General features: G+C 40.1%; 55 protein-coding genes, 3 pseudogenes and 1 riboswitch (2 of these 59 running past the window's edge). Of the genes and pseudogenes, 48 read left to right on the top strand and 10 right to left on the bottom strand.

Features of this window, described 5'->3' with window-relative positions; translation table 11 throughout:
* The 4 genes and pseudogenes from ACBP55_RS27775 to ACBP55_RS27760 form a co-directional block, all read left to right on the top strand.
* Nucleotides 1-145: pseudogene (locus ACBP55_RS27775) on the top strand (MDR family MFS transporter) (it extends 1,352 nt beyond the left edge of the window).
* Nucleotides 146-337: 192 nt separating this feature from the next.
* Entirely contained in the window at nt 338-1,807 is a 1,470-nt protein-coding gene (locus ACBP55_RS27770) for a spore germination protein (RefSeq protein WP_464646221.1), read from the top strand.
* A 24-nt stretch (nt 1,808-1,831) separates the two neighbouring features.
* A complete protein-coding gene (locus ACBP55_RS27765) occupies nt 1,832-2,902 on the top strand; it encodes a Ger(x)C family spore germination protein (RefSeq protein ID WP_464646219.1) in 1,071 nt (356 codons plus the stop codon).
* A complete protein-coding gene (locus ACBP55_RS27760; protein ID WP_464646217.1) occupies nt 2,886-4,001 on the top strand; it encodes a GerAB/ArcD/ProY family transporter in 1,116 nt (371 codons plus the stop codon). The genes ACBP55_RS27765 and ACBP55_RS27760 overlap by 17 nt, the downstream gene beginning before the upstream one ends.
* Before the next feature lie 99 nt (nt 4,002-4,100).
* Here ACBP55_RS27760 and ACBP55_RS27755 read toward each other — a convergent pair whose 3' ends face one another.
* The 3 genes from ACBP55_RS27755 to ACBP55_RS27745 form a co-directional block, all read right to left on the bottom strand.
* Nucleotides 4,101-5,399 (bottom strand): ABC transporter ATP-binding protein, encoded by a 1,299-nt coding sequence (locus ACBP55_RS27755; protein ID WP_464646215.1) that lies wholly within the window; start codon nt 5,397-5,399, stop codon nt 4,101-4,103.
* Nucleotides 5,400-5,411: 12 nt separating this feature from the next.
* Nucleotides 5,412-7,136, bottom strand: a complete 1,725-nt coding sequence (locus tag ACBP55_RS27750) for an ABC transporter permease (protein WP_464646213.1) — start codon at nt 7,134-7,136, stop codon at nt 5,412-5,414.
* A 325-nt stretch (nt 7,137-7,461) separates the two neighbouring features.
* A riboswitch (M-box (ykoK) riboswitch) is annotated at nt 7,462-7,632 on the bottom strand.
* Nucleotides 7,633-7,718: 86 nt separating this feature from the next.
* Nucleotides 7,719-9,119 carry a phosphodiester glycosidase family protein gene (locus ACBP55_RS27745; protein ID WP_464646211.1) on the bottom strand — a complete coding sequence of 467 codons (1,401 nt, stop codon included), beginning with the start codon at nt 9,117-9,119 and terminating at the stop codon, nt 7,719-7,721.
* A 339-nt stretch (nt 9,120-9,458) separates the two neighbouring features.
* Here ACBP55_RS27745 and ACBP55_RS27740 point away from each other — a divergent pair, with 339 nt between their 5' ends.
* A complete protein-coding gene (locus tag ACBP55_RS27740) occupies nt 9,459-10,127 on the top strand; it encodes a phosphatase PAP2 family protein (protein ID WP_464646210.1) in 669 nt (222 codons plus the stop codon).
* A gap of 185 nt (nt 10,128-10,312) precedes the next feature.
* Here the strand turns inward: ACBP55_RS27740 and ACBP55_RS27735 are convergent, their stop codons facing one another.
* A complete protein-coding gene (locus ACBP55_RS27735; protein ID WP_464646208.1) occupies nt 10,313-10,666 on the bottom strand; it encodes a hypothetical protein in 354 nt (117 codons plus the stop codon).
* 43 nt (nt 10,667-10,709) lie between these two features.
* Between ACBP55_RS27735 and ACBP55_RS27730 the strand changes: the two genes are divergently transcribed.
* From ACBP55_RS27730 to ftsW, 3 genes are all read left to right on the top strand, one after another.
* Nucleotides 10,710-11,000: a hypothetical protein gene (locus ACBP55_RS27730; protein ID WP_464646206.1), complete on the top strand. Its 291-nt coding sequence runs from the start codon at nt 10,710-10,712 to the stop codon at nt 10,998-11,000.
* 3 nt (nt 11,001-11,003) lie between these two features.
* Complete coding sequence (locus ACBP55_RS27725; RefSeq protein ID WP_173185627.1) at nt 11,004-11,324, top strand: DUF2653 family protein; 321 nt, start codon at nt 11,004-11,006, stop codon at nt 11,322-11,324.
* Nucleotides 11,325-11,957: 633 nt separating this feature from the next.
* Nucleotides 11,958-13,067, top strand: coding sequence for a putative lipid II flippase FtsW (ftsW, locus tag ACBP55_RS27720; RefSeq protein WP_464646201.1), 1,110 nt, complete (start codon nt 11,958-11,960; stop codon nt 13,065-13,067).
* Nucleotides 13,068-13,373: 306 nt separating this feature from the next.
* On the opposite strand, the gene ACBP55_RS27715 is transcribed toward ftsW, so the two are convergent.
* From ACBP55_RS27715 to ACBP55_RS27705, 3 genes are read right to left on the bottom strand one after another with little or no spacing between them, the layout of a single operon-like run.
* Complete coding sequence (locus ACBP55_RS27715; protein WP_464646200.1) at nt 13,374-13,595, bottom strand: hypothetical protein; 222 nt, start codon at nt 13,593-13,595, stop codon at nt 13,374-13,376.
* Nucleotides 13,596-13,623: 28 nt separating this feature from the next.
* Nucleotides 13,624-13,887, bottom strand: coding sequence for a DUF5132 domain-containing protein (locus ACBP55_RS27710; RefSeq protein WP_464646198.1), 264 nt, complete (start codon nt 13,885-13,887; stop codon nt 13,624-13,626).
* A 56-nt stretch (nt 13,888-13,943) separates the two neighbouring features.
* Nucleotides 13,944-18,572, bottom strand: a complete 4,629-nt coding sequence (locus ACBP55_RS27705; protein ID WP_464646196.1) for a cation-translocating P-type ATPase — start codon at nt 18,570-18,572, stop codon at nt 13,944-13,946.
* Nucleotides 18,573-18,802: 230 nt separating this feature from the next.
* Between ACBP55_RS27705 and ACBP55_RS27700 the strand changes: the two genes are divergently transcribed.
* From ACBP55_RS27700 to ACBP55_RS27685, 4 genes are all read left to right on the top strand, one after another.
* Nucleotides 18,803-19,021 (top strand): hypothetical protein, encoded by a 219-nt coding sequence (locus ACBP55_RS27700; RefSeq protein ID WP_464646194.1) that lies wholly within the window; start codon nt 18,803-18,805, stop codon nt 19,019-19,021.
* A gap of 92 nt (nt 19,022-19,113) precedes the next feature.
* Complete coding sequence (locus tag ACBP55_RS27695; RefSeq protein ID WP_051253037.1) at nt 19,114-19,470, top strand: hypothetical protein; 357 nt, start codon at nt 19,114-19,116, stop codon at nt 19,468-19,470.
* A gap of 210 nt (nt 19,471-19,680) precedes the next feature.
* A complete protein-coding gene (gene cdaS, locus ACBP55_RS27690; RefSeq protein ID WP_464646192.1) occupies nt 19,681-20,304 on the top strand; it encodes a sporulation-specific diadenylate cyclase CdaS in 624 nt (207 codons plus the stop codon).
* Nucleotides 20,305-20,508: 204 nt separating this feature from the next.
* Nucleotides 20,509-21,474 carry a fused MFS/spermidine synthase gene (locus tag ACBP55_RS27685; protein WP_464653424.1) on the top strand — a complete coding sequence of 322 codons (966 nt, stop codon included), beginning with the start codon at nt 20,509-20,511 and terminating at the stop codon, nt 21,472-21,474.
* Nucleotides 21,475-21,519: 45 nt separating this feature from the next.
* On the opposite strand, the gene ACBP55_RS27680 is transcribed toward ACBP55_RS27685, so the two are convergent.
* A complete protein-coding gene (locus tag ACBP55_RS27680; protein ID WP_464646191.1) occupies nt 21,520-22,401 on the bottom strand; it encodes a helix-turn-helix domain-containing protein in 882 nt (293 codons plus the stop codon).
* Nucleotides 22,402-22,533: 132 nt separating this feature from the next.
* Here ACBP55_RS27680 and ACBP55_RS27675 point away from each other — a divergent pair, with 132 nt between their 5' ends.
* The 33 genes and pseudogenes from ACBP55_RS27675 to ACBP55_RS27515 all read left to right on the top strand — a co-directional run bounded on the left by ACBP55_RS27675 (nt 22,534) and on the right by ACBP55_RS27515 (nt 53,092).
* Complete coding sequence (locus ACBP55_RS27675; RefSeq protein WP_464646189.1) at nt 22,534-25,044, top strand: glycoside hydrolase family 2 TIM barrel-domain containing protein; 2,511 nt, start codon at nt 22,534-22,536, stop codon at nt 25,042-25,044.
* A gap of 70 nt (nt 25,045-25,114) precedes the next feature.
* Nucleotides 25,115-26,224, top strand: coding sequence for a glycoside hydrolase family 88 protein (locus tag ACBP55_RS27670; RefSeq protein ID WP_464653423.1), 1,110 nt, complete (start codon nt 25,115-25,117; stop codon nt 26,222-26,224).
* A gap of 113 nt (nt 26,225-26,337) precedes the next feature.
* Nucleotides 26,338-27,456, top strand: coding sequence for an alginate lyase family protein (locus ACBP55_RS27665; protein WP_464646187.1), 1,119 nt, complete (start codon nt 26,338-26,340; stop codon nt 27,454-27,456).
* Nucleotides 27,457-27,723: 267 nt separating this feature from the next.
* On the top strand, nt 27,724-30,012 hold the full coding sequence (locus tag ACBP55_RS27660) for a chondroitinase-B domain-containing protein (RefSeq protein WP_464646185.1): 2,289 nt from the start codon (nt 27,724-27,726) through the stop codon (nt 30,010-30,012).
* 661 nt (nt 30,013-30,673) lie between these two features.
* Nucleotides 30,674-30,925, top strand: a complete 252-nt coding sequence (locus ACBP55_RS27655; protein ID WP_464646183.1) for a transporter suffix domain-containing protein — start codon at nt 30,674-30,676, stop codon at nt 30,923-30,925.
* Nucleotides 30,926-31,008: 83 nt separating this feature from the next.
* Entirely contained in the window at nt 31,009-31,305 is a 297-nt protein-coding gene (locus ACBP55_RS27650) for a DUF6509 family protein (protein ID WP_464646181.1), read from the top strand.
* 309 nt (nt 31,306-31,614) lie between these two features.
* The gene (locus ACBP55_RS27645) at nt 31,615-31,818 is read left to right on the top strand and encodes a hypothetical protein (protein ID WP_464646179.1); all 204 of its coding nucleotides are present in this window, start codon (nt 31,615-31,617) and stop codon (nt 31,816-31,818) included.
* 76 nt (nt 31,819-31,894) lie between these two features.
* Nucleotides 31,895-32,335 carry a hypothetical protein gene (locus tag ACBP55_RS27640; protein WP_464646177.1) on the top strand — a complete coding sequence of 147 codons (441 nt, stop codon included), beginning with the start codon at nt 31,895-31,897 and terminating at the stop codon, nt 32,333-32,335.
* A gap of 1,634 nt (nt 32,336-33,969) precedes the next feature.
* Nucleotides 33,970-34,629, top strand: coding sequence for a hypothetical protein (locus ACBP55_RS27635; protein WP_464646176.1), 660 nt, complete (start codon nt 33,970-33,972; stop codon nt 34,627-34,629).
* A 231-nt stretch (nt 34,630-34,860) separates the two neighbouring features.
* Nucleotides 34,861-35,385 (top strand): hypothetical protein, encoded by a 525-nt coding sequence (locus ACBP55_RS27630; protein WP_464646174.1) that lies wholly within the window; start codon nt 34,861-34,863, stop codon nt 35,383-35,385.
* Between the two features lie 194 nt (nt 35,386-35,579).
* Nucleotides 35,580-36,086 carry a WapI family immunity protein gene (locus tag ACBP55_RS27625; protein ID WP_464646172.1) on the top strand — a complete coding sequence of 169 codons (507 nt, stop codon included), beginning with the start codon at nt 35,580-35,582 and terminating at the stop codon, nt 36,084-36,086.
* A 222-nt stretch (nt 36,087-36,308) separates the two neighbouring features.
* Nucleotides 36,309-36,740: a hypothetical protein gene (locus ACBP55_RS27620; RefSeq protein ID WP_464646170.1), complete on the top strand. Its 432-nt coding sequence runs from the start codon at nt 36,309-36,311 to the stop codon at nt 36,738-36,740.
* Between the two features lie 250 nt (nt 36,741-36,990).
* A complete protein-coding gene (locus ACBP55_RS27615) occupies nt 36,991-37,338 on the top strand; it encodes a class I SAM-dependent methyltransferase (protein ID WP_464646169.1) in 348 nt (115 codons plus the stop codon).
* Nucleotides 37,322-37,672: a hypothetical protein gene (locus ACBP55_RS27610; RefSeq protein WP_464646168.1), complete on the top strand. Its 351-nt coding sequence runs from the start codon at nt 37,322-37,324 to the stop codon at nt 37,670-37,672. The genes ACBP55_RS27615 and ACBP55_RS27610 overlap by 17 nt, the downstream gene beginning before the upstream one ends.
* Nucleotides 37,673-37,886: 214 nt before the next feature.
* Nucleotides 37,887-38,201, top strand: coding sequence for a P-loop NTPase family protein (locus tag ACBP55_RS27605; protein WP_464646166.1), 315 nt, complete (start codon nt 37,887-37,889; stop codon nt 38,199-38,201).
* A 447-nt stretch (nt 38,202-38,648) separates the two neighbouring features.
* On the top strand, nt 38,649-39,077 hold the full coding sequence (locus tag ACBP55_RS27600) for a hypothetical protein (protein WP_464646165.1): 429 nt from the start codon (nt 38,649-38,651) through the stop codon (nt 39,075-39,077).
* A gap of 39 nt (nt 39,078-39,116) precedes the next feature.
* Nucleotides 39,117-39,440, top strand: a pseudogene (locus ACBP55_RS27595) (DUF7674 family protein); the annotation flags it as partial.
* Nucleotides 39,441-39,647: 207 nt separating this feature from the next.
* On the top strand, nt 39,648-40,118 hold the full coding sequence (locus tag ACBP55_RS27590; RefSeq protein WP_464646163.1) for a CDI toxin immunity protein: 471 nt from the start codon (nt 39,648-39,650) through the stop codon (nt 40,116-40,118).
* A 501-nt stretch (nt 40,119-40,619) separates the two neighbouring features.
* On the top strand, nt 40,620-40,898 hold the full coding sequence (locus tag ACBP55_RS27585; RefSeq protein WP_464646161.1) for a hypothetical protein: 279 nt from the start codon (nt 40,620-40,622) through the stop codon (nt 40,896-40,898).
* 231 nt (nt 40,899-41,129) lie between these two features.
* Complete coding sequence (locus ACBP55_RS27580; RefSeq protein ID WP_464646159.1) at nt 41,130-42,263, top strand: hypothetical protein; 1,134 nt, start codon at nt 41,130-41,132, stop codon at nt 42,261-42,263.
* Between the two features lie 214 nt (nt 42,264-42,477).
* The gene (locus tag ACBP55_RS27575; RefSeq protein WP_464646157.1) at nt 42,478-42,882 is read left to right on the top strand and encodes a DUF6210 family protein; all 405 of its coding nucleotides are present in this window, start codon (nt 42,478-42,480) and stop codon (nt 42,880-42,882) included.
* 202 nt (nt 42,883-43,084) lie between these two features.
* Nucleotides 43,085-43,897 (top strand): putative phage abortive infection protein, encoded by an 813-nt coding sequence (locus ACBP55_RS27570; RefSeq protein WP_464646156.1) that lies wholly within the window; start codon nt 43,085-43,087, stop codon nt 43,895-43,897.
* A 247-nt stretch (nt 43,898-44,144) separates the two neighbouring features.
* A complete protein-coding gene (locus tag ACBP55_RS27565) occupies nt 44,145-44,543 on the top strand; it encodes a hypothetical protein (protein ID WP_464646153.1) in 399 nt (132 codons plus the stop codon).
* A 228-nt stretch (nt 44,544-44,771) separates the two neighbouring features.
* Entirely contained in the window at nt 44,772-45,254 is a 483-nt protein-coding gene (locus ACBP55_RS27560; protein ID WP_464646151.1) for a hypothetical protein, read from the top strand.
* 228 nt (nt 45,255-45,482) lie between these two features.
* A complete protein-coding gene (locus ACBP55_RS27555; protein ID WP_464646149.1) occupies nt 45,483-45,737 on the top strand; it encodes a hypothetical protein in 255 nt (84 codons plus the stop codon).
* 249 nt (nt 45,738-45,986) lie between these two features.
* The gene (locus ACBP55_RS27550) at nt 45,987-46,595 is read left to right on the top strand and encodes a hypothetical protein (RefSeq protein WP_464646147.1); all 609 of its coding nucleotides are present in this window, start codon (nt 45,987-45,989) and stop codon (nt 46,593-46,595) included.
* Between the two features lie 222 nt (nt 46,596-46,817).
* Nucleotides 46,818-47,174: a ribosomal-processing cysteine protease Prp gene (locus ACBP55_RS27545; RefSeq protein ID WP_464646145.1), complete on the top strand. Its 357-nt coding sequence runs from the start codon at nt 46,818-46,820 to the stop codon at nt 47,172-47,174.
* Nucleotides 47,175-47,497: 323 nt separating this feature from the next.
* The gene (locus ACBP55_RS27540; protein ID WP_464646144.1) at nt 47,498-48,070 is read left to right on the top strand and encodes a histidine phosphatase family protein; all 573 of its coding nucleotides are present in this window, start codon (nt 47,498-47,500) and stop codon (nt 48,068-48,070) included.
* A gap of 282 nt (nt 48,071-48,352) precedes the next feature.
* Nucleotides 48,353-48,778, top strand: a complete 426-nt coding sequence (locus tag ACBP55_RS27535; protein WP_464646142.1) for an NUDIX hydrolase — start codon at nt 48,353-48,355, stop codon at nt 48,776-48,778.
* A gap of 991 nt (nt 48,779-49,769) precedes the next feature.
* Nucleotides 49,770-50,261 (top strand): NUDIX hydrolase, encoded by a 492-nt coding sequence (locus ACBP55_RS27530; RefSeq protein ID WP_464646140.1) that lies wholly within the window; start codon nt 49,770-49,772, stop codon nt 50,259-50,261.
* Nucleotides 50,262-50,501: 240 nt separating this feature from the next.
* Nucleotides 50,502-50,918, top strand: a complete 417-nt coding sequence (locus ACBP55_RS27525; protein WP_464646138.1) for a hypothetical protein — start codon at nt 50,502-50,504, stop codon at nt 50,916-50,918.
* A gap of 241 nt (nt 50,919-51,159) precedes the next feature.
* The gene (locus tag ACBP55_RS27520; protein ID WP_464646136.1) at nt 51,160-51,801 is read left to right on the top strand and encodes a hypothetical protein; all 642 of its coding nucleotides are present in this window, start codon (nt 51,160-51,162) and stop codon (nt 51,799-51,801) included.
* 895 nt (nt 51,802-52,696) lie between these two features.
* The gene (locus ACBP55_RS27515) at nt 52,697-53,092 is read left to right on the top strand and encodes a DUF4259 domain-containing protein (RefSeq protein WP_464646134.1); all 396 of its coding nucleotides are present in this window, start codon (nt 52,697-52,699) and stop codon (nt 53,090-53,092) included.
* Between the two features lie 260 nt (nt 53,093-53,352).
* Here the strand turns inward: ACBP55_RS27515 and ACBP55_RS27510 are convergent, their stop codons facing one another.
* A complete protein-coding gene (locus ACBP55_RS27510) occupies nt 53,353-54,294 on the bottom strand; it encodes an aldo/keto reductase family protein (RefSeq protein ID WP_464646133.1) in 942 nt (313 codons plus the stop codon).
* A gap of 242 nt (nt 54,295-54,536) precedes the next feature.
* Between ACBP55_RS27510 and ACBP55_RS27505 the strand changes: the two genes are divergently transcribed.
* A complete protein-coding gene (locus ACBP55_RS27505) occupies nt 54,537-54,890 on the top strand; it encodes a DUF1304 domain-containing protein (protein WP_464646131.1) in 354 nt (117 codons plus the stop codon).
* A gap of 107 nt (nt 54,891-54,997) precedes the next feature.
* Here the strand turns inward: ACBP55_RS27505 and ACBP55_RS27500 are convergent, their stop codons facing one another.
* Nucleotides 54,998-56,134, bottom strand: coding sequence for a GGDEF domain-containing protein (locus ACBP55_RS27500; RefSeq protein ID WP_464646129.1), 1,137 nt, complete (start codon nt 56,132-56,134; stop codon nt 54,998-55,000).
* 172 nt (nt 56,135-56,306) lie between these two features.
* Here ACBP55_RS27500 and ACBP55_RS27495 point away from each other — a divergent pair.
* Nucleotides 56,307-57,475, top strand: a pseudogene (locus tag ACBP55_RS27495) (glycosyltransferase family 4 protein).
* A gap of 19 nt (nt 57,476-57,494) precedes the next feature.
* Nucleotides 57,495-57,671, top strand: partial view of a metallophosphoesterase family protein gene (locus tag ACBP55_RS27490; RefSeq protein ID WP_464646127.1) — the 5' end (the start) only. The gene runs 735 nt beyond the window's last position; 177 of the gene's 912 nt are visible here — the first part of the coding sequence; the start codon lies at nt 57,495-57,497; the stop codon falls past the right edge of the window.

Raw genomic sequence — 57,671 nt, 5'->3', positions numbered from 1 at the left:
TTACGGTGACACGTTCTTCCTGTCCGCGTGCCTCGTGACCGCGGGTGTTGCACTGTCGCTCCTTCTGCGTAAACCGAAGCAGCAGGAAGAAAAGGGAACCGCCAGCGCGGACAATCCGGACCCGGCGATGATGATGGATCACTAATCGCGGATCGGCTCCGATTCGCACGTATGCAAATAGCCTTGGCCGTTAGTCGGCCAAGGCTATTTTTTGCTGATTCACAAATCATTGACCGTTCGCTAATGATGAATCAGCTGAAACGTTAGGCGAGTAAATGGCATAATTTACATTTATTGAGTGCATAATAAGAAAAATTAGTAAGGTGGTGGTCCACTATTGAAGAATCTAAAAATTGCGTTAAAAGAAGCCTCCAAATCGGGTGACTTTATACAATCTGTAATTACAATACATCATACAATATTTCATTTTTCTTATTATAAATCTATTGTAAATCATGAACAGATCAGCAATGATCTTCTATTATGTTTCCAACGCGCCAATGCTAAAATAAATGATTTGAATGAATTGAATAACCTGATTCCCATCGAAGGAATGAAGTTATCGTCAAACCTGGAAGAGATTTCTCTAAATTTGATAAAAGGTTCCATTTATATTCAATTGGATACCGATCTATCTGAAGGTATATTAGTTAACATTGCAGATCTACAAAAAGGCTATCGTGACAATAATATATCTGAGAATGAATACAGCGTAATCGGTCCGTGTACAGCTTTTGTCGAAGCTATCGATACTAATCTCAATTTATTGAGAAAAGAAATTATTTCTGAAAAACTAATATTTGAGGAACACACATGCGGGTCTCTTTCCAAGACTAGAGTAGTGATAGCCTATATCGATGGAATAGCCAACCCTGAGCATGTAAATACATTAAGGCAGAGACTTATGGATTTTGATTTTGATGTGGTCTTTGATTCTGCTACTCTCGACCAGATTATTTCCGACAACTCAAATACGCCTTTCCCTTTATTTATGTCAACTGAACGCGTAGATCGGATAAAGGCTAGCCTACTTTTAGGGCAAGTGGCTACTATTAGCAACGGTTCACCCTATGTCATTTCCGGTCCCACCACCGTGTTTGATTTTTTCTATTCACCAGAGGATTTTTATTTGCCGTGGGTTTTGGGTTCTTTTTTGCGTATTATTCGTTATTTGGGAGTTGCATACTCCATCTTGGCTACACCAATCTATGTCGCAGTAATAACCTTTCATTATAATGTCGTACCAAGAGCCCTCTTAGGCCCGATTATCGAATCCAGAACGAATGTGCCTTTTATACCTTTTTTGGAAGTACTCTTATTAGAGCTATCCGTAGAGCTAGTGCGTGAGGCAGGAGCTAGGCTGCCGACAAAAGTCGGTCAAACCTTGGGGATCGTTGGCGGCGTCGTTCTTGGTGAGGCAGCGGTACGAGCTGGCTTAACGAGCAATATATTAATTATTGTTGTTTCTATTTCCGCATTGTCATCCTTTACCACACCAATCTTCAAAATGGCCAACACGTTACGCTTTCTCAGGTTTCCATTTATTGGCTTGGCGGCAGCTTTTGGGTTATTAGGCGTTATGATCGGCGTAGTGTTTCTTATGGGTCATCTGCTGCGCTTGAAATCTCTAGGTACCCCATATCTAGTTCCATTGTACCCTTTTCGTAGCAAAGATTTTAAAGAAAATATCATACGCAATTCCTTTAGTCTGACTTGGAGTCGAGGTCGTTTTTTACGTCCGCTCATTCAGAGACGATACAAGGTTAAAAAGCATAAAGATATTGGAGACGATTATAATAATGAATAATTCATTGCAAAGGAACATTCGTAAATGAAAATGCATGTTGGAGCTCTCTGTTTGTGCTTCTTATTATCGGGATGCGCAAAACAACAAATTATCGACAAGATTAAAATTCTTCAAAGCATTGGGTACGATATTCAAGGGGAAACATTTAAGAGCAGCGCTTCTTACTCTTCTTATGAAAAGAAAGCGCGTTTACAGGTGTTAACCGCCGAATCACAAACTTTTGGCGGGGTACATATTGCCTTAACTACCCAATCTGAAGACCCAATCGTGATAGGACAAGTGCGAACATGCGTCATTAGCGAAAAGTTTGCAAGAAGAGGTCTACAAGAACTCGCTAGCAGCTTTGTACGAGATCCTTTGGTAAGCAGTAACGCTGCTGTAGTTATAACTAAACAAGAGACAAGTTCGATTTTGTCCGAAACTTTAAAATATCCGCCCTACTATTTATCAGATTTAGTCAAACAAAACATGGAGTATGGGAATATCCCTTCGACAAATATCCATCTATTGCTTGATCAATATTTTGGAGAAGGTCAAGATGTGTATCTTCCCATGTTGAATAAAGATGAAAAAGGCGCATTCCATTTAGAGGGGGTCGGTGTCTTTAAAGGAGATAAGTTGCATTTATTGTTAACCAACAAAGAAGCGTTTTTTCTAAAAATTCTCAAAGATAAGTCTAGAACCATATCCAGCTACTATGAATTTACATCGAAACAGAAGGAAAAAATTTTTTTTCAAATATTGCACGAAGAACGAAAAGTGTCGCTGCAACAGAATGACAGGGCTGTCATTTTTCTTAAGTTAATTATAGATATTAGAGAAATTCCGAATAAAAGCTCAGTCGACAAGAGCGATCTGCTTGAACTAAAGAAACAAATCGAAAATCATTTTTCAAAAGAGATTACAACGATGTTAGAAAAATTTCAGAATAACAATATCGATCCAATTGGCTTTGGAGAGCTATACAGAAGTAAGGAAAAAAAATGGAATCAGCAGGAATTTAGTCATACATCGTACCCGAAAATCAAATTTGAAGTGGATACAGAGATCGTTATTCAACAGTCGGGAGTTGGCATTAGTGCAGCAAAGAGTTAAGGAGAATTACTTGATTTCCGGATGGTTCGCATTTTTCTTAGTAAATGCCCTGGCTGGAAATGGATTTATTCAAAATATATTGTTTAAAGATGCGGAGCAAGATACTTGGATATCGGTTCTCTTCATGGGACTAAGCCTTCATATTATTATTTGGATGATTTACAAGATGCTAGGAAATCCATCTAAAGACGTGATTGACTTGCATCGAATGATTTTCGGCAGCTTCTTGGGAAATGCTGTTTCGCTACTCTTGATAGCGTATTTTTTCATGTTAGCTTTGTCCGTCTTTCGATCTTACATTGATATTCTTCAAATATGGGTATTTCCGTCTCTTAAAACATGGGTATTGGCTGTCATACTTATTATAATGATATATTATCTCGTATCTGGAGGATTCAGAGTTTTAACCGGATTTGCTTTTTTCGCGGTTATAATGTCCTACATATTAATTATCCTCAATATTTTTCCCATTCGATATGGAATTTTCACTTATTTGTTACCTGTATGGAATCATTCCGTTCATGATTTGTTCAAATCCTTTAAAACTTCTTGCGGCATGTTTATGGGATTTGAAACTATGCTTATTTACTTCCCTTTTCTAAAATCACCTGAAAAAAATGCAAAATGGGCCCATTTCGGCTTACTTATAACTACGCTACAATATACAACAATAATAGTTACAACTCTTATGTATTTTAGTCATGGTCTGCTAATGCACACGCTTTACCCTGTTTTAGTAGAAACAAAAATTATTGAATTTGATTTCCTGGAAAGAATTGAATATATATTTGCTGTTAGTATGCTGATAATTATAATCCCGATGCTTTGTATCTCTATATGGAGCTGTACGAGAATTATGAAAAGAATAACGCAGCTCAAACCCCGTATTTCGTTACCATTGATCCTAATAGCCTTCTTCATTGTTATTATTCAGTTTAACGATCGAATCAAGGTGGATGAATTAGGAAGGTTTGTTTCCGAAGTCGGATTTTATTTTCTTTTTGCTTACATTCCATCGATATTTATCATTTACATGATCGTCACAAAAATATTTGCAAAAAAAAGGGGGGATCTTATGAATGAGAATTCGGTGAATTAAATGAATAAATGACAGAGAAATTTTTATTAAGGCCTTGGTATTTTGCGAAGAACGCAAATTCCGGATATTGTCCGAAATTAGCGTTCTTCTATAGCAGCCTTATTCCGACGCTGCAGCTGTTTCGTACTCAATATAGAGATTTTTAGCTTTTTCATCGTAAGCCAACAATTCAGCATACCTTCCCCAATCAATCAAAATATCTAATTGATGGCCTGCTTCTTCCAAACCAAAATGCTTTTCGAAGATTTCCAAGAAAAACTCTCGTTCCATTTTGTTGTTTGATTTAGAGTGCAAGATCCAAATAATCTTTTCTATCATGGGGACATGCTGAAGCACTTGTCTTTTGAATATATCTTTTCTGTTCAAAACACTGGCATCAGCAAAGTGACGACCAATTTCTGTTAATTCAATATCTCCGTGCTGGATGTGAGCAAAACCTAGCATCTGGGCTGCTTCGACAATTGGCAAAAAGTCCTCCAAATTAAGACTTAATTGATCGGCCAGCTTGTATAAATCAACTGTTTTTCCAAGATCATCAATCAATTCAATAAACCCTGTTAATGCACCTGCAGGTACTTCTTGAACCTTTTCGATCTTTTTCTTTTGTTCTTCGATATGTTCATTCTGCTTTATTTCACGTTTGGTCAATATGGAATAAATTTTATCAACGAGCCCGGTAAATTGTGCCTCCTGTTTATCGCGCCAATGAGGCATAGGAATCAAAATATCCGCTATAACACGAGCTGGATCACGAGATAAGACAATCGCTCGATCGGACATATAGACCGCTTCTTCGATACTGTGCGTAACCATAATAATCGATTTTGTCGGGATCTTTTTTTCTGTCCATAATTCAAGTAAATCCCGTTTGAGGTTCTCCGCCGTCAAAACGTCTAGGGCTGAGAAAGGCTCATCCATCAACAGAATATCTGGTTCCATGACAAGAGCGCGGCCAATGCCTACGCGTTGTCTCATACCGCCTGATAGTTCCTTCGGATATGCGCCTTCGAACCCATCGAGTCCAACCATATCAATGATGGAGAGGGCTTTGCGCATTTTCTCTGCTTCTGTTAATGGTTTATTTTCGAGTCCTAATTTTACGTTCTCAAGTACCGTAAGCCAAGGAAATAGTGCAAAGGATTGGAATACCATACCCACTCCAGCATTCGTCCCCTTGATCTCGTGCCCGTTATAAAAGACTGTTCCTTGAGAGGGAGGGACAAGTCCGGCAATAATCCGAAGCAGGGTGGACTTTCCAGAGCCGGAAGGCCCAAGAATGGAGACGAACTCACCCTCTGTAATATTCAATTGTATATCTTCCAGAATACTGACATTTGTAGTGTTTGGCTTATCATAACGTTTGCTGATTTTTTGAAGTTGTATCAATGTATTTTTCATGATATTACACCTCTATTCCAGATGATATTTTTTTTCTGAGATCGCGTATAACTTGCGCCAAACCAAACGATTTACAAGTACTACCATTATGCACATCACTATAATTCCCCAAATGATTTGGGGCCAGTTTCCATTTGTTGTTGCTTGGGCGATAAAAGAACCCAATCCAGACGCTTGTAAAGTGTTATTTTTCCAAGAAACAAGCTCGGAGACGATACTCGCGTTCCAAGCTCCTCCACTAGCTGTGATACATCCCGTAATGAGAAACGGAAATACACTGGGTAAGATTAACTTCATCCATGTTTGCAGGCGGGTCAGTCTCAAAATAGCTGCGGCTTCTTTCAAATCGGAAGGAATAGCCATCGCTCCGGCAATAATGTTAAACAAGATGTACCACTGTGTCCCCAACATCATCAGAGGAATAGAACCAATGTTCATACTGACTCCAAGTTTCAGGTATAGAATCGTAAACAAGGGGAATGCCATATTTGCTGGAAAAGAAGCTAAGACCTGTACAATGGGCTGAGCAATCCTTGAAAGTTTAGGATTCATACCGATCATGACACCTATTGGCACCGTCCATAATGCAGCGAAAATGGTTGATACGAAAACGCGTAGGGCTGTTTGCAGTCCGAGTACGACAACTCTAACTAATTCGTTCCAGCTTAGTTGTATGATTTCCATAACAGCTTCATAGACATACTTGGCAACGAATACGATAACGATGATCCAAATGATCCAGATCACAATTCTAGAAATAAGAAATGACGGTTTAGGCAAATGAATGGAGGTACTTCTTTGTTTGAATTTACTTTTTAAGTCGTGAAAGAAAGATCCCACTTTATGATTGACATAACGAATGAATCTGGCACGTTTTAAAATGTCATAGACCCAAGATTTTGGGACTTCAGCAGCTTCGGATTGCTCGTTTTTAAATTTCTGTGCCCAAGCGACAAGTGGTCGCCAAAACAATTGGTCCACAAGACATATCAAAATGATCATGGTCATAATGGAATATACAATAGCCTTTACATTCCCTTGGTCAGCGGCCATTGCCATGTAAGAGCCGATTCCGGGCAAATGAATGTCTTGATTTAACACGGTGATCGATTCGCTTGCCGCGAGAAAGAACCAACCTCCGCCGAATGACATCATACTGTTCCAAACTAATCCGATCATGGAAAAGGGCACTTCGAGTTTGGTAAAGCGAGACCATAAGCCGAGACGATGAATACTTGCAGCTTCGTTTAGAGGGCGTGGAATCGTTGTAAGTGAGTGATAAAAGCTAAATGTCATGTTCCAAACTTGACCGGTAAAAATGGCAAAAATCGAAGCACATTCAACACCGAGCAGACTCCCAGGAAACAAGGACATGAACATCATAACGGTTGCAGATAGAAAACCCAGTACCGGTACAGACTGTAAAATATCGATGGCAGGTATCATGATTTTTTCAGCCATGCGGTTGTAAGCAGCGATTCGCCCATAAACAAATGTAAATAAAAGTGAAGCTCCAAATGCAATAAACATTCTGAGAAGTGATCGTCCCGCGTAGTAGGGAAGCATAGACGGGTCAAGGCTCATCGTCGGTTGATTACTTTCGGAGAAAGGAACTTTCATCCCCGCACCCAGATGGGCTGTTAAATAAAGAATGGACAAGAGTATGAGAATTACCAGAACATCAGCTAAGCCGAATTTATATTTATTGCTAGTATGAAGAAACCCGTTCCATTTCATCGCGAAAACCTCCTTTACAAATAAAAAGCTCTCCTCAAAATTGCATGAGGAGAGCGCAAATATTCCATCTTTTCAGATTACAATCGGTTTATCAGCTCAGCTACACAAGTCCTTTGAATATAAGGACATGAATTTGATTTCTGATTCACAGAGGGCATACTGGTAGAGGGATGATATACACTGTTCCTTGGTAGTAAAGCACACTTCAAACTTTTCAATTGTCGCATTCGACTACTACTGTCCATTTCCAGTTTCCCCCCTTTGTACATAAATATGAAAGCCCCCTGGGATTGGTCCCAGGGGGCATAAGTTCACAATGAAATAAACCGGTTCCCCCTAGTCCAGTTTTAGCACTATACAACGTAAAGAGCGATTGCTCTTAGCCACCTTATGAAAAGCCTTAATCCGGCAGTTCCTGTTCTACCCATTGGCATCTTTCGATGTTTCCGGGCAGTGGCCTATGTTTGTATAGGAGCCTCACCTAACGAGGACATATTCAATTCCTTTGAAATCGTACTCCTTAGAGTATTCGTTTGTCAATAAAAAAGTTAACGGAAGTTGGATGAAGTTTGTATTAATATTCTAAGACCTCGTGTTGGCAGAGCTTGTCTTCCCGTCGTTGACACTGCTGCTATCTGAAGTAGGCTTCGCGGTCGTACTTTCTTTTGTAGACGAAGGGCTTGGTGACGAGCTTGCCTTTGGTACTGGGCTTTTTCTAACAAGTTCGGAATCCCCCACGCTTGGTGGCGTAGTTTTTGGTTTCGTCGCTGAGTTCTGCTCAAGTTCATTGCCCGCTTGTGGCTTGTGGGTTGCTGTTGGCTTTGGAGGAGCGGAATTATGCGCTGCCCTCGTGCGAAGATTAGCCTGCTCCTGTTGGAATCCTGGATTGTCGTAGGCACCTCCAGCATCGATCTTCGTTAGACCATCCCACATGTTATCTGGTTTATAGTGGCTTGGATCTGCAAATACTAGGAAGCCGTCAGGCAAGCGGCGCTCACCGTAACGGCTCGCAGGCTTTGTCTGCAGTTTGCCGTCAACGACTAATTCGGATGAGGCCCCCCCATCAAGAAAACCCGCATTCATGCAGCCCTCCGATAGAAAGATGTCTTGCACTTCCTTCAGTGTAGCCCCCATGCTGTACCCCGGCTGGCGTCCGTCAATGACCAGAAAGATGATCGTTCCGTTCCCTGTCTGGCAAAGAGCCGTCCTTGGATCGCGGCCAGCCCCGCCGTCGCCGCTGGTGATGAGTCCCTTGCCGTCTTCAATAATACGTGGTTTCCAAAAGGCAGCATCGGTGACACCATCCTTAATCAGTTCATTAATGGAATATAAGCCAATTTTTAAAATTCCGTTCTTTGTAAATCCAACAACGTGCTGTTTGACACTGCCGTCATATTCCGTAAGAATGACTTTGCCACCTGACATTAGAAACCCAATCGGTGCAAAGCCATTACCTAAGCCTTGGGGATCATCGAACGCTCCGCCATTAACACCTGCAAGCGCACCTGTCCGTTTGACCATGTCCGTAATTTTTTCGCCCTCTTGTTTATGGCTAGTTGTTACAAGGCGGATTGCTCTTGGATCGTAGACATACATTTTTTTGCCGCGCCAAGTAGGGATCTTGTGAATTTCATCCTGGATGTCAACGACCTTTATTAATTCACCAGATGATCGTTTGCGGGTGTCTGGCTTGATTAAACCATCATGCTGCTTATCGACTCCCCAAACATCGATTTGCTTCTGCATCTTATTGACCATATCATCGCGCTTCGCAGCGCCAACCAAAAGCCATGCCCATTCACGGTGCTGGGTATTGATGACCATCTCGGCAAGATTTGTCCGAAGATCAGATCCCCACGGTGTCATGAATAGAAGACTCGAGCATAGAAAAATAAGAGCGGCTATAGCCAATAGCGTCTTTTTCAGCCAGCTCCAGCGGACCCTATTCTCATTATTCGGCAAAACGACTTTCCTTATTTCCATGATTCTTCATGTCTCCCTAAAATTAGTTAAAGCGTAAATACGGCCTATTTATTTTACAACATAAAGATTTTGACGCAAAGAAAATGAATAAAGTTTATTAATTGCATATACTTGGGTGTTTGAGAGCTTATTCCGATAGTCCAGCTTCCTTAAAACGCTAAAAGGAGCTGCTGCAGCAGCTCCTTCGTCGTTAACACACCATTCGAAACGCTACTGACCAGGAGTAGGGGAGGATTCTAGTTGATATTCCCCTTGATTTAAGGTGAAATTAAGGAAGAGTAAGTATACTAACATTAATAGAGTAAGTTAATTACATTTTTAAGGGAGTAAAAATCATACGTGAATAAATTCTGGAATTATGCAAGGTATTATAGCATTCCTTTTTTATGTATACTTACCATTCCAATTCTAAGTATTTTTTATAGCCTGACGGATAACAGTGAACATACCGTGCACTCCCTTATTACTAATTTAGATTACAATACCCCTTATCTTAAAATATTCATTTTACCCTATATTGCTTGGTATCCTTATCTTTTTTTATCTTTCATTTTTCTTTGTATATCAGATCGAATAGCCTATTATGTAACAATAACATCGTACAATGTTTGTCTGATTGTAAGCAATATTATATTTTTTTATTATCAAACTACTGTACCACGACCAATGAATATCGGACATGATTGGTTAAACAACATAGTATCTTGGGTATATCAACATGATCTGCCTTTTGATTGTTTTCCAAGTATTCACGTTATTGGATGTTATTTGGTTATGAAAGGTGTATTTCATAGCCAGATAAAACAAAGGAAAGCACGTTTATTATTATATTTGGTCGGAGCTACTATTATTGTTTCTACACTATTTGTTAAACAGCACGTATTATTCGATGTTATCGGCGGTTTATTGATCGTGGAAGTTGTATATTTAATAATATCGACGATTTATAGACAATTAGGAATATGCAAATTTAAAAGGCTTCTGGATCAAAGTAAAGTAAACTTTTGATTCAGAACTGGAAACCTATTATCCAAGAAAAAGAATTTTTTCCTTTCGTTTTTTTAACATCAATTTTATACGGGTTTAAGGTGCAATTAAGTTTCGATTCATATAATAATAACAAAAGAGAGAGTCGGTAACTAAGCCTGCCGCATACCCCTGAAACCTATTGATTTACAAACTCGTATATATTGTTATACGATTGAACAAGACTTAAAAGTAAAGGTGGATTGTAAAATGAAAACCAAATTTATTGCCATAATGACGGCTGTTTTATTATTAGCGAGTACAGCTAATATATCCATAGCGGATGCGAAAGGCAGCTCGCCTAGCACATCTTCTAGATCCGGCTCTTTCTCAACAGGCTCTAAATCAAATTCAAATTTCAGCGGAGGCTCGAGTAGTAGGACGTCTCCAAGTACATCGAATAGTGGAAGTTCGTCTAACTCGACGAATTCTTCCGGTTTTAGCGGAGGATCCTCTAGCAAATCGACGGTTCCTAGCATGTCCAACTCAGGAAGCAGTTCAAGCAATTCTTCCAATAGCACTGGCTATCAGCGGCCTTCTTCCAATGTTACAAGTGGAAGCAACGTGAATCCGAATACGGGTCGTACGTATTACAATAACAACACGTATTCTTCTACTGTTCCGGCTGGTTCACGCGTTGGCAGCTCGATTTGGCCGATGGCAGGAGCTTTCGCTGCTGGAACATTGTTAGGATCGATGATGCATCCTTGGGGAGGTTATTATCCAACTGCGGGTGGAGGTTATGTAAATCAGTCGTTCTCGTTTTTCTCCATGCTGATGGATATCATTATTGTCATCGCTGTTATTGCTATAATCATGGCAGTTGTCCGATCTTTTAGAAGAAGGAGCTATTAATCAATGAACATTTTTCTTGATGAACAAGACGTTTTAGATGCGGTTCATGTGTATATTGCTTCCCAAGACAATAATGGCCGAGTAGAAGGAAGTGCTCCGCATAATGTCCATGATGTGCAGATTTCTTTTGAGGAGCGTTACGGATTCTCGGCAAAAGGTCAAATTTATGGTCGGCAGCATCGTTTAAATCAGCAAGAAGTAATTGATGCTGTCTCTGTATACTTGTCTTCGTATTATTCGTTCCGTGCAGACAGGCTGCTCGTCAAACTCAACTGGGATGAACCGTCCCGTAGTTTCAACGCTGATGTTATTGTAGAACGTTAACACATTAAAAAATCGCCATCCTTTAGACTCCGTAAAGAGTCGCAAAGGGTGGCGATTTTACTATGGATTCTCCTGTTTTAATGTGAAATTAATGAAAGCTATGTATACTCACATTTAGGAGAAGAACTAATATTTGCTAAAAATCGACATCAGTTCTGAATACTCTTGTTCGTTTAAATTCTGGTTTAGAATTTTTTGGATCTCGATAAGCTTTTCCTTCGTGAGGCCATTTTCGACGAGAGATGAGATTTTTTGAATCTCACCTTGCGGTATTTTAGTCGTGATGAGTGAGTAGATCTTAAGTTTATCATGAATCGAACCCAATTCGGGTTTATATACATTATCTGAAACTCCTGAAACATGAAAGGAATTGGTTGGTAAAGATATGTGATATTCTTTGTTTAGTTCCTCGATGTACATAGTTCCAATCGTTTTGGTCGTATATGAAGAAGCCAATATTGCTATGCAACTTAGATATGCACATTTAATCAACCAACGTTTCCATTTCTTCATGATGCTCGACCTCACTCTGTTAGGTGTTTCTATAATCATTTATTAACAAAAAAACGAAATTATAAAAGTACGATCATTTAAAAGTTTATATTAGCGGAGGCGAGTTGGCTGAAGAAATCATTGAAGGGACGACCTGATTTTCTGCTTTTGTTATTAACTAGCATGCTTGTGGGCTTTGGCATCTTAATGGTGTTTAGCTCTAGTGAAGCATCAGCCTCATGGAAGTTCCATTCTTTTATTTATTTTACGGAGAGACAAGCTATATGGGGTATCATTGGTACAATTGCAATGCTGATCGTGATGAATGTACCTTATCAATTGTTCCAAAAATGGTCTCGTCCCATTTTTGTTTTAATTCTTATTTTATTAGGGCTTGTTATTGTGTTCGGTACAAAAATTAACGGGCATCGTAGCTGGTTTGGTGTCGGTTCTTTTGGTATTCAGCCTACAGAGTTTGCAAAACTAGGATTAATCATCTATCTTGCATCTCTAATCAATAAAAAGGGGGAGAATATCCGTCAATTCAAAAAAGGGCTGCTCCCTCTATTTATCATCGTTGGTCTTGTTCTGGGACTAATCATGCTGCAACCGGATATTGGTTCCGACCTCGTGATCCTGATCGCAACAACTATTGTGATTGTGGTCGGTGGGGCAAACCTAATGTACCTTTTTGGAATTGGTCTTTCCCTGCTTCCAATTGCAGTTGGAATTGTCTTTGCTAAGAGCTACAGGCTTCAAAGATTTACGGCTTATCTTCATCCGTGGGATGATTCGCAGGACTCCTCCTACCAATTAGTTCATTCTTTAATAGCACTAGGACATGGGGGATGGACGGGAGCGGGGTTCGGCAAGGGGGTAGAAAAGCTACTTTACTTACCTGAAGCTCATACGGATTTTATCTTTGCAACAATAGGAGAAGAGTTCGGCTTTATTGGAAGTTTTATTTTTTTATTCATTTATATCTTTTTTATTTGGAGAGGTATTGTTGTAGCCTTGAGATGCCCAGATTTGTTCGGAACTTTAATTGGGATAGGAATCGTATCTCTAATCGGTGTTCAAGCACTTATTAATCTAGGCGGAGTTACAGGGAGTATTCCCATTACTGGTGTTCCTCTTCCACTTATTAGTTATGGGGGATCTTCATTACTAATTAGCATGGCGAGCATCGGAATCTTACTAAATATTTCAAGAGAGGGAAGAGCCTCGCATGATCTAAGAACTGGTACTTAGAGCGAAAAAAATTGATCTTATTATCGCACGAATAGATCATTTAATCTGAAGAGCAATCAGTCATATCTTTATAACAAAGGGATTGGGTTGGTAATTAGTTACCAGCATATTTAGGAGCAACCGCGAGAAAAATATTTGAGAGAAAATGCTTAAAGGAAAGGAGGTTATTCCTATCAAGAATCCATTATACATGTGGCTAGGCAGAAAACTTGGAGTCATCTCTGTTAAGAATAGACGCAATTAGCGATGGAGCCATGCAAAGGAACGCCTCTTGTATCTTTGTGCTTAAGAGACGTTCTTTTGTTGTTAACGAATGCGAGGAAAGGTAATCCAGCTAAGTAGATTGATTCGTGACTTCTTGCCCTTTTCTCGAACCTGGCCTATAAATTCACCAAGAAAGTTCTCCCATTTCAAGCCTACTTCTTTTTTTGCGCCATCGTTCTCAAGTACAGTTCTTACACTTTGGTTTAATGCAGCTTCCAGATGAGATAAAGCTTCTCGCAAATGAAAATCTATGCTTTGTTCCATGTTGCCAGTATTCACCTCATTTATCATGTCATTTCTCTTCGTCGTTAAGCGATGCGATTTCTTTATCAAGCTGCTTTTTCATTCTTTCAAATTGAGCTTCGGCTACAATATCTTCCACTTCTTCCCGGGCCATTTGAAACAGGGACCTGGCTCGTTGGATCAAACTATTACTACCCTGCACGCCTGCTACAGCGATCGGCTGCATGGTGGATTTGGCAATCGGGAGTAAGGCAGAAGCAGCGACAGCAAGAGCGGAACCGATAATAATTTTGTCTATATTCTTTTGAATCATGCTTATACACCCTCGAAGTTTATTTGGGCATTCTCGAATTGCAAGTGCTTCGGTTATTAAACCGCCGCACTTGCGTATTCACCCATGGTTGGTAAAGATTTGTTGTCTTGTATGTTCTTAATGAGGGAAAGCAGCGGTTTTGATAAAATCGATACAGATCCGGCTACCCCGATAATTGGAAGCCAGTGTTTGAACGAGAGGGGGGCGGTATGGAAAAATCCAGCTAAAGGCGGTATATACAAGGCAGCAAGTAAAGTCAGCCAAGAGATACCAAGAGCACCAAGTAAGAATCGATCCTTCGTCCAATCGCGAACCGTCTCCTCTGAACCTTCTTGACGCCATGAAAAGGTTTGGATCAATTGTCCCGCAACTAGCGTCGCGAATGCCATGCTTTGAGCAACCGGTATAGGTGCCCCGGCAGCAATACTTGCGGCAAATAAGCCGATTGATCCTAATCCCAGAAGGATTCCTCTGGCGATCACTTTTTGATACAGTTCCTTATCAACAATATCATTTCGCTTCGTTTGGTTAGTCTTGTTTCCGGGATTGACAGCCAAGATCATCGCGGGCAAAGCATCCGTCAGCAAATTCATCAGCAATATTTGAATGGGGACTAAAGGAATCGGCAGTCCGACCATGACAGCGGCACTAGTTACGATAATCTCAGCTAAATTACCGGTCAATAAGCATCCGAGTGCTTTACGGATATTGCCTATGATCGTACGGCCTTCTTTAACGCCATCAACAATCGTTCCAAAATGATCTTCAGTTAAGACCATATCTGCCGTTTCTTTGGTCACTTCCGTTCCGGATCGTCCCATTGCAATCCCAACGTTGGCTTGTTTGATGGCAGGGGTATCGTTAACACCGTCGCCAGTCATGGCAACAATATGCCCATGTTTTTGAAAGGCAGTTACGATTCGAAGTTTATGCTCCGGTGTAACCCTCGCAAAAATCGTTATTTGGTCAATAATCCGATCCAATTCATCATCCGACAAACGTTCAAGCTCATAACCTGTAATCACGTTCTGAGAACCATTATAGATGCCAAGCTGCTTTGCGATCGCAATCGCTGTAATGGGGTGATCTCCAGTGATCATAACAGGCTTCACACCTAGCTCTAAAGCTTCTTGGATATTGTGTGCCACGTCGGTTTTTGGAGGGTCCATCATCCCAGCCATACCTACATAAATCAGTTCCTTCTCGTCCATGCCCTCTTCATTCGTATGTTCATCCATAGGACGGTAAGCGAAGGCAAGAACGCGTAAGGCATCCGATGAGAGTTTGTCATTTTGCTGTAAAATGAGTTGTTTTTGCTCTTCCGATAAGGGGTGAATTTCACCATTTTTTTGATATCGGTTGCAGTGGCGAACGATGGTCTCTACGGCTCCTTTTGAAAAGAGGAAACATTCCTGCTCAGTCATCGTGTCTTTACATACAACGCTCATTTTGGCCGTGCCCGAGTCGAACGGTATTTCAAGTCCACGATGCCAATGAGACAAATTCTTTTCCCATAATCCGGTTTTGGCGGCTAGCGTTAGAAGTGCGCCTTCAGTTGGATCCCCTTTGGTTATCCATCTTCCTTCCTCCTGAATGAGTTTGCTGTTATTGCACAGCACACAGATTTGGAGAAGTCGCTTCAAATCAGGATTATGGTGATAATCTTGCGTTTCCGATTGGAGAGCTGCTGCAGATGCGGCTGCCACTTCGGGCATAACCTCTTCAAACTGACCTGTCGGATCATATCCGTCGCCTGTAATTGTCCATGCCCGATCAACCGTCGAAAGGGCTTTAACTGTCATTTCATTTTTAGTTAATGTGCCTGTCTTATCCGTGCAAATGATCGTTGTTCGACCTAATGTTTCCAGGGAAGAAAGCTTTCTAATCAACGCGTTTTTCTTAGCCATACGGAAAATTCCCGCACTTAAAGCGATGGTAATCGTAACGGGCAGTCCTTCCGGAATAGCGGAAGCAGCCAACGTGATGGAAGTCGTAATCATTTGCGTAATGGGTATGCCGCGCAGCAGTCCGGTTATGAAGACAAGTCCCCCAGCTACAAGAGCGCCTTTGACAAATTTCTTGCTTATAGACGTTACCTTTTCCTGCAAGGGAGTGACTTCTTTTTCATGATTCTTCATAAGGGACATTAAATGGCCCATCTCGGTTTGCATGCCAGTATGTACAACAACACCGATCCCTTTACCCCCGCATACATCCGTCCCCATGAAAAGCATATTTCTCCGGTCAGACAGAGGACAATCTACGGTTACTGTAGACTCGTTTTTTTCAATGGGTAGCGATTCCCCCGTTAGGGCGGCCTCGTTGACACGCAAGCTGCTTGAGCTAATCAAACGAATATCGGTTGGGACACGATCTCCCGCTTCAAAGCAAACAATATCGCCGGGTACCAATTCAGCTGCTGACATTTCTGCCTGCTGGCCCTCTCTTAAAGTTCGGCAGACCGGTGGTTGAAATTGGTTCAGCGTCTCGACTACCTTTTCTGCTTTTCGCTCCTGAATCGTCCCAATGGCAGCATTAGCGAGTAGAATAGCCCCCATAGCAATGCCATCGAACACACCGCCCGTAAATAGGGCAAGAACAGAGGTGCCGAGCAGGATAAGGGTTGTAAATTCCTTGAATTGCCCCAAATAGGAGACGAGCCAAGGGGTTGGTTGTTTGCTCTCAAGTTGGTTCGATCCATAGCGGTTTCGGAGAGAAATGACCTGTTCCGTTGTCAGCCCCTGCTTGGGATCGACATGGAAATTTTCGGTGATTTGTTCACTGGAAAGGGCATGCCAAATAGGAGGAGCCTCCAATGCAGCAGCTATTTCAGGGTGATATGTGTTTGATGATGCAACTGGGAATGATTCGCTTATTTTTTTCGATCTGGACATAAATACAAGAGATAAAGCATCCGAAGCTAAATTGACAATAGGGGCGCTTATCATTCCGAACGTTGCTAAAGCGCTTCCTAGTATATTCCATTTTTTTGAAACAGAAACATGCTGGTTTACGGTTTGATCAATGATCTCGGCGTAAGTAGCACTTTCCTGAATGCGTTTTAACTCATCGATGGAAATTGAGGCTAAGCCTGCTTCTTTGAAAAAGGCATTAATCGCGTTTTCCTCTGTACTTGAGACAAATAGGACTTCCTCACCTTGCTGCTGCAAGACGGCGATTCTTTCAATCACTTCACCAGGCTCTAGTGCCAACCAGTTTACATCCATATGGTGTCTAGAGAGCATTTCATCGCTGATCTGCAAACGGTTATGAAGTAACTGGATCCGCCAACCGTTTTCTATAAAAGAAGCCGCTGTAATCCCTAGATCATTGATGGCGGTTTCTTGATGTCTGACGAGTAGACCCAAACATTCACTGCTTTTGATTCCTTGTTTTCCTACAAACAGGACACTGCTGCCCTTTTTCATCAATCTTTTTGCCTTAAGCACAAATGCTGAGCAATCAATGCCGTGTTCCTGAAAATACTTGAAACTTCCGAGCAAAATAAGGGAATCGTTGATTTTTCCTTTCATTCCTTGTTCATTTTCTTCTACATGAAATGCGGTGCGAATCGTACGACACGATTGCTTTGCCTTGTTCCATATCTCATCTTTCCAAGGATGGCTGCTTTTTGCCATCAATGACGCTGCATAACAAACTATTTTATCTGAATCTGCATCTGAATCATTCATGGTCAGACACTCGATTTCTTCAATTTCCGGAGGGTTAAATAGAAGCGATGAGTCTTCAATTAACATGGTTTTCGTTCGTGCAAGCTGAGACAGTGAACCTTTTGCAGGAACGACATAATGTCTTTCATCTGAAACAAGTTCAGCTTGATTCCAGGCACATGTAGCGGGTAAAGTCATGGACCGCGGATTTGCTGCTAGAAGAACAGCGATTGCACGCAGCGGATTTCGTGTAATCGCCCATGTGACTCCAGAGGCGATCATGCCCAATTTGCTGGCCTTTTCACTGTAAAGTTGAATATCAGGCGATAAATAATGATCTTGTTTCGTTTGTAAGACAGACTGGCTTTTCTTCCAGTTAACGAATTGTAATAGGCTTAAACCGGCTAACACGACTAAATTTTCGCGGATAAGTGCGAGAGCTAGTGCACTTGTTCCTAAAATAATATCAGAATTTATTTGTTTCTTCTGTGAGAAGTTCTGAACTCCCCGTTTTAAGAACGGATAACCCGTTACGACAGAAACGAGAGCTGACAAGTAGAAAGGTGCCGGACTTCTTGCCAATGCCGAGCGTCCCATAAACAACTGCTTCGCTCCTAGAATAGCTAGCCCGCCTATAGACAAAGCCAGAGGAAGAGGGATTTTTCCTGAGTATTGTTTCGCAGTTGGGTTGTGCATGTGTGGGAGAACTCTGATGTCTTCAGGTCGTTCAAGGTCAACATCTTGCGCTGCAGCAACCTCCTGCTTTACTTCTTCATTCATAGAAGCGACTTGCTCAAGAGCGTAGACTGGGGTATTAAGAAGGCTAACCTGCTCTTCCATATTTCGGATAATCCCGAAAATATGTTGCTTTGAAATCTGCTTATCGTCGTAACGAAGAAGTAATCTGCCTGTAAGTATGCAAGGCTCTGCTTTATGAATTCCTTTAATTGTTGAGAAGCTTTTGATAAGTAGATCGGCAGTTAGCTTGCTTCCCTTCAAGCCGCAGATTTCCATGCGTATTCTCCCGGCAAAACGTGGAGAAATCTATTCTTGTTGCTTTGCAATGAATACATCCCTTTACTCTCCTTACCCCATGTTGATATGACTTGGAAATTGATTTGGTTATTATTCACAGTCCATAATTCAAATATTCATTTGTTTATTTCAGGAAACTTAGAAATTCACTTCGTATAAAAATTCTCATTTTATGGAATTATTTAAATAAATTTCGAGGAGGTTCGCATATGAAAAGTAAATCACTATTCGGTATTATCTTAGGTGCAGCGGCACTAGTATTTGCTGTATCTCCAGAAAGCAGAAAAGCCGTACGCAAATTGGCGGTGAAAGGTACGGGAGCATGGCTCGAGATTAAGGACCAGATCAAAGAAGCTGCTTCCGATTTTCCATCAGGGCAAATGGAAAGTCAGAAGGTAGTAGAAGAACCGATCCTGAAAGAAATGTAAGGAGAAAGTTGGATATACCCGAATTGATGATTTTTCAAAGTAATGGGGCAGACTTGTTATTGTGAAAAATATTAATTGAAGGAGAGATCATTATGTTACAAGGCGGTTCTTTATGGGCAGGACTTATTTCGGGAGGAATATCGGAAGCTCAAGATGTGAGGAATTTAACAAAGGGACAAATGGATAAAAAAGAATTTGCCGTGAAAACAACGGGAAATGTAACAGGGGCAATCGGCGTCATGGCCGGTATTGAATATGGAGCAATGCTTGGAACTACAGTTCTTCCTGGGGTTGGGACAGTCGTCGGGTCCGTTATTGGTGGAATATTGGGGAACAGCTTAGGACAAAGGCTCGGCACACAAGCCGGAAATGCAATCGTCCAGAATCCTTTAGTGAACAACTTAACAAAAACGGTATCGCAAACTGCCACTAATGTGACAGCGACGTAATTGGTGAATTTTTCTTTTTAAATGGAAATGAAAATGACTAAAAACTCGCTATATATCAATAGAGCGAGTTTTCTTCATATTTTCATCTCGTTGGCCATTCATGCTCATTACTTAGTCATACATATAAGGATGGATGTACATATTAATACATAGGAATACGGAAAGTTGATCAACTTTTCGTGAATATAAAGAAGTTCTGAGGTGTGACGAGTGCAGCAAGAAAACTGTGACATATCCCCGATGAAAGAACAGCTGAAGCAACAATTGCGCCACATTTCCGCTGAAATAGAGTGCAGCTTGGAAACCTTGGATAATGATGAAAATAACTGTCTTTTAAGTCGATTTGATGAAATTCGCGAAGCGTTTAAACAAGTCGAATCGATAGCTGCTTCCTTCTATCTACAATGTTATTTATCCTCATTCACATCCCATTATTTAGACTTGTCCATTTGTATTCAGCATCTGTCGGAACGCCGACATGGTGCTTTAATCGTGATCCAGAGGAACGATTTGCTGGATATGTTTATGCACTCTGGCATTAGGTTGGAAGCCACATTAACGTACTCGTTATTGGAAGCCATTTTTTACCCTGGCAATCCGCTTCATGATGGAGCCTTATTGATTCAATCCGATCGAATAATTTCGGCAGCGAACGTTTTGCCCGTATCGAATATTACGGTTGAGAAAAAAATGGGGACACGACACCGTGCTGCGATAGGCTTGACAGAGCGAACCGATGCTCTTGTACTCGTCGTTTCAGAGGAAACCGGCCAGGCATCCTTTGCCTATAAGGGAATCCTGCACCCCATTAATTCTTTGGAGCAGATGATCTAGCATTTGTAATCGCACAGCGCACTTCCTTCCAAAGATATTCATAGATAGGCATGTTTCAGAACAGCTGCACCTAGTAACGCAGGGGAATGCAAGGAGAACCTCAGCCCACACTTTCTCGGAAAATGCGGCATATCATAATTTTAATTTGTCTGGGAAATTAGAGGGGAAAGGAAATTAATAAGTGAGGTGAAATCATTGCAAAAAATGGCAAAGACTCCAAGTAAGACTATAAGTAAAATTCCAAGCAAGATTAAAAAGGTGAAACCTAAAAAACCAAACTCTAATCAAATGCGGGGAGATATTTGGGATCTGTACACACTAAAGCATTTATTGCAAAGGAAACCTAAAATCATATATAAAGGTAAAAGTCGGTTTCAAAATATTGTCTTGCTCGAAGCGAAAGACGTACGGATGTATTTGGATAAGCAGCTGCAATTCAGTTCATTGGATGAACGCTTTTATCACGAGGCACTCGTTCACCCGGCAATGACGATGTCGCCTAGTCGCCGTAATGTCTTAATATTAGGCGGAGGCGATGGATTCGCAGCAAGAGAAGTGCTTAAATACAAGGATGTAAAATCCGTTGATCTGGTTGAGTTGGATCCCAAAATCATTAAAATAGCCAAAAGGAAGACCATATCTACATTGAATGATCGATCATTATTCGATAAACGTGTGAAGGTTCATCAAAAGGATGCCAAATTATTTTTCCCTACTTCCAAATCCTATCATGTGATTATTGTTGATTTTCCTGATCCCTCAGACAAAACGATTAGTAAATTGTACACAAAAGAATTTTTCCAACGTGTAGTAAAATCACTTGCGCCAGGCGGTATTATTGTCATCCAATCCAATTCGATTGAAGATATGCCGCGTGTCTATTGGAGCATTCATCATACGTTGAAAAGCATAAGATTGAAGACGAAAAGCTACTATGTTTATGTCCCTTCTTTCGGAGATTGGGGCTTCCAGATCGCTTCGTTTAAAAACTTTATCCCAGGCAAAAAGAAAGTTCCCGTCCCCAACCAAACACTCCCCAAAAACATAGCAACCTTGTTCAAATTGCCGTCAGATGTTCTTGAATCAAAAAACGATGCCTTACCAAATAGCTTGAAAAACCTGAGGTTATTTAAATATTATCATCTTGATCAGAAAGAAGCCGTAGGGTGATAAGGAAATGAAAGGGGGCTATTGGATAGTCCTCTTTGTTTTTTCCTACGATGGTTGGCTTGACGACCGTTTAAACTGATAGGGGCTCAATCCCACGTGTTTCTTGAACATTTGGCAAAAATAAGAGAAATTCCCCAGACCTACAGCTTGACCGATCCCTTGTATAGAGATATCGCTTGTTTTAAGCAATAAACACGCTTGACGAATGCGTCTAGCGGTCAAATATTCAGTAATGCTGCTGCCTACGATTTGCTTAAAGACCGCGGATATATGATTTGGCGATAAATGAATGGCCTGTGCGAGTTGATTAAGCTCAAAAGGCTCCATGTAATGGATTTCGATCCATTCCATCACCTTCTCAGCAATGGATGAGGACTTTACTTTGGCATTCCGTTCCGTAGTTAGGGGATAGCTGCTGCTTGGATAGGAAGTTTTCAGATGATGCATCAAGCTGGTCAAGAAGAACAATTGCTCTTCGAGCAATTGTTCTGGTTTGGCATGCTCAATTGTATGCTGATGAGCTTGAAGCAAGTTATGCAAAGCTTCCGTGTCTAGTCCGCTTATCCTTTGAATAGATAGGGGGTCTTTCCAAAGCTTTTGGAAAAATTCACGTATCGAAGGGAATGCCGTCAAACAGCCATCCAGCAGCGTGGGTTCGAATACGAAAAAAGATCGGATGTAGGCTTGATGGGCTTCCTCGTTCATCCGTATCCGATGAAGCTGGAAAGGTCTGAAGTAAAACAGCATGCCCGGAGCCAGGTCGAAAATTTGTTGTTCCACAATGACGGTACCCGTGCCTTCGTGGACGATCAGGATTTCCATCCCTTGATGTGCGTGATAGATTTCAGCGAATGCATTTGTCCGATTTCGATAAAATTGAAGATGTGCCGGGTGTTGATTCAGGTTTAAGTAATTCATTACCTTCATAGTCGGAAGGACTCCCATCTTCGCTAATCTGTTAAATCATAATATAACAACATTTTATCATAAGAGCACTACACTCTGTTCGATTGATTTTTGCTATACTGAGGGCAAGAATTTCGGTGGGAGTGAGAGACATTGTTTGGTCAACGGTTGATTCAGAATTGGGAGCATTACTGTGGGAGTCTAGGAGGCGTGTGGGAGGTATGGCGGGGCGATAAGCTCCAAAATCACTATAATGTGCCATGGAGGCGAATAGAGCTTCCGCATTCTTACAATGCTTTGGATACGATGGACCCGGACAGTAAGTACTATCAAGGGCAGGGCTGGTATCGTACGAAGCTTGCGTTGAACAATCCGTATCCGAACGGGAGAACACTTCTTCATTTCGAAGGAGCGGGACAGCGTTCTAAGGTATTCGTTTATACCGAGCAGGTAGGAGAACACCTTGGAGGGTACGATGAATTCACGGTAGATATGACGGAAGCCGCCGAACGAGCGCAGGAAATGGAACGCTATGAGGGGAAAGTTCCCGTAGCCGTCATGTGCGATAACAGCCGTGAACTTGAGACGATTCCGTCAGATGCCAGTGATTTTCACCTATATGGCGGTGTGTACCGCTATCTGAATCTGGTCTATGTGCCAGCGGTATCGCTGGAGAAAGTACATATCGAGACGGACATCCAAGATTTGCAAAAGTCGATGGTTTCCGGCTCCGATTCGATATCTTCCTGTACGGTGAAAGTTCGCGCAACATTATATAATCCGAAGGACTTAAACGAAAACCTGCAGCTGACGATCCAATTAACGGACCCAACGGGTCGTGTGATAGCGGTTTCAAATGTGAGTACATCGCCGTGGGAAGGGGATAAGGAGCTAACCGTATTCGAGCTAGATACACCTAATCTCTGGTCGACGGAACAACCTGACTTGTATGGCTGTAATGTGACCCTTTCGAGCGTTCATGGAGAGACAACGGTTGACGAGAGATTTGGGGTTCGTTTCTTTGAGTTTATGAAGCAAGGGCCATTCAAGCTTAATGGGGAACGTTTATTGCTTCGCGGTACTCATCGTCATGAGGATCATGCCGGTGTTGGACCTGCGATGACAGAAGAGATGATTCGTGAAGAAATGCAATTGATTAAGAGCATGGGTGCTAACTTTATACGGCTCGGTCATTACCAGCAATCGAGAATTGTTCTGAATCTTTGCGATGATCTCGGCATATTGGTTTGGGAGGAAATCCCTTGGTGCCGTGGAGGGTTAGGGGGCGAAGCTTACCGACAGCAGTGTCGCGATATGCTTAAGGCGATGATCTCTCAGCATTACAATCATCCGTCCGTGATTCTTTGGGGGCTCGGCAATGAAAATGATTGGGAATGCGATTTTGATTATTTTGATCAAGAAGAAATCCGTGGCTTTATGAAAGAGCTTCATGACCTGTCACACCAGTTGGATGCAGGGCGTCTGACTGCAATACGACGATGTGAGTTTTGCAAAGATATTATTGATGTTTACTCCCCTTCGATTTGGGCAGGGTGGTATCGAGGCATATACACAGATTACGAGAAAAGCTGCAGGGTGGCCTTTGATCAGGTAGACTCCTTTTTCCATATGGAATGGGGGGCAGATAATTTGCCAACTCGGCATGTGGAGAAAACGTACACGGGTTTTGAGTTTATTCCTAACGGAGATGGAGCAACAGAGGAGCGAGATGGGGATTATTTGCTGACTGGAGGCGAAACGCGTGTCTCCCGGGATGGAGACTGGTCGGAGACGTACTTCTGTGAAATGATCGATTGGTTTTTAAAATGCCAAGAGGGGATGGATTGGCTAACAGGCGCGGCACAATGGTCCTTCAAGGATTTCGCCACGCCAGTCCGTCCGGATTCACCAATTCCGTATCTGAATATGAAGGGAATCGTTGAACGTGATTTGACGAAGAAAGAAGCCTTTTATGTCTTTCAATCCTATTGGTCTAAGGAACCTATGGTTCGCATTTACGGTCACACGATGCCAGTCCGTTGGGGTGCTAAGGATGAGCAGAAGTGCTTAAAGGTTTACTCCAACTGTTCAAAGGCGGAGCTTTTTCTTAACGGGGTTAGTTTGGGCGTGAAACAGCGAGATTCCAAAGACTTTCCATGTGCGGGTCTGCGTTGGAATACAGCTTTCAATCCTGGCATGAACCATGTTCAGGTCATCGCTGAGAAGGATGGCATCATTGTGAAGGATGAGCTGACCATTGGCTACCAGACCGAGACATGGGGGGAGCCGTCAGAGCTTCGGCTTACGTCAGTGAAGCAGGATGATGGTCGTATCTATGTGGAAGCGCGTATGTTTGATGCGAAGGGAGTTTTTTGCCCTGATGCTTCTCATTTCATTCGTTTTGGACTTAGCGGTGATGGCAAGCTGCTTGATGGTCTTGGCACGATCCATGGCTCGAGGCTAGTACAGTTGGCAACTGGACGTGCGGGGATTTATATCGATCCGCTGGGTGGAAGTGCAGCTGCCATCCTTGAGACCGCATTCGTATCTGCGGGGGGACCTGCCATGGCTGCGGTCAAAGCGGGCAAGGCAACTCATCAACCGGTCTCGGTAGTCAGCGCGAAGTGTGAAGGATTGGCTACTGCTTTTATCACGTTACATTAAAATCAAAGGAGCGAATCGAATGGAAAACAAGACAACGATTCAAGCGGACAAGTGGAAGAACGCCGCAAGCATGAAGGAAGCACTGCCCCACGTATGGGAGGCACTGCAGGTTAAAGTTGATCGAATGATTGAACAGCTCGGGGATAAATCTCCGCATGTGGCTAAGGAAGACGGTATCTACGATGACATGCGGCACGATTGGTGGACTTCCGGTTTCTGGCCAGGCATCCTGTGGATTATGCACGAAATGACCGGCAAGGAGCACTACAAGAAAGCGGCGTGGAGCTGGGACGAGAAGTTTGAAAAGAAGATGATCGAGGCTAACAACTATCACCATGATGTAGGCTTTCAATTCCTGCCGACAGCGGTTATCAAATACAAGCTGACAGGCGATCAGGACGGTAAGCGCCGGGGGCTGTTTGCAGCAAACTTCTTAACTGGTCGCTTCAATCTGGCTGGTCAATTCCTGAGAGCCTGGAATCAAGAAAAAATCGGTTGGTCCATCGTGGATTCGTCTATGAACTTGTCTATCTTGTTTTGGGCTGCTCAAGAGTCGGCTGATCCGCGGTTTGAACATGTAGGCAAGGCGCATGCGGATACGGTGGTGGAGCATTTTATCCGAGAAGACGGTTCTGTGAATCACATTCTGAGCTTTGATCCAAGGTCGGGCGAGCTTATCGAATCTCTCGGCGGGCAGGGGGCAGGACCTCATTCTTCCTGGAGCCGTGGGCAAGCTTGGGCGCTGCATGGTATGGCCAACACTTACCGCTACACAGGGGATGCCAAATATCTTCATGCGGCTAGACGCGTAGCGCATTATTTTCTAGCTTGCTTACCGGAGGATTATGTAGCGCATTGGGATTTCCGCGCAGATGAATCCTTGGAAGGCCTCCCTCGCGATACGTCTGCGGCAACCTGCGCAGCGTCTGGTTTGCTGGAGCTGGCTGATGCACTTCCAGCCGTTGAGGGCGCGCTTTATCGACGGGCAGCGGAACGGATTTTGCTTTCCTTGACCCAGAACTATGCAACATGGGATCAACCGGAGCATGAGGCAATCTTGCTTGGCGGAACTGGCAATTTCCCCGCTGGGCAGAACGTTGACGTTTCCTTGATCTATGGTGACTATTATTACGTTGAAGCTATTGCGAAGCTGTTGGGCTGGAAAAATCGTATTTTCTAGCAATACTGGCCTGTGACCTGCTATTTCATTATGGAATTAGCAGGTCACAGGTCAATTTCTTTTACTTGAATTGCCCGTGGAAGATTAGTAATTGGCAGGGGAGGAGCATGAGGATGGGAATCATAAAGTTACACAAGGAACAATGGAAAGATTACTTTGATATGGACAGAATTCTCCATGATGCGGAGGAATCGCTTCACGCCCCGACGATACATATAACAGATCATATGGCTCATGGAAGTCCTGGAGGCTTGCATGATTATTATTCGAATGGAGACTACTGGTGGCCGAATCCGGATACGGAGGATGGACTGCCGTATATTCGTCGCGATGGGGAAAGTAATCCCGGCAATTTCGATCATCACCGGAGCATGCTGCGGCTTATGAGGACGCATGTGGTCAGGTTGGCTTCAGCCTATCGGATCACGGAGGACGAACGATATGCGGCAAAAGCGGCGCAGCTTTTGAAGGCGTTTTTCTTGGATGAACAGACCCGAATGAATCCGCATCTGTTGTATGCCCAAGCGATTCCTGGCGTATGTGAGGGAAGGGGAATCGGGATTATCGATACGCTTCACTTGATTGACATTACGGTTGCCTTTGAAGCTATGGAAAGGGCATTGCGTATGGAGGAAACTTCAAGGCAGGGCCTCATGGCATGGTTCTCCAGTTATTTGAATTGGATGAGTACGCACCCTCAAGGCATTGAGGAAAGGGACGCGAACAATAATCATGGGATCTGCTGGTTCGTGCAAGCAGTTGCATTTGGACGGATGACTGGAAATGAACAAATGCTTGCCTATTGCCGGGAACAATTCAAGACCCGTTTGCTGGCTGAGCAAATGGATCAGAACGGCAGCTTGCCGAGGGAATTAGCGCGAACTAAGCCATACGCCTATTCCATCTTCGCCTTGGATAATCTGGTTACCCTCTGCCATATTCTCTCGACTCCGAACGATAATTTATGGGATTATCAATTACCCGATGGAAGGGGAATCCAGAAGGGAATTGATTTTCTGACGCCTTATTTGATGAATAAAGCTGCATGGCCTTACAGGCATGATGTGGAGTGCTTTGAAGAGTGGCCAGTCGGGATATCGTTGCTACTATTCGCGGGGCTTGCTTACGAATCTGATGATTTGTTGAAGCTGTGGCATGAGCTGGATAAAAGCCCATCAAGTTCAGAGGTGCGCCGAAATATGGCTATCCGACAGCCGCTTCTTTGGTTGTAAGGATGTAGAGGTAAGGCCACGGAGGGATGTCTGGTAACAGAGGACATTCCTTTTTTACGTTTACATGCATATTTGAATAGTCAGATTAGGTAATGAGGGTGTGTAGTTTCGATTTTAAAGATGAATTTACGATTATGAAGATTTAATATTTCTATGATTTATTTAAAATTGAGGGAGAGTGCGCACTCGACGACAATGAAAGGAGTTCAATGTTAGAAAGGATTGGTTGATTTGAAAATGAAATCAAGTTTAGAGGAGGATTTCTTAATGGGAAAAGGAAAAAAAGCAGGCATTGTTCTGTTACTCGTTAGTTTGTTTCTTGCCATGATCCCTTTTTCAGGTTATGCAGCCGACGCTAAATTGTCGATCGCGCCATCTGGTGTGACGGCAAGTGCGGATGATGGGAACGTACCTGCCAATACCGTCGATGGTAGCTTAACGACCCGTTGGTCTGCTAGTGGTGACGGGCAATGGATCAAGTTCGATTTGGGTACCGTTAAAAAAGTATCTTTCATTAAAATTGCATTTTTAAACGGGGATACGCGAACATCGAATTTTGATATACAAATATCTATGGATAATGTAAATTTTACGACGGTTCAGGCTAACGTGACGAGCAGTTTAAATACAAGCCTGCAGATTTTTGATTTTCCAGATGTAGATCCCGTCCGTTATGTGCGGATTGTTGGACATGGCAACTCCGTGAACGCATGGAACAGTTACACCGAGGTGGAAATTTACGGAGACACATCTGCAAGCGCTTCCGCGGACTCCAAGTTCTCAGTTCCAGGGGCTTCTGTAACTGCTAGCGCTGATGATGGGAATGTGCCTGCTAATACGGTGGATGGAAGCTTAACCACTCGCTGGTCTGCTAACGGCAATGGGCAATGGATCAAGTACGATTTGGGCTCGAATGTCAAAGTTTCCTTTATTAAGATTGCATTTTTAAGCGGGGATACAAGAACTTCCAGTTTCGATATTCAAACTTCCACGGATAACGTGAATTTTACAACGGTTCAGGCTAACGTAACGAGCAGTTTGAATACAAGCTTGCAGACTTTTGACTTCCCTGATGTAACGTCTGTCCGTTATGTACGAATTGTTGGACATGGCAACTCCCTGAACACATGGAACAGCTATACGGAGGTAGAAATTTATGGGGTTGTTCCAGTTACTCCTGGTGTACCTGTCTCCACATCCGCTGAGTTAACAACGGCTTTGAGCAATGCCAGTGCCGGTACCACAATCGTACTCGCGAATGGGACTTACACACAAACAGGCCCTTTCGTCTTGAGCAACAAAAACGGCACAGCAAGCAGCCCCATTACGATCAAGACGGCTAATCAAGGACAAGCGATTATTTCTGGCGGAGCGTCCTTACAAATTCAAAACTCGTCCAATGTCGTTATCGAGGGACTTAAATTTACAAACTTAGGAAATACTGCCCTACTCCTAGATGGGTCTAATAACATTCGAGTTACTCGAAATTTATTCGCGCTGCAAGCGACCGGAAGCACTCTAATCTGGCTTCAGGTTAGCGGAGTCAATAGTCATCATAATCGAATCGATCATAATGACTTCGGTAACAAGAGCGACACGGATCCTCTAATTGCCTATCAAGGAGATGGTAACGGGAACATCTCTCAGTATGACGTCATCGAATATAATTACTTTCATGATGTCGGTCCATGGGTGGCTAATGGCAAAGAAACAATACGCCTTGGATTATCGGGAATCTCCTTGTCCAATGGGTTTAATACCATTCAGTACAATTTATTTGAGAACTGCGATGGCGAACCCGAAATCGTGTCTGTGAAAAGCAGTAATAACACGGTTCGCTACAATACCTTCAAGACCTCCAAAGGAGGGTTCACCTCAAGACATGGTCATAACAACTCATTTTACGGCAACTTTTTCCTTGGCGATGGAGTAGAAACGGAAGAAGCGGGGATCCGTATTTATGGCAACGACCATAAGATATACAACAATTACATGGAGAATCTTACTGCTAACGCCATTATTCTTGACAATGGTAATTATGACGGAGGCACGAGTGGGTATCCATCCAATCCAACGGCTGATGACTTGAGAGCGCAGTGGAAAATTTACCGAGCGCAAGTTGTCAACAATACGATTGTTAACAGCACGACGGGAATTATTGTTGGTTCTAGTAAAGCGTATGCCACTCAGGACAGCAGAATTGCTAATAATATCGTGAGAAATTCCACGGGCACTCTTTATGATGAAGTTGTGACTACCAACACCGTATTCGAAGGGAATATGGGGTTCGGAAGCACAGTAAGCAATAATAGTTCGAGGACCGCTGCCCAAATTTGGGGAGTAAATCCGTTGCTTACAACTGTAAACGGGTTGCAGAAATTATCTTCCGGCAGTCCGGCGATCAACGCTGCATTGGGAACCTACACCTTTGTGACAGAGGATATGGATGGAGAAACACGCGCCACCACGGATATTGGAGCCGATGAACGGTCTTCAAGCACAACCTTTGGGAAACATCCAATGATGGTAACAGAGGTAGGACCGAATGCGCCTTAAGTAACGAACAGTTTGGCTAAAATGAAGATCGCAACAGCTTAGGCTGTGCGGTCTTTTTTTCGCATATTTTTGATTATCTACCTGCCCTAAACACTCAACTTTCTACTGTATACTCCAAAAAAGGAGCATATCCATCACATGGCCCAATCACAGGCAAGCCGTACTCATAGTTCTTCTATCTGTATCCCAAACTCAACACGTACCTGGCATCACCAGATTGTAGCGGAACGTAGATGCCTTATTTTGCTCAAAAACGCGTATATCAACTTTTCGCGGAACGAGGAGCCTCTATTTCCGCTTTCGAGGCGAAAAAACCGGTAAAACGCCAAAATAGCGCGCCCACGTTCCGCTTACCGGCCCTGTATCTGCATAATCACCGAAATAGAGGCTCCTCGTTCCCTCCAATTCTCAGATTAGCAGCTTATATGTCCGAAATCACTCCACAGAGTTGGATTTGACCAGCAGTTTATCAATATTTGAACAGAATACTATCTGCCTGCCCTCGCACCAAACTTTCAAAGTTGTAGAAGCCCATCTACCTCACGTAGCTGCTGAACGACTTTAAGGGGCGGAGTAATCAGTTTTTTCTATAAAACTTGATAATGTTGGAAAAGCCAAGTAGAGTTTAAGGGTAGGAGATGAAAGTAGGGGGTTGTTAAATTTGAAAAAACTGGGTATTGCGATGCTGATCGTCTCTGGGATTGCACTTTTATCGGCATTTACCATTCCATTCTTCGTTCATACCGGAAGTGAGATTGCTGGTTGGATCGCTGGTCTTCTTATCGTTAGCGAGATTGCGTTCTGGACAGGCGGCATTATTCTTGGTAAAGAAGTGGCGAGAAAATATAGACGGTACTTAAATCCTAGAAACTGGTCGCGAAAACAGAATAGGTCGAGTAACGATGGAGAATAAATTAAAAGATACATCCCCGAAAGTTTAGCTTTTTTCGTATTTTCAGGTATACTATAACCTGCAGATGAAAAAGGGGTGGTTCAATGTTTACAATGACAAGTTACACCGTGGAATTGGTGAAAGATCCATTTGGGATTTTGACGGGGCAGCGATATGAATTTCTCATTGATATTGAAGTTGAAGAAGATGACGAATTATACTCGGAAAGCGGATTATATATCAGAGCGATCTATAGCGTAGAAGAGGAAAAGTCTGGGATTATGAAGTATGAGCTTTACGAGAAAACGACGCAGCTCTATTTGGATTTTGATTTAGAGGATGATGAAGTTGCCGCAGTTGAAGCGTTTTGCAAAGAGCATTTTCAAGAAGGAAATGAATAAGTAAGTGTACTGCCATTCGAGATGCTTGCATCTTGGATGGCTTTTTTTCATCCCCAAGAATCAAGTATCAACGAGATGTATTTATTCAAATCAAAATGGATGCCTCTTATCATGTATACTTTATTCAAATGAATAATTCGAAAGCATCGGGACTGTCACTCCATTGGGAGGGCTGTCCTTTTTTGTTTGGATCTTAGAACGACGAACGTCTTTTTTAAGTTTTCACATCTAATTTAATTGAGCACAAAGTGCGGAAGAATGCAGGGATATTTTGGGATATATTGAATTGAATAAATGGGTGGTCCACTGTTGATTTATATTACTCGAATTAATAATCTTTTCATTATTAAAACAAATGGTTACCAAGCAGATGTCGTTTTAAAAATCCGCAAGATTCCTGGTCGCGTATGGGTTATCGCGAAGTTAGAATGGACAGTCCCAGGTAATGAAGCAACGCTTCAGCTACTACTTGAATTATTTGAGGGAGAGCATGTTCGTTTCGAAACTTCATGAAGGATGATAAAACGACATATGTCGTAGATTTTACGTTATAAGAAACCATTTAACATATAGGAGACTAAAAGAAAAAATGAAATATTTTAATATAATAATTTTAATAATAATTCTTCAAGGATGTTCAACTAACAAGGATATTAATAGTGTAGATGATAATATACCGATTGTTGATACAGTTAAGGAGCAATCAATTCCTTCAGAAAAAGATGAAATTAATAATAAAGAAGTTGTTACAGATATTAGTTCATGGGTTCATCCAACAAAGGAATATATTAATAGTATTGGTACATTAGAAAAGGTTGAAATAAAGAATAAGAAAATCACTTTTTATTTAACAACTAAAGGTAATGGTAATTTTTCCTATGAGATATTTTCTGATTTAGCTAAATATAATGATTTTCAAGATTATAAGATTATTAGTATTGATAGTGAATCAAAGACAAGGGCAATTGATATCACTTGTAGTAAGCTCGATAAGAGAGTAATTAAAATTGTATCAGAAATACTAAAATAATTATTTTTATAAACATAAGGTAAGGATAAAGTTAGCATTTTCTATGAAGTCGAATGGCATCGTCTAACACCGTATTCACGCTGCTGGCTAGCGCCCTTGGTATGCCAGGAGAATCTTCGGGGATGTAGAGTCAGGCAGCCAATCTTGCACCACCTAACCGCATCGCGGCCAACAAACCCTGACCCTAAGATAAGAGCTATCTAAGAGTCAGGGCTTGTCTTAAGTTGATGAGGGTTCGTAAATACACAGAACGTTATCAGAAATCTAAGCAATTTTTGAGAACGAATTAAAACCATAAAAAGGATAAAAATGAGCAATCTTATTATTAATGACCATAGGCATGAACAAGACGAACAAGAAAACATAAGAAAAACTAAAAAAAAGATGATTATACTTTTAATCGTTGTTCTTGTTACGCTAGTATTACCGATTATCCTAGTATTCTTCTTCATAAATAGTCTTTTAAGTTCAGCATGCAAAAATGAAGTAGTGAGTCAAGTAAATCAACCTGGTGGTATCAATAAATCAGTGGTATAGAGAAAGTTACCAAGTCTCAATAATTAAATCTTGGAATAATATCGATAATGCAGACAGAGGAAACACATTTATTTCTTATACATCCAGTGATATCAAGTGGTCTGAGTAAAAATGAATTAGGAATTTCATATGGGGCTGGAGAAGTATTTAAGAAAGAAGAAAAAATGAAAGGAATTACAATACGATATAAATGATTTTTTGAATGTAAACTCGAAGGTGGCTTAGACATCGGATAACACCGTTTTCCCGCTGAGGGGCTACGCCCCTTGGTCTGCCCGAGGCAATTCGAGATGTAGTATCAGGCAGACAACCCTGCACCACTTAACCGCATGGCGGCCAGTCGCTACGCTCCTTTAAGGTGGTGAGGGTTCGGGAACATAACAACGTTAGGCGAAATTGCTGAGAATTAAAAAACTAACTTGAAAATAAATTGGTGGTGTTGCCTTTGAAATACATGAGTAAGGAGATTTATAAAGAAAATCTTATTAAGACCATAAGTCTTTTAACCACAAATGAACCAGAATTAAAAACTCCGTTGTTCTTAGTTGAGCCAAAACAAGAGTTAAATAAGAAATTAAATTCTACAGATGATTATTCTTAGATTGTGGCTATTTAGTGAGAAGAATATTAAGGGAAGAATCATGAATATGGATCAAGTGATTAATTTATTTTATGGTCATTCACTTTTATTCCCGATTTGGATAAATGTTTCACTTAAGGAAAATCAAGAGATCTGTTTAATATTTGAATTAGAATCAAGCTTGAGATTTAGAAAACCATCTCTGTTACATAATCAAGATACAGGGCACCCGCCATTCAAAGCAATAATTGCAAATAATAAAGATTTCTTCTGAATTTCGAAGAAGTCAGCAACTTCGCCTAACACCGTATTCACGCTACGGGGCTTACGCCCCTTGGTCTGCCCGAGGCATTTCAGAGAAGTGGAATCAAGCAGACAACCCTGAACTGGCTAAGTCTGTCGGACCCGGCGCTACGAGCCTTAAGCCAGTGAGGGTTCGTGAATACAAGAACGTTAGCTGAAATTCCTACAAGACCTTTTATTACGTGCATGTTAAGTCAAAGGAGGTATTATTTAAGTGCCTTGGCCAATGGTTCATTTTTCTATTGCCGAAAAGTTATTTTCAACAAAATTAACTCCCAATTTCTTGTTAGGTAGTATTGCTCCTGATGCTATACATATGAGAGAAAACACGATTAGAAAAGATAAGGGAACTATACATTTGGTTAGTGAGGATCAACTGCCAAGCAAAGATGTAATTATGAGTACTTGTTTGCAGTACTTAGATATGGATTCTGGAATTGAGTGGAACGAGTATGTACTTGGATATTTTGCTCATATTTATACAGATTTGAGATGGACAGAGACTGTCTATGCACAATTTGAGATAAATTATAATGGTGAATCACAAGATAAGAGAAAAGTATATAACAATGAAGTGAGTCAAGTTGAATTTAATTTGTTGAAAACTGAAAGTTGGACACAAGATGTTATTCTTAAACTTAATGGAGCAAACGGAATCACAATAGCACCATTTGTCACAGAAATAGAAGTAAATCAATATAGAGATGAAAAGCTAAACTGGCTTACAAATTACAAAAATGAACCTCACATTATACCTATCTATTTTAAAGAAGATTGTGTAAGTGATTTTATTATAAACACCTCAACTGAATTAACCGAATTATTTAAAGATTGGGGCATTAAGTATTTCGAAGAAGGTAGGAACATCAGCTAATACCGTATTCACGCTTCGGACTAGCGCCCTCGGTCTGCCCGAGGCATTTCGGGGAATTGGAATCAGGCAGACAACCCTGCACCACCTTACCGCATCGCGGCCAACAAACCCTGACCCTAAGATAAGAGCTATCTAATGGTCAGGGCTTGTCTTAAGGTGGTGAGGGTTCGTAAATACACAGAACGTTATGTGAAATTGCCAAAGATTAACTAAAGAAAGGATTAATTCAGGATGAAATACATAAGGCAAGAACAAGAAGGATGGAAAGAAGTATATTACTTTGAAGTTGACGATGATAATGTTGCTTTAAGACAAGCCACTCAAATAGACGATAAATTAATTGTATCTAATAGACCTTTTGATAAACTTCACTTTTTTCTAACAGATCAAGAAGTATGTAGTACGAATGAAGAAGAAATCGAGAAAGCAGAATTTGAATTGGTATGGAATACAGGAGTAGAACCATTTAAGGGAAATTGGAATAGGACAGTACAAACAATATCTATAGGACAAGAAATCCAAGGATTTATGGAGATCTTTTATCCACAAGGAATTATTATCAATTTTAATAACGTTATGTTTGGATTAACCGACTATTGGGACGTTAGGAATAATACAGAACCGGATTACTTTAAGGTAAGACAAAAAATCCGAGGAACAGTAAAGGGATTTGATAACAGTAATTTATGGGTGATACTGGATAACTGCAAGGTAATGAGTGAAAGTGTATCACAGAAGAATGGCAACATCACATAACAACATTTTCCCGCTGCGGAGCCGACGCTCCTTGGTCTGCCCGAGGCATTTCGAGATGTAGTATCAGGCAGACAACCCTGCACCACCTAACCGCATTGCGGCCAGTCGCTATGTTCCTTTAAGGTGGTGAGGATTCGGGAACACAAGAACGTTATGTGAAATTGCTGGAAAACAATATTAAAAGAGGTAGATAGATGCCAACAATATGGAACCAAGAAAAAAACGTTTTTCTGTCTATTGATTTATTAAATAATGACAAGGTTGATATTCAAGTTGATAGACCTGATTTTATGAATTGGGTTCCTTTCAAGTTTACTTTAGATCTATATAACGAATCATATTACTTACCTTTTAATGAAACCTTCCCAACATTCAATGTGTGGGAAATTGAAAAAATAATAAACGGGTTGGAAGAAATTGTTAATGCAATGAATTCAAAGACACTTGATAACCCAAACGAGGATCGCTTCAAACCATTTGAACATTTTTGTAGTGAAGTTTATTTTGAGATCAAAGTTTTTGAAACACTTGAACCTGACTTAATTAATATAGAGATATGGCTTACTATGGCAGAATTCACTAATGGTCAAATAAGCGATTATAAAAAGGGTTTTAGATTTATAGTTCACTTAAAAGTATTAGAAAAATTTCTCAATGGACTAAAAAAACAATATAAATTAATTCGGAATAAGTATATTTGAAGGTATATTCAGGAAGCTAGCAACTTCACATAACACCGTATTCACGCGGCGGGCCTTACGGCCCTTGGTCTGCATGAGGATTTTCGAAGAGGTGGATTCAGCAAACGACCCTCGCTGGCTAAGTCCGTTGGACCCGGGCGCAAGCGCCCTTAAGCCAGTGAGGGTTCGTGAATACAACAACGTTATAAGAAATACTCGCAACCATATTAGGAGGAAGTAAAATTGAAGAAGTTAAATAAAGAAAATCTTAAATTATTATTTTACTCTTTACATAAAGATATTGAAGAATCTGTTAATTGGTCTTTAGAGAGTATTTCAAACCAAAAACTTAAAGAAATGATCTCATATCCACCTAATGTTGAACTATCAAGTGAAGAGTTATCGGAATTAATGGCTGTTTTTGATAACAATCCAAATGTAATAAAGACTATTAAAAAAATCATGATAAACTCTGCAATGTATCCTCTGTTTAACTTGTTTAATATCATTGATGGGTCAGGTCAGATACCAGATGGGAAATATGAATTTATCGAATTAGTTGAATGTAAGTTAGAAGAAATAGAAAAATTGGAAGATAGAGAAGATTTTTTGCATGATTTGTTTTTTGAAACCTATTGGGAGTGGGAAGAAGAAATTAGGAGAAAGAATAAATAAATATTTTGTTTACAAATTCGAAGAAGGCGAGTAATTCCTATAACACCGTATTCACGCGTCGGGCTAGCGCCCTCGGTATGCCAGAGGCATTTCGGGGAAGTGAATCAAGCAGACAACCCTGCACTGGTTAAGTCCGTCGGACCCGGCGCTACGCGCATTAAACCAGTGAGGATTAGTGAATACAAGAACGTTAGAGGAAATGGCTGCAAACAATATTAAAGATAAAACACTTATTCTCGGAGGTTAATTCATGGGAGTCGAATGGTATGACATGATCGCTAGAAAAAATGGTGGATATAAAAGCAATGCTGTATTTACCATTGAGGGAATTTCAGCGGAGCAGATATTTGAAGAGAGACTAATGGGCATGTTACCAAATTTCAATTCAGTCTTAGATGCTGGGTGCGGACATGGGGATTTTACTCTAAAGATGTCGAGACATGCTAAATCGATAATTGGATTTGACAATTCAGTTGAAATGATAAAGATTGCTGAGTCAATTTTAGAAGAAAGTAATGTGAATAATGTAAGATATGTATGCGCTACCACCAAGACTGACTTACCTTTTAGTGATGAACAATTTGATTTTAATTTATGACAGAAGAGGGCCAACATCTATATTAAATCATAGTAGAATACTTTTTTCTGGAGGTACTGTATTCGGAATTCACTCAGGCGCATTGGAAACAGTTAAAAACAGATTAAACAGTAATGGATTTATAAACATTGAAATTGAAGAATTTAATAGTGCGATTATCTTTTTCCCTGATGAGATTGAATTTGCCAAGTTTATTTCAGGAATACCCGGAAATCCCGATTATACTACGCCCGAATTAAAGAAGGAATTAGAATTAAGGATTCAACAGAATATTATTAACGGAAAACTTGGATTGAAAGACTATAAATACATATGGAAAGCCAACAAACCTTAATTTCGTAAGTAAACTCGAAGAAGGCAGCAACATCCTCTAACACCGTTTTCCCGCTGGGGGGCTTACGCCCCTTGGTCCGACCGGAAGGAATTCGAGGAAGATTAATCAGTCGGACACATCCACCTACGGTGGACGCCGTGAACACAACAAAGTTAGAGGAAATTATTGCAACATTTGAAGTTACTATAAACCATTAATAACCAGGAGAATACAAATGAAAAGAATAATGATAATTGGGTCTGGAGGATCAGGGAAATCTACTTTTTCAAGTAAACTCTCTGAAGTCTTAGGATTACCTTTGTACCATTTAGATGCTTACTATTGGAAACCTGGATGGATTGCAACTCCTAATTATGAATGGGATGAATTTCAAAGAAAGCTCATTCTAAATGATGAATGGATTATTGATGGAAACTATAGTAGAACATTAGATATTAGAATTTCGAGGGCAGATACAATAATTTTCTTTGATTTACCTCCGAGGATAACTACTTTTAGAGTCATTAAACGAAGAATTAAATACTATTGAAGAACTAGACCTGATTTGAATGAGGGATGTCCTGAGCAATTAGATTGGGGATTCATTAAATGGGTATGGAATTTCAGAAAACATAAAAGACCAGGAATACTCGAAAAACTAAGAAAATATGAAAAAGAAAAGAATATAATAATACTTAAAACACCAAGTGAAGTAACAAGCCTAATAGATCAATACAATAGTAGAAAACATGTTTAGTAATTCAAAGAAGGCAATAACATCCTCTAACACCGTATCTACGCTGCGTGGCTTACGCCCCTTGGTTCGCAAGAAGTATATTTCAGAGAAGTGGATTCAGCGAAGAACCCTGCACCACCCAACCGCATCGCGGCCGGACTTAACGTTCCTTAGGGTGGTGAGGGTTCGTAGATACAACAACGTTATAAGAAATCCCCGCGGACCAATATATTATACTCATTCTCATTAAGGAGAAAATGAATGGGAAATAAGATTCAAAAACAATTTAAAACTAAAATGCGAAAAATCTCTAGACAAGAAATTCGTAAGAAGAACAGATTCTATAGCCATTTAGAACGAGATATCATTTATGGTTATTACTCAATAAAGAACAAAAGAAATAATAAATTTGCTTTGATTTTTATTAAGCTAATGCAATATATAATGTGTGGATTTCTTTTAATATTTGGTTTTGGGTTAATTGCCATGATCTTGAAGGTTTATTTTGTAGGAATATTCTTGATGTTGTTGTTAATTTCTTTAACGTTTCTAATATTTGGTTTTATTCATCCCAATATTATTTGGAATCCAGATAGAATAGTATCTAGGAAAAAAGTGCTTAAAACATTCGGGATAGCTTCAATTGCATTTCTATGTTTAGCTTGTTCGCTCGTACTTATTAATTACTAGAAATATGTTAGACGATGGAATGATCATTATAAAGATTGGTATGACGATGAAGAAGACGGAGAACATCTATATCTAGATTTACCAGATTTTGCGAACCATGTAGTTAATTTAATATACAATAATGATTTTAGTGAATTAACTGAAGTATTTAGAGTCGTAGAGAAAATGCTTATAGAAGGTGATGATTTCGTTAAGGAAGCTGTAACTGTAGGATTTTTAGAAGATTTACAACTTGGACTTGCAGGTAATAATAATTTTAACATAGATGCTTTATTTAATTTGTTTGGAGAAGAGACAATAAAATGGTGGAACAAGTTAGAACGATTTTGGTCTGGAGATTTTAGGTCTTTAAACGAAGAGTAGCAATTTTTAAGTATATTCGAAGATGGCAGGGACATCATCTAACACTTGGTCTGCCCGCGGAATTTCGAGGAATAGGATTCAAGCAGACAACCCTGCACTGGCTAAGTCTTCGACCCGCCGCTAAGCGGCTTAAGCCAGTGAGAGTTCGTGAATACAACAACGTTATCGGAAATTGCCCAAATAAATATATTAGAACCAAGGTGAAAGATGGATAACAAAGAAGCAAGAAAAATAAGAATTGAACAACTTAAGAAGAGAATTAAACCTAAACTACATAGCGGATCATTATTTGAAAAATGCTTAGCCACACTTGGTGAAGGGACAAGAATTTATAGTGAGGAAGAATCGAAAAGGTTGATCAATCAAGTTGTCAATAATTTCAACTTTACTTCATGGGGAAGAGTTAACTGGAGTACGATTAATATTCAGAAAAAAGCAGATGGAATTAATGAAGTAATTGAGTTTTTGGAGGCAAGTCAAAGAAGTATATTAAAATCCTTTTTAGTATATTGGGATAATGCAGCTTATCCAATTATAGAAACAAACTTATTTAAGATCATGGAATCTTGGGATGATGTGGTGGCTGTAGGTTTTGATACTTGGATTGTGGATCTGGAACAACGAATAATAATAGAAAACTATCATGAAGGAGAAATAACAGTAGGAATTATGAACTGATTTGTAGGATAACTCGAAGAAGTGGGCAACATCCTATAACACCGTTTTCCCGATGCGGAGTTGACGCTCCTTGGTCTGCCCGAGGCATTTCATGATGTAGTATCAGGCAGACAACCCTGCACCGCCCAAGTCCGTCAGACCCAGCGCTATCGCGCCTTAGGGCGGTAAGGGTTCGTGAACACAACAACGTTATCGGAAATTCCCAAAAAGAATTATTAAAGTAAGAGAAAGAAGGTGTGAATGATGTATCAGAGAAGATATTATAAAAAATTCATGAGGGCTCTATTTTATCTATTTATTTTTATTAGATCTGAACCGATGAACCCAGTTAATAAAGATATAATCAATGTGTTTTTATGGTGGCTACATAAAGACATAAAATTTGGATATAAGTCAACACGTGTACTAATAACTAAACTATGTAAGATTAAAAATGATTCTTATAGGAACAGAATTATTTCAGAATTAAAAACAATATTTATTCGAACAGAGAAATTTAGCATGGATCGAATCAAAATAAGTATCGAACCAATAATTTATATTTTAGAAGAGCTTAAAAAGAAAATTGAAATGGAAGAATTTGATAAAGTGCGGATAATGGCGAGCTCAGTACATAATTATCCATCTTTTATCTTAGGAAAGTATTATTGTAATTCAAAGAAATTTTGGATTGATCATATTAACTTCTATAACAGAGAGTATAGTGAGGATTTCATGAGCAAATGGGAGTATTTATTCCTAGAAGAGTATCCGAAGACAGACCCAGATAAAGTTAATTGAAAGCGAATTCGAAGAAGTGGGAACTTCCGATAACACCATATTCACGCTGAGGGCCTTGCGACCCTTGGTCTGCCCGATGCAATTCGGAGGAGTTTTATCAGGCAGACAACCCTGCGAGGCTAAGTGGCAGAGCCACCCGGTCGCTAATGCGACCTTAAGCCTCTCGGCTTCGTGAATATAAGAACGTTATGTGAAATTACTAAGTAAAGATACTAGTTAGGGGGAAATTATATGATTGAAATTTATCATGGTGTTTCAGAAGATATAAAAAAAATTTCAAATGATTATCTAGAATCATTTATTAATTTCTTTATGGATATACATAAAGATTTAGCTGAAAATCACGAAGAACTTTATTTGGGTGCATTTCCTGAATTGGTGTTTAATTCCAGGAAAGATATATGTATTAAGGCTGTTGAGGAGTTGTTTTTTTGGTCTAGAGATGAGTATATACATACTTTAACTCCACTACACGAATATGCCTTATACAAAATAATTGAGTATTGTGAAGAAGCAGATGAAGAATTCTGGAATGAAAATAATAAAGGATTGTTTTTTGAACGTAAACATGATCATAAAACAATATTTGAAGATTTTGATGAAGAGACAGACTGGACAACTGAAGATATAAACGAATTAAGATTTGATTTTTTCTACGATAATTGCTTTCAAGATTTTGATTTTTTAGATGTTCCACTCTACTATTCTTTGTTTAAACTGATGTCTAATACTGATTATAAACAATTCAGGATAAATTTAAACGATTATATTGACTTAATGCCTGCTGATATAGAAGAAGAGTTTAAGAACTTAAGTAAATCAAAAAGTAACGATAATATTCATTCCAAGAATTTTGGAACAATTGTTAGGGAAGGAATTAATAATTTTAAGCATTCAATTATTAATTATAGTTCCTACAAATTATTATGGGATAATAAATATGAACCTAGAGGTGAATCATCAGTTCAGAAACTGTTTTTAGTCTCATCGTCTTTATTTTATAAATTGAATAATATTGATATAAGTCCTGAGTCAAATATTGGAAGGGGGCCTGTAGATTTTAAGTTAAGCAGGGGAGCAAATGAACGATTATTAGTAGAAGTAAAATTAGCAAGAAATAAAAAGTTAATACATGGAATTGAAAAGCAATTATGTAAATATATGATATCTGAACAGATAACAGAAGCCATATATATGGTGGTTATTTATTTGGAGACTGAATTCGCACGTATAGAACCTCTAAAGGAGATTATTGAACAATGTAATAAGACGTATAATCTAAATATAGAGTTAGAAATTATTAATGCAATTAAAGATAAGCCGTCTGCTTCAAATTTGCCTAAAGATTATAATGTATTTTTGTAAACTCGAAGAAGTTAGTAACTGCGCATAACACCGTATTCACGCATCGGGGCATTCGCCCCTCGGTCTGTAGATGCATTTCGAGATGTAGTATCAGGCAGACAACCCTGTACCGACTAAGCGCATCGCGCCCGGCCTACTACCTTTAGTCGGTGAGGGTTCGTGAATACAAGAACGTTATGTGAAATTCCCAAGATCTCTTGAATGAGGAGAGTTTATGAAACCAAATAAAGAAATCAGTTTATATGGACTCGAACAATTAGCCTTAATCATAAAAATGAATACAGGTGTGATTTACTCAAATCAAGCTGGAGGCTATGCTTGTTTACAGCCTGCCATAGAAGGGATCTTATCAATCATTGACGATGATACAAAATCGATAATAAATAAGCTTTCTTTAATGACAATTAATAAAACATCATTGAAAGTAGAAGATGCAGAAGAGCTAGATGAATTTTTTCATTCAAATGAAGGAGTAAATCATCTTAAGATTGATAGAAATAAAATACAAGAATCAATGGAAGCATGGATACACGTTCTTATAGATCATAAAAAAGATTATAGTACACTAAAAGGATTCAATGAAAGTGAAGGAATATTGACCTGGAACAACAGTGATTAAGAGCAGGGGCCTTCGTATAACAACATATTCACACTTCGGGCCATTGGGCCCTCGGTCCGCACGAAGCATTTCGGAGAAGAGGGTTCAGGCGGACACACTTTTGAGGCTAAGTCCTGTTGGACCCGGCAGATTCGCTGCCTTAAGTCTCTCGGCGTCGTGAATACAACAACGTTAGCCGAAATTAGTTTAAAGGGGAAATAATATGAGTAATAATAAAGAAGAAAAAAAAGAGGTAACAGAAAAGAAGAACGAACCGCTATTTATATTGTTGATTTTAATGATCATAATATCAATAGTATGGACTGTTTCTGGATTCCTAGTTCATAACTTTTTTACTGAGTGGGCAGAACGAGGACAGTTTGGTGATATGTTTGGTGCAGTTAATTCGTTATTTTCAGGTTTAGCATTTGCAGGCGTAGTGTATACCATTCTGTTACAGAGAAAAGAACTAGCATTGCAGCGAAATGAAATTAGTAAGTCCACTAAAGAATTAGAAGGTCAGAAAAATCTAATGGACCTACAAAAATTTGAGAACAAATTCTTTCAATTAATTAACTTACACCATGATATTATTGGTTCAACTGGTCATGGAAGAGGGATCTTTCAAACATTAGCTACTGCCATGTACAATGCGTTGCCAAAGCAGAATATCACATTAACACTATTAAATGAAACATATTTTGAATTATATAATAAGAATAAGACTGAGCTAGGACACTATTTTAGAAATCTATATCATATTGTTAAATTTGTTGATTCCACACCGGAATTAATGGATTTTGAAACACGTTATTCTTATATAAGGATATTAAGAGCTCAGCTATCAACATATGAGATTGTATTACTTTCATATAACGGTCTATCCAAACATGGGAAAGGATTTATGGAACTTATAGAAAAATATAAGTTACTGAAAAATATAGATTTCCAAGACCAATATTTAATTGAAAGGGCCTTATTATTTGAACAATATCCTCATGTACTAGAAGCATTTAATGAACAAGCTATTTTGTAAGTAACTCAAAGGAGAAACTAACTTCGCATAACAACGTATTCACGCTACGGGGCTGACGCCCCTTGGTCGCCAAGAGGGATTTCGGGGGAGCGGATTCGGGCGACAACCTCTGCGAACCTAACCGCGTCGTGCCTGGCACTACGTGCCTTAAGGTTCTCGGGCTCGTGAATACAAGAACGTTAGGAGAAATTGCTGGGAATCAAAAGAATAATACAAACATAATCTCAAACAAATTGGGGCTGTTTTTTTGAAATATATGAGTAAAGAAATATTCAAAGAACATTTAGTTAAGACCATAAAAGAGTTAACTACAGACGAAACAGAAAGAAAGACACAGAAGTTTCGGATCACAGCAATACATGAAGTGAATAAGAAATTAAACTCTACTGATGATATGGCTCGTCTGTGGCTATTGAGTGATAAGAACATAAAGGGAAGATCAATGACCATGGATCAGGTTATAGATTTGTTTTCAGGTTTATCACCACTGTTTCCTATTTGGATAAACGTATCAATTGAGAGAATCGAAGATGGCTGTATAACATTTGAACTAGAAACGAGTATGAGGTTTAGAAAACCGACTTTATTACATAATCAAGAGACAGAACACCCTCCTTTTAAAGCAGTAATCTATAAGAAATATTAAAGATAATGTAAGAGATTCGAAGGACTAAGCAACATCGCCTAACACCTTATTCACGCTGCGGGATCTGGCGGTCCCTTGGTCACCAAGAGGAATTTCGGGGAAGCCTATTCAACCGGACAACCCTGAACCACCTAACCGCATCGCGGCCGAACCTACGGTCCTTAAGGTGGTGAGGGTTCGTGAATACAACAACGTTATCGGAAATTACTGTACTGAAAGGAATAAAAAATGAACACAAAAGAATTACTAGAATGGTCGGAGAAGTACTCTATTCAAGAAAAAACCATTTCAGGATTCTGGGAGTATCTAGATAACTGGAAGAATGAAGATAGATCCGAATTTTACGACACATTTAAAGGTAAACTTGATCCAAGATCAATAAGTGTAGAGATTTATTCAATACAATTAACTCACATAAGATCCTATTCTAACTTTGTATATTGTAACCTAAGGATTATTTTTTTTGGTAATTCGATTGGAATTTATAGGATGGTTTTTGATTTAGAAGGGAATATAGATGACGATTTTATTGATTTTGATAGGAATTTTGAATATGTAGTAGAGAAAGCAAAAGACAAAATTAGGATAATCAAAAAAGGAATAGAAGAAGGATTAGATATACAGATTATTTCAAAATTAATTGACACAAAGGAAGAAATAATAAAGCCATTTTTTGAGAGTCAATTCAAAGAAGACAGTAACTTCCGATAACACCGTATTCACGCTGCGGGGCTTACGCCCCTTGGTCTGCCAGAAGCATTTCGAAGAAGTAGTATCAGACAGACAACACTGCGAGGCTAAGTCTTCGACCCGGCGTAAGCGCCTTAAGCCTCTCGGGTTAGTGAATACAACAACGTTAGACGAAATACCTGTAAAATTAATATTAAAAATTCTTAAATCATAAAAAAATATACAATAGTTTCAGGGAGTGAACAGCCTGTGAAGCGTATATTAAAAAATAAAATACAATGGTTTTGTTTTGGAATAGGTATATTAGTAGTAACTATTTCTCCTGCATTTGGTCCTTTATTACCTTATCCAGATCCAACTCCGGAATTAATAGAGATATATAATAAGCAAGTTTATAAGTCTGAGATGATTTTGAAGATTGGGTTAATTATTACAGGTATTAGTATACTCTCAATTATAATAACAAGAATATTAAATAAGAAATTCAAAACGAATGATTCATAATTATTGTAACAAGAACATCTTGAGAGTAATTCAGAGGAGACAGGTACATCATCTAACACCGTATTCACGCTTCGGGCTGGCGCCCTCGATCTGCCCGAGGTATTTCGGGTGAGTGGAATCAGGCAGACAACCCTGCACCGACTAAGCGTATCGAGCCCGGCCTATCGGTCTTAAGTCGGTTAGGGTTCGTGAATACAAGAACGTTAGCCGAAATTCCTGCACTAATATTTTTAAGGTGGTAGTCAACTCATGCCTTATACAAAACCAGTTATAAGAGAGCCATATTATGAATGTCCAGTTTGGATTGAGAATGAAGTAGACCGTAAAGAATATATTTGCTTATCATCAAGTAGTACTCCAGAAGACGTAGAATTATTTTTGGTGCATTTGTTTGGATATAGCAATATCGATGTGAAACAATCCCTTAAAGATTCATTTCGCGAATTATTGGAGAAAGATCAAGTAGCCATTCTCGGTGGAATTGCTTTTTTTGATGACGAGAATAGGTCTATTATGCCAAGTTGTTGTTGCGGACTGGAAGAATGGGCAGAAGTTCATAGTTCAATTCATAATAAGATTAGTCCTTGGATGGGACACGATCCATACCCAGGAATTACATATCACGATAATTTTATTAGAGTTTTGTCAGACGCCCCAGAAGAATCAAGTAAAAAGAAACTATTTTGTATTGAATATACATATGAAGAGATTTATTGTAGCTTGGAGGAAACTAAGAACGATCTTTTAGGCTTTATTAAGAAGCCACTTTTTCTTTGGATTAATTCGAGGGACCAAGAAATCGCACAAAGGACGAAACAAAAAATGTACGAGTGGTTCATGAAGGATATTGTTGGGTAATTCAAAGATGGCAGGAACATCGGCTAACACCGCATTCACGCATCGGGGCTAACGCCCCTCGGTCCGCCCGAAGTGGAAAACAGGGAAGCGGAAGCAGGCTGACACATCCGCACCACTTAACTGCGCAAGCGCAGCCGGCCCTACGGGCCTTAAGGTGGTGGGACGTCGTGAATGCAACAACGGTATGTGAAAGACCCTATTTAATAATTTGGAGGTTAATTCATGGATGTAGAAAATGAAATACTTATTCAAAGAGAACTAATAGATCAAGACATATATGATCCTTTTAAGATCGAGTTCTATATTAATAGTAAAGGTGTTATTTACGGATTTAACGCGATAGGCGAAACGGGATTTACACAATATGGATTAGACATTATAGCAGCTGGAGTTTCAACCTTGATAATAAACACAATAAATAGCGTTCGATTACTAACTAATGAAGTAATTAAAAATGAAGTAAGAAGAAACTATGCAAAGTGCATATTACCAAATTTAAGAAATAATAAGGGAACTAAAGAAAGAACAGTTTTATTACAATCTTTAAGATTAGGCATTGAGAGTATTCAGGAGTCGTAAGGTGATAAGTATGTAATAATAATTGATTTGAAGGAAGAGAAAAACAAAACTAATATTTTCAGAATTTTTAAGTAAATATGAGGGTTGATTCGATGAAGAGGGTCCATAACATAGCACCGTATTCACGCTGTGGTCGCTAACGCTCCCTTGGTCTGCCCGAGGCATAGTTTCGGGGAGGTGGAGTCTGGCAGACAACCTCTGCGAGACTAAGTGGCGAAGCCACCCGTCCGCTACGTTTCCTTAAACCTCTCGGGTTCGTGAATACAACAACGTTATGTGAAATCACAGTAATAGTATAATGGAAGCAATCCAAGGAGGGTCATATGAAGACCATTATTTACATGGTTAGGCATGCTGAGTCACCATATACAGAAGGAAATGAAAGAACTAGGGGACTTACCTTAGAGGGCAAGATGAATGCTGAAACAATTATAGAGATATTAAAGGACGAAGGAATAAATATAATTATTTCAAGTCCTTATGCTCGAGCAATTCTAACATTGGAAGGGTTGGCCAAAGAGTTAGAATTAGATATTAAGATATTTGAGGATCTTAGGGAAAGGCACTTTTCAGGGGAAGACTATATTATTTCTAATGAAGAATTTATGCCTGCTATGAAGAAGATGTTTGATGACCCTAACTATGCATTGCCAGGAGGAGAGTCTAACACTGTTTGCCAGAATAGATCAGTGGTAGTGTTGAAAAATATCTTAGAAGAATACAAAGGAAAGAAAGTTGCTATTGGAACACACGGAAATGTAATGACATTGATGATGAATTATTTTGATTCGAATTACGGATTGGATTTCTTGAATCAAACTAAGAAACCTAACATATATAAAATGCATTTTAAAGACCTAGTATTAGAAGAAGTAACAAAACTATGGAAAGAATAGGGTAATTTGTGGGTTGATCGAAGAGGACTGTAATATCACATAACACCGTATTCACGCTGCGTCTCCTAACGGAGCCTTGGTCTGCTCGAGGCATTTCAGGGGAGCGGGAATCAGGCAGTCAACCCTTTGAACCTAATCGTCATAGCGGCCGGCAGCTAAAGCTGCCTTAAGGTTCTTGTGTTCATGAACACAACAACGTTAAATGAAACCTGCGGATAGCATTTAAAGACGAAAATACCTTAGATTATAAATACATAAAAAATCTTTTTAAGGAGTAAAGCGATGAATCTACCAAAACATATCGTTTCGGCAGCTGCAATTGTAATAAATGACAAAAACGAATTATTACTTATCAAAGGACCAAGAAGAGGCTGGGAGATGCCTGGTGGTCAAGTAGAAGAAGGAGAGTCCTTAAGTCATGCTGCAATAAGAGAAACAAAAGAAGAATCAGGAATAGACATAGAAATTATAAAATTCTGCGGAATATTTCAGAATATAGGAAATTCAATTTGTAACACCCTATTTTTAGCGAAGCCAATAGGTGGAGAATTAATACAAACATCAGAAAGCTTGGAGTCAGGCTACTTTCCGATAGAAGAAGCACTAAAAAAGGTTGAATGGAAAGATTTCAGACAAAGAATAGAGTACTGTTTAAAACCTGAAATGCAACCTTTTTGTGTTGAGTTTTATGATGAGAAGAATATTTGAGGGTATCTCAAGTAGCCGCAGGCATCATCTAACACCGTATTCACGCTGCGGGGTTTACGCCCCATGGTCTGCCAGAGGCATTTCGGGGAAGTGGAACAGGCGGACAACCCTGCACCACCTAACCGCATTGCGGCCGGGACTACGTCCCTTAAGGTGGTGAGGGTTCGTGATACAACAACGTTAGATGAAATAATTGCAATATTTAAAACCAAATTATAAAAACCTAAAAAAAGGAATGATCTTGCTATGTCCAATGAGCTTCAAGAATTGATAACTGAATTCAAAAAATGGATTACATTTACTGGATCATTGCAAGAATTACCTGTGGCAGTTTGGGAATTGAACCTAGAGGAAGGCAAGTGGAGTATTAGGGATATAGTAAGCCATATCATGTTATGGGATAAGTAATTTTATGAAGAGGCAATTGATAGAATTATATCTAATAAACCAGTAACCCTCAAACATTTGAACTTCGATGAATTCAATAGCAAGGTAATTGTATATGGAAGGACGATAACCACAAGAGAATTAATAGAGAAGGCTATTTACTATCGAGAGAAGATTATTCAAGATATCAGTGCACTTAGTGAACAAATGGTCTATGAGAATTATATTGATGGGGACGGCAACGTATTTCATATACCTCAATATATGAAGGATTTTATTTGGCATGATCAACATCATATTAATCCATTGAAAGAACATTTGAAAACAATAGAACAATGAATTGGAAGTAGATTCGGAGAAGGCAATTACATCAGCTAACCACGTGTTCCCGCTGCGGGCCGTTCGGCCCTGGTCTGCAAGAGGAATTTCGGGGAAGAAGATTCAGCAAACACACCTACACCACCTAACTGAGTCACGGCCGCCCTTCTCGCTTAAGGTGGTGAGGCGTCGTGAACACAACAACGTTAACTGAAATCATGTGCAAAGAATATATTAAAAACATTATTGAAATCGTTTTAAAAATCTAATGAAAGGGATTGATAATATGTTTTTTGTTAACTCAAGAGCAATAATTGAAAGAGAAATTAATAATGAAAAACAAATTGTAATTCAAACAAGAAATAAACCTACTGAACCATTAAGGATTGAATTACCTGGAGGAAGAATCGAGCCGTTTGAATCATTAATACAAGCACTTAGAAGAGAGGTAAGGGAAGAGACCGGACTAGAAATAACTGAAATTGAAGGAGAAGATACAAGAATTGATACAACTGGAATTAACCCAGAATTCGAAGTAGAATGTATAAAACCATTTGGGGCATATCAAACAATAAAGGGGCCAATAGATTCAGTAGGTTATTATTTTAGATGTAAAGCTGAAGGAGAATTATTAAAGACCGGGGATGAAACGATAGAGATTAGATGGATTAATATCAAGGAACTATCTGAATTAATCGATAGCAATCCGTTACAGTTTTCAAACGTGGATCGAGCAGGGATAATTTATTATCTAAAGCAAGTTGAAAGAACAAGTTAGCGGGTAACTCAGAGAAGGCAAATGACATCAGCTAACACCGTTTTCCCGCTGCGGAGCTTACGCTCCTTGGTCTGCCCGAGGCAATTCGAGGAAGAGGATTCAGGCTGACAACCCTGCACCACCTAACCGCATCGCGGCCAGTCGCTACGCTCCTTTAAGGTGGTGAGGGTTCGGGAACACAACAACGTTATCTGAAATCTATGCAAGAACTTGTTATTAATAACAGTGAGGTAATCGATAATGAAAATAATTATTACTTTACTTCTTATTCCAATTCTTTTAGGTGCAATAATTATCGCTCCATTTTTTATTAACCCGATATTAAACAATATTACTTTAAAGAAGTATTCAATGAACTTATTTACTTACCCAGTTCCACCAAAAACTGTTAAAATATCTAGAGATTCATCTGTGGGTTTGCAAGTGGCTAACGGTAATCATTGTGATTTTAGCGCAGAAAAACTATTTGAAACAACATTAAGTAAAGATGAAATTACTAAGTATTATAGTAATGTACAGTTGCCCTCAGCTAAAGGGAATTCTAAAGTAAATATTGAAGTTAATTTTAAGGAAATAAGCAATAACAAAAAATTATTATATAGTATACAGATTCTTGATGATGGGTATGATGCTGGTTTTGATATTAGATGTAATTAAAAAACTTGAAAGTCTTTCGATGAAGGCACAGACATCTGATAACACCGTATCTACACTGCGGGGCTTACGCCCCTTGGTCTGCCCGAGGCAATTCGAGATGTAGTATCAGGCAGACAACCCTGCACCACTTAACCGCATCGCGGCCAGTCGCTACGCTCCTTTAAGGTGGTGAGGGTTCGGGAACACAACAACGTTATCTGACATCACTGAAAACCAATTAAAGAACAAAGGAAGAGATAAAATGAGCGAATTTACTTCAGGACAATTATTGTTGGCATCTCATAAGGAAGCAATAAGAAAGCATGCCATTCCAGGTTCTTTACTTAAGGTATTAGATGAAAAGTGGGTCGCATTTTTAACCGGAGAAGATAATTATATTGATTTTCATGAAGCTCCGGCGTTTATATATCAATTATCAATTGATGCTCCAGTACTATATTTTTGTAATTATGGTGATCACTTTTGGGGCTATAGAATTTTTTCAGAGGGCAAAGAAGTTGCTAGTTTAAGAATTTCATATGAGTTCGACGAAGAACTTATAATGAAGATTTTTGAAGAACGTTATCCTGATAAAGATTTATATGAACTATTTACCACCGACTATCATAATGAAATAAATAAATATATTGAAGTGAATGGATTACAGGAGAAAGCGTTCAATGCTTTATTTGATGAATGTAATATCACAGCTTTTAAGCTATTCAATTTAACGGATGAACAAATCGACAATTTGACATCAATATTGAACCCGAACTATTTTAGACAGCAGGATAATATCTTTAATCTTGTTGATGAATTTAAAGAGATTGTAGGGATAGATGAAATGAGTTGGATAAGATATGAACGAGTTGATGAAGACGAAGATTATGAAGAGAGATTTTAGTATTTCAAAGATGTCAGTGACGTCATATAACACCATGTTCCCGCTGCGGAGCTTACGCACCTTGGTCTGCCCGAGGCAATTCGAAGAAGTGGACTCAGGCAGACAACCCTGCACCGACTTAGCGCATCGCGCCCGGCCTATCGGCCTTAAGTCGGTGAGGATTCGGGAACCCAATAACTTTAGAAGAAATCCCCGCTATGATAAATTCATATAAGAGCATAAGTGCTTATAAAAAATTTTAACATCTATAGAAATAGGTGACGAAGTGAGACGAATAAACCAGGGGCTATTTTGGCTTGTTAGTTGTTGTTTTTACTTATTCTTGTTTATACTTTATTGGATATTTCTCACAACGAATACGACTCTATATTTAGGGAAATTAGTTAGTCTATTTGGTATAAAGCCCGCTACTTCATATGTACTTCCATATTATATAATTGGTACTTTACTAACAATTGCATTTTGTATATTTAATTTCTGGGTATATCGTAAGAAACGAGTAATTTTCTGGATGTTGTTTTTAGTGCACATTTATTATTCTTATAAACTTTTTAATATACTTACAGACCCTATAAGGATTATTACAACAACTAATTAAAACGTATAGAGAACGCACTTAAAGAAAATATAGAAAATTGATGAAGGACATGTATGGCTTCGAAGGCGGTGACATCTTATAACACTGTATCTACGTTTCGGGGCTTACGCCCCTTGGTCTGCAAGAGGATTTTCGATGAAGCATATTCAGCAGACAACCCTGCATTGGCTAAGTCCATCGGACACGGCGCTACGCGCCTTAAGCCAGTGAGGGTTCGTGAATACAAGAACGTTATATGAAATTCCCGAATGCAACAATAAAAACAAAAAAATTTAAGAAATGCGAGGTTGTTTATACATGGGAGCCTGGGGATATGGAAATTTAGAAAATGATACAGTATTAGATTGGGTAGTAGACCTACTTGAGACTGAAGATTTGAGCCTAATAACGGAGTCAATTACGATGGTACTAGAAGATGACTATTTAGATGCGGATACAGCAGCAATTGCTACTGGAGCAATTGAGATATTAGCTGCGTTACAAAATAGGCCGGGAAAAGAAGAATTTGATGACAAACTTAATGAATGGATAAAGGAACATAAAGGAAAAGGAGCAAATCTTTTAGTAACCGCTCAAAAAGCACTAGAGAAGATATTATTAGAATCCGAACTGAAAGACTTATGGGAGGAAACAGAAGAATACGAGAACTGGGTGAAAACAATTAAAGAATTGGAAGAAAGAACATTATTGTGAGAGATTTCAGGATGTCGGTAACTTCACATAACACCATATTCACGCTACGGAGCCTACGGCTCCTTGGTCTGACCGAGGCATTTCGAGGGAGTGAAATCAGCAGACAACCCTGCACTGGATAAGTCCTTCGGACCCGGCGCTAACGCGCCTTAAGCGAGTGAGGGTTCGTGAATACAACAACGTTAATAGAAATGATTGAAATAAAAAAAGAAAAACCCCTCACGAAGTAAGGGATTTTCATCAAGCTATAAGTGTACTTCTTATCCTTGAAGGATTTCTTCCACCTTTTGTAACACATCTTCCGTCAAACGGATGCCGCTAGCTGCGCAGTTTTCAATAACTTGCTCAGGGCGGCTAGCGCCAACAAGGGCACTTGCTACATTGTTTTGTCTGAGAATCCATGCAATGGCAAGCTGAGAGACCTTAATGCCAAGCTCATCGGCGATGCCAGATAATTGTGCCACTTTATTCAAAGAAGCTTCGTTTAATTGCTTGTCGCTCCAATTCTTGCTGCTTGCTCGGCTATCGGCTGCGATGGGTTGTCCTGCACGGTATTTGCCTGTAAGAAGCCCCTGTGCAAGCGGTGAAAAGACAACTTGACCGAATCCTTTTGCCTCGCCAAGCGGGATAATTTCTTTTTCGATGTAACGATTGAAAAGGTTGTAGATCGGTTGATTGACGATGAGCTTATCTAACAGAAGCTTGTCTGAAATGGCATAGGCTTCAACAATCTGAGCAGGCGTCCATTCGCTGACACCGATGTAGAGTACCTTGCCTTGTGTGACTAAATCGTCCAATGCACGCAACGTTTCCTCTAGCGGAGTTTCGGGGTCGTAGCGGTGGCAATAGTAAATATCAATGTAATCCGCATTCAGTCGACGCAGACTGGCTTCGGCTTGTTCTTTAATATGCTTGCGGGATAAACCGCGATCATTAGGGCCATCGCCCATCGTATTAAAAACTTTGGTAGCTAGGACATAAGATTCCCTTGGATAAGAGGAGAGTGCTTTGCCCATCACTTTTTCTGCTTCGCCGCGTTCATAGACATTAGCGGTATCGAAGAAATTAACACCCAAATCATAAGCTTGTTCAATCGAACGAACGGCTGGGTCTTCCCCGACATAACCACCGTACGTGAGCCAACTGCCTAGACTAATTTCACTGACTTTGAGACCGCTGTTACCGAGTTTGCGATACTGCATGATTGTTAACCTCCTAGTGCAATATGGGATCATTACTAACTATCTATATTATAGAGACATTCCCCGATTAATGTAAGAACTGACATATAGGTGATTAAGTTACCTGAAGGTGTGACGCTAACTTCCAGGTAAGTAGATACGTGATCGTGAAAATAAGGCAGTATAAGTGAGATGAAGATAACCAGCTCTGTAGCCAAAATACAGCTTTTCAAGTAAAATGACGTTGAAAGGAGGAGGTAGTTATGTTAGCTTCCCTATTTGTTGGCATCGTAGCCATAGAGCATATTTACATTCTAATTTTGGAAATGTTTCTATGGACGACACCCCGTGGTTTGAAAGCCTTCGGCATGACGAAGGAACAAGCCCAGGAAACCAAATCACTTGCTGCTAATCAAGGCTTATACAATGGGTTTCTTGCAGCTGGTCTCGTTTGGGGACTCGTTCATCCGGATGCATCGATAGGTCGCTCCATTGAGATCTTTTTCTTGATCTGTGTCATTATTGCTGCCTTGTATGGCGGGGCTACAGCGAAAAGGTCGATTTTGCTAGTACAGGGTTTACCTGCAGTCATTGCTCTTCTTTTTGTCCTTTTGTAAAAAAAGATCACAATACGACATAAGTAAACAGTCATTCACAAGACTTACATAAGTTATCGCAATAAATAAGGGAAGTCCCTATAGCTACTGGGGACTTCCCTTATTTATTAGGCATACTTTACTACCTTATTTTTGCCGCTCGTTTTGGCTCGATACATGGCTTCATCTGCCTGTTTGATGAGCTCCTCGGCACTTAGGCCGTTCTTATACTTGCTGTAGCCGATACTTGCGGTTACAATCGTTTCCTTCTCAATTCGACTGCGAACACGTTCTGCGAACGCATCCATTTTGACACTAGGATCAGTCACCATGACGACCATCTCTTCACCACCGTATCGGCCTGCAATGCCGCATTCCTCGGCTTCTTCTTTCATAATCAACGCAACTTGCTTGAGCACATCGTCCCCCATTTGATGACCTTGGGTATCATTTAGCTTCTTGAAATTATCAATGTCGCTAAACAAGATGTACACGGGCAAATGCCGTCCAACATATTGTGAAACGCGGTTATAGAAAAATTTGCGATTATATAGACGGGTAAGCCCGTCCGTTATGGATGAATTGTAAATGGCCTGCATAAGCTCTACGACACGTTCAAATAGCAGCATAAACAATAAAAAATAATAAATTATCGGTAAGACATTGGCTGCTATGGATAACAAAGGCTGAACGTTCCCATACATATAGGCATTGACAAGGTGGACGGATTGAATGAAAAAGTAAACCGTCAATGCCATTTGATATTTGATCTGTTGGCCGATGTACGGCGGGATCGTGTAGAAACAAAGAAAGATCAGGACAAATACGTAGAGCTCGAGACCAATATCCTGAAGCAATCTAACTTGCTCATGCGTGCCGTTATACATATTTGGCACACTGAAATGAAGGATAGAAACAACTAAACCCATAATCATTAAGCCATAGAAGAATATGTACTGTTTACGATTCGTACGATTGTATAACTGATAGATCCCCATATTAATCAGGATGAAGGAAATTATTTTAAGCATCAGCAGCATGTAGGCGGTTAAGCTTGTATCTATGCCGCTAAGTGTTAAATATAACTGGAGAAGGTAATGAATGCCTACGATAACTAGTGAAATGGTCATCGACATGTAGCCTTTTTTGCGACGGTCTAGAAATAAACGAAGAGAGATTACGAACATAAGGGCAACAATGACAACGATAATGGCATTCGATAATAATGAAGCGAAATCACCGAAAAGCAGATCAACAACGTTCATACTTTCCTCCAAAATCCCCTGTTTTTCGACATGTAATGACTCTATTATAAAGGAAAATGCGAGAGAGGGATAGAATCGATTGTAAGGGCTCGAAGGTGTTCTCTTTTCTATTCGGCGCACACCAGTTACAATAAGAAGGTAAGCTCAAGGATTTGGGAGAGGGGCTCATGCAATGAACATCTTGCAAGCATTGTTTTTCCCCCGGAACAGCCGGGTGGGGTGTCATCCATGGTTCCCTATATATTGGACCGTTTTAATAAAAAAGGCTGGGAAATGGAATTATTTTCGCTACCTAAGCGGATTCGGGGCAAAGGGTCTGAGGAAGTGGAGTTCGTCACTTTTGATTGGCGGAAGTATGCCGGAAACCCGATCGTTGATAAATACATTCAGACGTATAAGGATTATGTTTGGTGGACGAAGCTGAGAATTTCCAAGAAATATGATATCATCCATGCCCATCATCCGATTGCGGCTCTTGCCATGAAACAGATTTATCCGGAAACACCCGTCATCTTAACCATTCACTCCAGCTTTGAGAGAGAGCTTATTTTGAATGGACGCATTCAGGAGAATGGCGTGGAGCATCAATTCCTTACTCAAATTTACGGGGAGCTTGAAGCAAGAGTCGATCAAATGATCACAGTCTCTAATTCGTTCAAGCAATATATGGCGGAATATGTGCAGGATAGTGAACGGATTGGCGTGATTCCAAATGGTTTTGACGAAAAGCGTTTTCGTCCGATTTCTCATGAAAATCAAGTCACGCAGTTCATAACCGTTTGCCGTTTAGTGCCTGCCAAAGGGCTCGATACGCTGCTGATTGCTTGCGGAGAGCTGAAAAAACGCGGTCATCCTTTCGTTTTACATATTATAGGAGATGGACCAAGCCGAGAAGAGCTGGAGAAGCTCGCGATTCAGCATAATATTTATGAAGATACGATTTTTTATGGGTATATGCTGCATCCGGAAGAATTTATGCCTTTCTTTGATGTATTTGTTCTACCATCGCGCGCGGAGGCATTCGGGTCTGTATTTGCGGAAGCTGCGCTGTGCTGGTTAGCGCTAATCGGAACCGATGTCGGCGGGATTGCTGAACAAATCGAACACGGACATAACGGCTTGCTTGTGCCGGTTGGTGATGCAATGGCGCTTAGCCATGCTTTGGAAAAAGTCGTCATTGATCCAACCTTCCGCTACAATTTAGCACGAACCGCCTGGGAGAAGGCGAAGAAAACCTACTCTTTGAACCGAGTGCTGCGGCAGCTTAAGAGTGTGTATGAAAGCTATCAAGTCGTCGATCATTCGGATAAAGATGAGAGTGAGAATGACCCAAAAAGCTGAATAGGAAGGCGTTAGAGCGATGAAACGACTGCGGTTTATGCATGCCGCCGACCTGCATCTGGACAGTCCGTTCAAAGGCATGTCGGCGCTGCCTGAACGGGTTCGTGAGCGAATTCGGGAATCGACATTCGAAGCGCTCAAGGAACTCGTAGCTTTAGCGATACATGAGCAGGTAGATTTTGTACTCATTAGCGGG

This window comes from Paenibacillus sp. WG02, assembly GCF_055396115.1.
Note: the sequence above shows the minus strand (reverse complement) of the source record. Positions and strands in the feature narration are given on the sequence as shown.

Excerpts from the sequence above, each read along its gene's own strand:
- ACBP55_RS27765 (WP_464646219.1), top strand. The coding sequence starts at position 1,832 with ATGAAAATGCATGTTGGAGCTCTCTGTTTGTGCTTCTTATTATCGGGA.
- ACBP55_RS27755 (WP_464646215.1), bottom strand. The coding sequence starts at position 5,399 with ATGAAAAATACATTGATACAACTTCAAAAAATCAGCAAACGTTATGAT.
- ACBP55_RS27750 (WP_464646213.1), bottom strand. The coding sequence starts at position 7,136 with ATGAAATGGAACGGGTTTCTTCATACTAGCAATAAATATAAATTCGGC.
- ACBP55_RS27745 (WP_464646211.1), bottom strand. The coding sequence starts at position 9,119 with ATGGAAATAAGGAAAGTCGTTTTGCCGAATAATGAGAATAGGGTCCGC.
- ACBP55_RS27725 (WP_173185627.1), top strand. The coding sequence starts at position 11,004 with ATGAACATTTTTCTTGATGAACAAGACGTTTTAGATGCGGTTCATGTG.
- ACBP55_RS27715 (WP_464646200.1), bottom strand. The coding sequence starts at position 13,595 with ATGGAACAAAGCATAGATTTTCATTTGCGAGAAGCTTTATCTCATCTG.
- ACBP55_RS27710 (WP_464646198.1), bottom strand. The coding sequence starts at position 13,887 with ATGATTCAAAAGAATATAGACAAAATTATTATCGGTTCCGCTCTTGCT.
- ACBP55_RS27705 (WP_464646196.1), bottom strand. The coding sequence starts at position 18,572 with ATGGAAATCTGCGGCTTGAAGGGAAGCAAGCTAACTGCCGATCTACTT.
- ACBP55_RS27700 (WP_464646194.1), top strand. The coding sequence starts at position 18,803 with ATGAAAAGTAAATCACTATTCGGTATTATCTTAGGTGCAGCGGCACTA.
- ACBP55_RS27695 (WP_051253037.1), top strand. The coding sequence starts at position 19,114 with ATGTTACAAGGCGGTTCTTTATGGGCAGGACTTATTTCGGGAGGAATA.
- ACBP55_RS27685 (WP_464653424.1), top strand. The coding sequence starts at position 20,509 with ATGGCAAAGACTCCAAGTAAGACTATAAGTAAAATTCCAAGCAAGATT.
- ACBP55_RS27680 (WP_464646191.1), bottom strand. The coding sequence starts at position 22,401 with ATGAAGGTAATGAATTACTTAAACCTGAATCAACACCCGGCACATCTT.
- ACBP55_RS27670 (WP_464653423.1), top strand. The coding sequence starts at position 25,115 with ATGAAGGAAGCACTGCCCCACGTATGGGAGGCACTGCAGGTTAAAGTT.
- ACBP55_RS27665 (WP_464646187.1), top strand. The coding sequence starts at position 26,338 with ATGGGAATCATAAAGTTACACAAGGAACAATGGAAAGATTACTTTGAT.
- ACBP55_RS27660 (WP_464646185.1), top strand. The coding sequence starts at position 27,724 with ATGGGAAAAGGAAAAAAAGCAGGCATTGTTCTGTTACTCGTTAGTTTG.
- ACBP55_RS27650 (WP_464646181.1), top strand. The coding sequence starts at position 31,009 with ATGTTTACAATGACAAGTTACACCGTGGAATTGGTGAAAGATCCATTT.
- ACBP55_RS27640 (WP_464646177.1), top strand. The coding sequence starts at position 31,895 with ATGAAATATTTTAATATAATAATTTTAATAATAATTCTTCAAGGATGT.
- ACBP55_RS27630 (WP_464646174.1), top strand. The coding sequence starts at position 34,861 with ATGAAATACATAAGGCAAGAACAAGAAGGATGGAAAGAAGTATATTAC.
- ACBP55_RS27625 (WP_464646172.1), top strand. The coding sequence starts at position 35,580 with ATGCCAACAATATGGAACCAAGAAAAAAACGTTTTTCTGTCTATTGAT.
- ACBP55_RS27615 (WP_464646169.1), top strand. The coding sequence starts at position 36,991 with ATGGGAGTCGAATGGTATGACATGATCGCTAGAAAAAATGGTGGATAT.
- ACBP55_RS27605 (WP_464646166.1), top strand. The coding sequence starts at position 37,887 with ATGAAAAGAATAATGATAATTGGGTCTGGAGGATCAGGGAAATCTACT.
- ACBP55_RS27600 (WP_464646165.1), top strand. The coding sequence starts at position 38,649 with ATGGGAAATAAGATTCAAAAACAATTTAAAACTAAAATGCGAAAAATC.
- ACBP55_RS27590 (WP_464646163.1), top strand. The coding sequence starts at position 39,648 with ATGGATAACAAAGAAGCAAGAAAAATAAGAATTGAACAACTTAAGAAG.
- ACBP55_RS27585 (WP_464646161.1), top strand. The coding sequence starts at position 40,620 with ATGGATCGAATCAAAATAAGTATCGAACCAATAATTTATATTTTAGAA.
- ACBP55_RS27580 (WP_464646159.1), top strand. The coding sequence starts at position 41,130 with ATGATTGAAATTTATCATGGTGTTTCAGAAGATATAAAAAAAATTTCA.
- ACBP55_RS27575 (WP_464646157.1), top strand. The coding sequence starts at position 42,478 with ATGAAACCAAATAAAGAAATCAGTTTATATGGACTCGAACAATTAGCC.
- ACBP55_RS27570 (WP_464646156.1), top strand. The coding sequence starts at position 43,085 with ATGAGTAATAATAAAGAAGAAAAAAAAGAGGTAACAGAAAAGAAGAAC.
- ACBP55_RS27560 (WP_464646151.1), top strand. The coding sequence starts at position 44,772 with ATGAACACAAAAGAATTACTAGAATGGTCGGAGAAGTACTCTATTCAA.
- ACBP55_RS27550 (WP_464646147.1), top strand. The coding sequence starts at position 45,987 with ATGCCTTATACAAAACCAGTTATAAGAGAGCCATATTATGAATGTCCA.
- ACBP55_RS27545 (WP_464646145.1), top strand. The coding sequence starts at position 46,818 with ATGGATGTAGAAAATGAAATACTTATTCAAAGAGAACTAATAGATCAA.
- ACBP55_RS27540 (WP_464646144.1), top strand. The coding sequence starts at position 47,498 with ATGAAGACCATTATTTACATGGTTAGGCATGCTGAGTCACCATATACA.
- ACBP55_RS27535 (WP_464646142.1), top strand. The coding sequence starts at position 48,353 with ATGAATCTACCAAAACATATCGTTTCGGCAGCTGCAATTGTAATAAAT.
- ACBP55_RS27530 (WP_464646140.1), top strand. The coding sequence starts at position 49,770 with ATGTTTTTTGTTAACTCAAGAGCAATAATTGAAAGAGAAATTAATAAT.
- ACBP55_RS27525 (WP_464646138.1), top strand. The coding sequence starts at position 50,502 with ATGAAAATAATTATTACTTTACTTCTTATTCCAATTCTTTTAGGTGCA.
- ACBP55_RS27520 (WP_464646136.1), top strand. The coding sequence starts at position 51,160 with ATGAGCGAATTTACTTCAGGACAATTATTGTTGGCATCTCATAAGGAA.
- ACBP55_RS27515 (WP_464646134.1), top strand. The coding sequence starts at position 52,697 with ATGGGAGCCTGGGGATATGGAAATTTAGAAAATGATACAGTATTAGAT.
- ACBP55_RS27510 (WP_464646133.1), bottom strand. The coding sequence starts at position 54,294 with ATGCAGTATCGCAAACTCGGTAACAGCGGTCTCAAAGTCAGTGAAATT.
- ACBP55_RS27505 (WP_464646131.1), top strand. The coding sequence starts at position 54,537 with ATGTTAGCTTCCCTATTTGTTGGCATCGTAGCCATAGAGCATATTTAC.
- ACBP55_RS27500 (WP_464646129.1), bottom strand. The coding sequence starts at position 56,134 with ATGAACGTTGTTGATCTGCTTTTCGGTGATTTCGCTTCATTATTATCG.